This is a genomic window from Streptococcus downei MFe28 (genome assembly GCF_900459175.1).
In the GTDB taxonomy this organism is placed as follows: Bacteria; Bacillota; Bacilli; order Lactobacillales; family Streptococcaceae; genus Streptococcus; species Streptococcus downei.
In genome coordinates this window covers 1,958,089-2,015,759 of sequence record NZ_UHFA01000002.1, presented here as the reverse complement: position 1 = coordinate 2,015,759, position 57,671 = coordinate 1,958,089, and the positions used below count along the sequence as shown (strand labels likewise).

At 42.5% G+C, this 57,671-nt stretch carries 46 protein-coding genes, 7 pseudogenes and 1 riboswitch (2 of these 54 only partly in view); of the genes and pseudogenes, 49 read left to right on the top strand and 4 right to left on the bottom strand.

Annotated elements, in window-relative coordinates:
* The 13 genes from DYE66_RS09625 to DYE66_RS09565 all read left to right on the top strand — a co-directional run.
* Positions 1 to 665, top strand: the end of a protein-coding gene (locus DYE66_RS09625) for a phage tail tip lysozyme (protein ID WP_115325155.1). The gene continues 2,023 nt to the left of window position 1, outside the view; only the last 665 of its 2,688 coding nucleotides appear in the window; its start codon lies off the left edge, out of view; the stop codon is at positions 663 to 665.
* Positions 666 to 683: 18 nt separating this feature from the next.
* On the top strand, positions 684 to 1,349 hold the full coding sequence (locus tag DYE66_RS09620) for a hypothetical protein (RefSeq protein WP_115325154.1): 666 nt from the start codon (positions 684 to 686) through the stop codon (positions 1,347 to 1,349).
* 25 nt (positions 1,350 to 1,374) lie between these two features.
* On the top strand, positions 1,375 to 1,644 hold the full coding sequence (locus DYE66_RS09615) for a hypothetical protein (RefSeq protein ID WP_115325153.1): 270 nt from the start codon (positions 1,375 to 1,377) through the stop codon (positions 1,642 to 1,644).
* Complete coding sequence (locus DYE66_RS09610; protein WP_115325152.1) at positions 1,644 to 2,489, top strand: hypothetical protein; 846 nt, start codon at positions 1,644 to 1,646, stop codon at positions 2,487 to 2,489. The genes DYE66_RS09615 and DYE66_RS09610 overlap by 1 nt, the downstream gene beginning before the upstream one ends.
* Before the next feature lie 54 nt (positions 2,490 to 2,543).
* On the top strand, positions 2,544 to 3,065 hold the full coding sequence (locus DYE66_RS09605; protein ID WP_115325151.1) for a DUF3801 domain-containing protein: 522 nt from the start codon (positions 2,544 to 2,546) through the stop codon (positions 3,063 to 3,065).
* Positions 3,066 to 5,015 (top strand): VirD4-like conjugal transfer protein, CD1115 family, encoded by a 1,950-nt coding sequence (locus DYE66_RS09600; RefSeq protein WP_115325150.1) that lies wholly within the window; start codon positions 3,066 to 3,068, stop codon positions 5,013 to 5,015.
* 28 nt (positions 5,016 to 5,043) lie between these two features.
* Positions 5,044 to 5,250: a hypothetical protein gene (locus DYE66_RS09595; protein ID WP_019786334.1), complete on the top strand. Its 207-nt coding sequence runs from the start codon at positions 5,044 to 5,046 to the stop codon at positions 5,248 to 5,250.
* A gap of 12 nt (positions 5,251 to 5,262) precedes the next feature.
* Positions 5,263 to 9,711: a PBECR4 domain-containing protein gene (locus tag DYE66_RS09590; RefSeq protein ID WP_115325149.1), complete on the top strand. Its 4,449-nt coding sequence runs from the start codon at positions 5,263 to 5,265 to the stop codon at positions 9,709 to 9,711.
* A gap of 69 nt (positions 9,712 to 9,780) precedes the next feature.
* On the top strand, positions 9,781 to 10,077 hold the full coding sequence (locus DYE66_RS09585) for a hypothetical protein (protein WP_115325148.1): 297 nt from the start codon (positions 9,781 to 9,783) through the stop codon (positions 10,075 to 10,077).
* Positions 10,078 to 10,417: 340 nt separating this feature from the next.
* A complete protein-coding gene (locus DYE66_RS09580; protein ID WP_115325147.1) occupies positions 10,418 to 10,777 on the top strand; it encodes a plasmid mobilization protein in 360 nt (119 codons plus the stop codon).
* On the top strand, positions 10,764 to 12,401 hold the full coding sequence (locus DYE66_RS09575; protein WP_115325146.1) for a helical hairpin domain-containing protein: 1,638 nt from the start codon (positions 10,764 to 10,766) through the stop codon (positions 12,399 to 12,401). The genes DYE66_RS09580 and DYE66_RS09575 overlap by 14 nt, the downstream gene beginning before the upstream one ends.
* A 182-nt stretch (positions 12,402 to 12,583) precedes the next feature.
* Entirely contained in the window at positions 12,584 to 13,939 is a 1,356-nt protein-coding gene (locus DYE66_RS09570) for an ISLre2 family transposase (RefSeq protein WP_115325145.1), read from the top strand.
* A gap of 510 nt (positions 13,940 to 14,449) precedes the next feature.
* Positions 14,450 to 14,998 carry a tRNA (cytidine(34)-2'-O)-methyltransferase gene (locus DYE66_RS09565; protein ID WP_002996741.1) on the top strand — a complete coding sequence of 183 codons (549 nt, stop codon included), beginning with the start codon at positions 14,450 to 14,452 and terminating at the stop codon, positions 14,996 to 14,998.
* 198 nt (positions 14,999 to 15,196) lie between these two features.
* Here DYE66_RS09565 and DYE66_RS09560 read toward each other — a convergent pair whose 3' ends face one another.
* Complete coding sequence (locus DYE66_RS09560; RefSeq protein ID WP_002996850.1) at positions 15,197 to 15,730, bottom strand: hypothetical protein; 534 nt, start codon at positions 15,728 to 15,730, stop codon at positions 15,197 to 15,199.
* A gap of 163 nt (positions 15,731 to 15,893) precedes the next feature.
* On the bottom strand, positions 15,894 to 16,103 hold the full coding sequence (locus tag DYE66_RS09555) for a helix-turn-helix transcriptional regulator (RefSeq protein WP_002997299.1): 210 nt from the start codon (positions 16,101 to 16,103) through the stop codon (positions 15,894 to 15,896).
* A gap of 462 nt (positions 16,104 to 16,565) precedes the next feature.
* Positions 16,566 to 16,700, top strand: a riboswitch (FMN riboswitch).
* A gap of 115 nt (positions 16,701 to 16,815) precedes the next feature.
* Between DYE66_RS09555 and DYE66_RS09550 the strand changes: the two genes are divergently transcribed.
* The 13 genes and pseudogenes from DYE66_RS09550 (at position 16,816) to DYE66_RS09490 (ending at position 28,709) form a co-directional block, all read left to right on the top strand.
* The gene (locus DYE66_RS09550; RefSeq protein WP_002997359.1) at positions 16,816 to 17,385 is read left to right on the top strand and encodes an ECF transporter S component; all 570 of its coding nucleotides are present in this window, start codon (positions 16,816 to 16,818) and stop codon (positions 17,383 to 17,385) included.
* A 21-nt stretch (positions 17,386 to 17,406) separates the two neighbouring features.
* Positions 17,407 to 18,048, top strand: a complete 642-nt coding sequence (locus tag DYE66_RS09545; protein WP_002997428.1) for a phosphatase PAP2 family protein — start codon at positions 17,407 to 17,409, stop codon at positions 18,046 to 18,048.
* A gap of 375 nt (positions 18,049 to 18,423) precedes the next feature.
* Positions 18,424 to 19,241: pseudogene (locus DYE66_RS09540) on the top strand (MFS transporter).
* A gap of 199 nt (positions 19,242 to 19,440) precedes the next feature.
* Positions 19,441 to 20,367, top strand: coding sequence for a tRNA modification radical SAM protein MnmL/YtqA (gene mnmL, locus DYE66_RS09535; protein WP_002997160.1), 927 nt, complete (start codon positions 19,441 to 19,443; stop codon positions 20,365 to 20,367).
* A gap of 5 nt (positions 20,368 to 20,372) precedes the next feature.
* Complete coding sequence (locus DYE66_RS09530) at positions 20,373 to 20,768, top strand: hypothetical protein (protein WP_019782931.1); 396 nt, start codon at positions 20,373 to 20,375, stop codon at positions 20,766 to 20,768.
* Positions 20,765 to 21,313, top strand: coding sequence for a tRNA 5-(aminomethyl)-2-thiouridylate-methyltransferase MnmM (gene mnmM / locus DYE66_RS09525; RefSeq protein ID WP_002996656.1), 549 nt, complete (start codon positions 20,765 to 20,767; stop codon positions 21,311 to 21,313). The genes DYE66_RS09530 and mnmM overlap by 4 nt, the downstream gene beginning before the upstream one ends.
* 314 nt (positions 21,314 to 21,627) lie before the next feature.
* Positions 21,628 to 23,457, top strand: a complete 1,830-nt coding sequence (locus tag DYE66_RS09520) for a site-specific DNA-methyltransferase (protein WP_115325144.1) — start codon at positions 21,628 to 21,630, stop codon at positions 23,455 to 23,457.
* Positions 23,458 to 25,986, top strand: coding sequence for a DEAD/DEAH box helicase (locus DYE66_RS09515; RefSeq protein ID WP_002996807.1), 2,529 nt, complete (start codon positions 23,458 to 23,460; stop codon positions 25,984 to 25,986).
* Between the two features lie 244 nt (positions 25,987 to 26,230).
* The gene (locus DYE66_RS09510) at positions 26,231 to 26,902 is read left to right on the top strand and encodes a zeta toxin family protein (RefSeq protein ID WP_002997259.1); all 672 of its coding nucleotides are present in this window, start codon (positions 26,231 to 26,233) and stop codon (positions 26,900 to 26,902) included.
* Positions 26,895 to 27,059, top strand: a complete 165-nt coding sequence (locus DYE66_RS09505) for a hypothetical protein (protein WP_002996428.1) — start codon at positions 26,895 to 26,897, stop codon at positions 27,057 to 27,059. Before DYE66_RS09510 ends, DYE66_RS09505 begins: the two co-directional genes overlap by 8 nt.
* Before the next feature lie 21 nt (positions 27,060 to 27,080).
* Positions 27,081 to 27,380: pseudogene (locus DYE66_RS09500) on the top strand (STAS-like domain-containing protein).
* Positions 27,381 to 27,477: 97 nt separating this feature from the next.
* Positions 27,478 to 27,726: pseudogene (locus DYE66_RS09495) on the top strand (helix-turn-helix transcriptional regulator); the annotation flags it as partial.
* 123 nt (positions 27,727 to 27,849) lie between these two features.
* A pseudogene (locus DYE66_RS09490) lies at positions 27,850 to 28,709 on the top strand (IS982 family transposase).
* A gap of 254 nt (positions 28,710 to 28,963) precedes the next feature.
* Here DYE66_RS09490 and DYE66_RS09485 read toward each other — a convergent pair.
* On the bottom strand, positions 28,964 to 29,599 hold the full coding sequence (locus DYE66_RS09485) for a CPBP family intramembrane glutamic endopeptidase (RefSeq protein WP_002996935.1): 636 nt from the start codon (positions 29,597 to 29,599) through the stop codon (positions 28,964 to 28,966).
* Between the two features lie 316 nt (positions 29,600 to 29,915).
* On the opposite strand from DYE66_RS09485, the pseudogene DYE66_RS09480 reads away from it, so the two are divergent.
* A pseudogene (locus tag DYE66_RS09480) lies at positions 29,916 to 31,287 on the top strand (IS1182 family transposase).
* 18 nt (positions 31,288 to 31,305) lie between these two features.
* Here DYE66_RS09480 and DYE66_RS09475 read toward each other — a convergent pair.
* On the bottom strand, positions 31,306 to 32,091 hold the full coding sequence (locus DYE66_RS09475; RefSeq protein ID WP_002997385.1) for an ABC transporter ATP-binding protein: 786 nt from the start codon (positions 32,089 to 32,091) through the stop codon (positions 31,306 to 31,308).
* 626 nt (positions 32,092 to 32,717) lie between these two features.
* Between DYE66_RS09475 and DYE66_RS09470 the strand changes: the two genes are divergently transcribed.
* The 22 genes and pseudogenes from DYE66_RS09470 to DYE66_RS09360 all read left to right on the top strand — a co-directional run.
* Positions 32,718 to 34,055 carry a hemolysin family protein gene (locus tag DYE66_RS09470; RefSeq protein ID WP_002996475.1) on the top strand — a complete coding sequence of 446 codons (1,338 nt, stop codon included), beginning with the start codon at positions 32,718 to 32,720 and terminating at the stop codon, positions 34,053 to 34,055.
* Positions 34,056 to 34,881: 826 nt separating this feature from the next.
* Positions 34,882 to 35,523, top strand: a complete 642-nt coding sequence (locus DYE66_RS09465; RefSeq protein ID WP_002996485.1) for a deoxynucleoside kinase — start codon at positions 34,882 to 34,884, stop codon at positions 35,521 to 35,523.
* A gap of 274 nt (positions 35,524 to 35,797) precedes the next feature.
* Entirely contained in the window at positions 35,798 to 36,601 is an 804-nt protein-coding gene (gene pflA, locus DYE66_RS09460; RefSeq protein ID WP_019783304.1) for a pyruvate formate-lyase-activating protein, read from the top strand.
* 333 nt (positions 36,602 to 36,934) lie between these two features.
* Positions 36,935 to 37,621 carry a ribonuclease III gene (rnc, locus tag DYE66_RS09450; RefSeq protein ID WP_115325143.1) on the top strand — a complete coding sequence of 229 codons (687 nt, stop codon included), beginning with the start codon at positions 36,935 to 36,937 and terminating at the stop codon, positions 37,619 to 37,621.
* A 7-nt stretch (positions 37,622 to 37,628) separates the two neighbouring features.
* The gene (gene smc / locus DYE66_RS09445) at positions 37,629 to 41,168 is read left to right on the top strand and encodes a chromosome segregation protein SMC (RefSeq protein WP_115325142.1); all 3,540 of its coding nucleotides are present in this window, start codon (positions 37,629 to 37,631) and stop codon (positions 41,166 to 41,168) included.
* A gap of 123 nt (positions 41,169 to 41,291) precedes the next feature.
* The gene (locus DYE66_RS09440) at positions 41,292 to 41,603 is read left to right on the top strand and encodes a PadR family transcriptional regulator (RefSeq protein WP_002997021.1); all 312 of its coding nucleotides are present in this window, start codon (positions 41,292 to 41,294) and stop codon (positions 41,601 to 41,603) included.
* 17 nt (positions 41,604 to 41,620) lie between these two features.
* Positions 41,621 to 41,968 (top strand): annotated as a pseudogene (locus DYE66_RS09435) (DUF2812 domain-containing protein); the annotation flags it as partial.
* Between the two features lie 518 nt (positions 41,969 to 42,486).
* Positions 42,487 to 45,291: a phosphoenolpyruvate carboxylase gene (gene ppc, locus DYE66_RS09430; RefSeq protein WP_002997150.1), complete on the top strand. Its 2,805-nt coding sequence runs from the start codon at positions 42,487 to 42,489 to the stop codon at positions 45,289 to 45,291.
* 785 nt (positions 45,292 to 46,076) lie between these two features.
* Positions 46,077 to 47,333 carry a cell division peptidoglycan polymerase FtsW gene (ftsW, locus tag DYE66_RS09425; RefSeq protein WP_002996833.1) on the top strand — a complete coding sequence of 419 codons (1,257 nt, stop codon included), beginning with the start codon at positions 46,077 to 46,079 and terminating at the stop codon, positions 47,331 to 47,333.
* A gap of 629 nt (positions 47,334 to 47,962) precedes the next feature.
* Positions 47,963 to 49,159 (top strand): elongation factor Tu, encoded by a 1,197-nt coding sequence (tuf, locus tag DYE66_RS09420; protein ID WP_002997278.1) that lies wholly within the window; start codon positions 47,963 to 47,965, stop codon positions 49,157 to 49,159.
* 118 nt (positions 49,160 to 49,277) lie between these two features.
* The gene (locus DYE66_RS09415) at positions 49,278 to 50,522 is read left to right on the top strand and encodes a diaminopimelate decarboxylase (protein ID WP_115325141.1); all 1,245 of its coding nucleotides are present in this window, start codon (positions 49,278 to 49,280) and stop codon (positions 50,520 to 50,522) included.
* 654 nt (positions 50,523 to 51,176) lie between these two features.
* Positions 51,177 to 51,416 carry a YneF family protein gene (locus DYE66_RS09410; RefSeq protein WP_002997119.1) on the top strand — a complete coding sequence of 80 codons (240 nt, stop codon included), beginning with the start codon at positions 51,177 to 51,179 and terminating at the stop codon, positions 51,414 to 51,416.
* 154 nt (positions 51,417 to 51,570) lie between these two features.
* Positions 51,571 to 52,365, top strand: a complete 795-nt coding sequence (gene racE / locus DYE66_RS09405; protein ID WP_002997375.1) for a glutamate racemase — start codon at positions 51,571 to 51,573, stop codon at positions 52,363 to 52,365.
* Positions 52,362 to 53,333, top strand: coding sequence for a nucleoside-triphosphate diphosphatase (locus DYE66_RS09400; protein ID WP_002997322.1), 972 nt, complete (start codon positions 52,362 to 52,364; stop codon positions 53,331 to 53,333). Before racE ends, DYE66_RS09400 begins: the two co-directional genes overlap by 4 nt.
* Positions 53,312 to 53,833, top strand: coding sequence for a metallophosphoesterase (locus DYE66_RS09395; RefSeq protein WP_002996948.1), 522 nt, complete (start codon positions 53,312 to 53,314; stop codon positions 53,831 to 53,833). The genes DYE66_RS09400 and DYE66_RS09395 overlap by 22 nt, the downstream gene beginning before the upstream one ends.
* Positions 53,830 to 54,303 (top strand): cyclic-di-AMP-binding protein CbpB, encoded by a 474-nt coding sequence (gene cbpB / locus DYE66_RS09390; protein ID WP_002997126.1) that lies wholly within the window; start codon positions 53,830 to 53,832, stop codon positions 54,301 to 54,303. The genes DYE66_RS09395 and cbpB overlap by 4 nt, the downstream gene beginning before the upstream one ends.
* Complete coding sequence (gene xerD, locus DYE66_RS09385; protein WP_002996824.1) at positions 54,278 to 55,039, top strand: site-specific tyrosine recombinase XerD; 762 nt, start codon at positions 54,278 to 54,280, stop codon at positions 55,037 to 55,039. The genes cbpB and xerD overlap by 26 nt, the downstream gene beginning before the upstream one ends.
* Positions 55,029 to 55,745, top strand: a complete 717-nt coding sequence (locus tag DYE66_RS09380; RefSeq protein ID WP_002996821.1) for a segregation/condensation protein A — start codon at positions 55,029 to 55,031, stop codon at positions 55,743 to 55,745. The genes xerD and DYE66_RS09380 overlap by 11 nt, the downstream gene beginning before the upstream one ends.
* Positions 55,745 to 56,299, top strand: a complete 555-nt coding sequence (scpB, locus tag DYE66_RS09375) for an SMC-Scp complex subunit ScpB (protein WP_115325140.1) — start codon at positions 55,745 to 55,747, stop codon at positions 56,297 to 56,299. Before DYE66_RS09380 ends, scpB begins: the two co-directional genes overlap by 1 nt.
* Before the next feature lie 14 nt (positions 56,300 to 56,313).
* Positions 56,314 to 57,039: a pseudouridine synthase gene (locus tag DYE66_RS09370; RefSeq protein WP_002996969.1), complete on the top strand. Its 726-nt coding sequence runs from the start codon at positions 56,314 to 56,316 to the stop codon at positions 57,037 to 57,039.
* Positions 57,036 to 57,284, top strand: a complete 249-nt coding sequence (yidD, locus tag DYE66_RS09365) for a membrane protein insertion efficiency factor YidD (protein WP_115325139.1) — start codon at positions 57,036 to 57,038, stop codon at positions 57,282 to 57,284. The genes DYE66_RS09370 and yidD overlap by 4 nt, the downstream gene beginning before the upstream one ends.
* 62 nt (positions 57,285 to 57,346) lie before the next feature.
* Positions 57,347 to 57,671: pseudogene (locus tag DYE66_RS09360) on the top strand (IS630 family transposase) (it continues 707 nt past the right edge of the window).

Sequence of the window (57,671 nt, the reverse complement as noted above, 5' to 3'; positions counted from 1 at the left end):
TGGCTGGAGCTTATAGTCCAGTAAAGACCTACCTTCGAACGGCCAAGGATTCTGGAGCCGCTGCTCTCTATTTTTCTGAGCACTATGAAGGGGTGGCCTTGTCTGATGGGCAGACAAAGGCCGAGAAGCTTCAAGAGGACGCTAAAAAGTGGAACGACGTTTTTAAGGGCTCCATTAAAAAGGATGGCGGTTCAGGAACAGGTTCGGGCCCTGGTGGCACCAAGGCCTCATCCTTTGGTTTACCATCTGGCTATGACTCTAAATTGAAGTGGTCGCAGCCAAGTCAAAACTGTATTACAGGTTACCCAGGTAATATCTATCTTCAAGGTCAATGTACCTTCTATGTTAAAAATCGGATACATGAAACTTGGAATATTGATGTTGATAATTATCTTGGGAATGGTCAAGACTGGGTCAGAAGTCTAACCAGTAAATATGGTTGGCGAGCTACAGGAAAACCAGAAGTCGGGGCAGTTATGTCCACGGCTGGTGGTTTTGATTCGACCATGGCAGACTACGGACATGTTAGCTTCGTAGAAGCCGTCAACGATGATGGGACTTTTCTAGTCTCTGAACTCAACTATGCCGGCAACCAGTCTCAGGTCCATTATCGAGTGGTGGCGAATGCGAGCTACTATAGCTTTACCATGCCCCCAGGGCACTAAAGAAAGGAAAAAGTATATATGATTGATACAGTGAAAGTTAAATTTTTCAAGACGGTTGGCGTATTTGTAGCCGTTATCGTGGTCTTTCTCTTGGGATTTTCTTTTGGTCAGATTGGCCATAAAGGAAGCACAACGCAAACCAAGCAGCTAAAGAGCCACAAAATGGCCCAAGGGTCAGAGCTGACCGATGACTATATTAAACAGTTTTTGATAGCTTACTACACCAAGAAGGACTTAGGCGAAAACCGAGACCGCTATAAACCCTTTATGACGGATGGTCTCTATAATGGTACGATTTCGCAAGAGGATGAGCCTACCAATCAAACCTATAAGGGCTATGTGGTAAATTTCAAATTTGATAGTGCCCAAATCTATATTGATAAGGCGGATAAGACGGCTATTGTTACGGTCCGCTATACCAATGATATTTATAAGACCAAGGGTTCTAAGAAGGATGCTCAACTTGACGTTGACAATAAATTAACCATGAAGTTAAGCTATACCAATACCAACGGGAAGTACCTGCTCAATGATATGTCTACCCTTTTGATTGCGGACTCTTCCAATGGTGGTGGTAGTGACGGTACCCTCTCTTATGGAACGGTAATTCCAGGTTCTAGTAGCTCAAGTTCAAGTGATGCTGACAGTACCACGGATACCAATACCGATAGTGACAACGATTAAGACATTTTAGAAACGGAGAAAAACAATGACAGACTTTAACAATCAAGCTAACCAACCCCGCCGCAAGAAAAAATCCTTGACAGAACAGATTGCTAGTAAGCAAGTTCAAATTGCTAAGCACAAGGAAAAGGTTGCGGCCTCCCAAAAGCGGATTGAAAGCCTAGAGGCAGAACTTAGCCAACTAGAAATCAAACAACAACAGGCGATTTTAAAAGAATATGGCCTATCGATGGAAGACCTAAAAGATTTCTTAGAAACCAACAAAGACCAACTCAAGAAAGGGGATGAGGCTTAATGTTTACATACACCAGTTCTATCGATGGAAAAACGCAAGAATTTCCTAACCGTGATGCCCTTTTACTTGGCCTTGAGAGCGAGGAAAACCGTTGCCTACAGATGAATATTACCACGGAGCTGACTTTGCAACAGGTAGACCAGGAAGGCAACATCCTTGATCAGACAAAACTCGTTTTCCCAATGCCAGAAGGCACCAATTATCAGGAGGCCTTGGCCAACTTTGGCCTGCAGGCTGAACCTCGAAAGGGATTACTATCAGGCTTGCTGCCTGGTGGAGATTCTAAGAGCTCAAACCTTCCAGCCAAACACTCCCAGGGAAAAACTGTCCGACAAGAGCCAGCAGCTCCTCGCAAAAGTCCCTTTAGCTTCTTAGTGACAATGTTAAAAGGGACCGTTATTGGTCTGGCTCTTTTGCTTGGTTTGCTGAGCTTCTTTATCAGCACTGAGAATGCCAAGAAGCTAAGAGCCGCTAAGACTGGGACTGGCCAACCTAAATCTAGTCAAACCGTCCAGGTTAATGCTTTTGACGAACACGGGGTTGATGTCTTTAGCCGTTACTTCCTAGGAGCTTATTTCAACCAAACCGATGAAATCAAGACCTATGCGGCTCCTGATATTGATAAGGCCAAACTAAAAACAGACATCAAAACACCTACCAGTGTTTTGATGGAAAGTATAAAGGCCAAAGATGGCAAGTACACCGTGACCTATGTTTGTGGCCTCAAAGATGATAGCGGTAAGGTCTCAACCGAACGGGTAACCTTCACAGTCAAGGATGATAAGTCTTCGGACTATGGTTACCAAGTGACGACAGCTCCTAAGTTATCCGCTTATCCAAGTTAATAATCTTTTACAAGGGCTTAGGCCCTTTTTATTTTTGTATGAGGAGGTTTTTCAATGGACCAAAAAGAAATAACGAACCGATTTACTCAGGTCAGCCTACGAACAGGAGAGGAACTCTTTAAAATGATGGCCTACTTGGCTCAAGGAACAGCAGAATGGGTCAAGGCCAAACGAGAAAAGCGGTTATCAACTGGTGAAAAGGATGTCCATACCTTTATGGAACACGCTAAGGGAAATAAGGCTTATCTACAGTTTGCCCAAAGTGAACTTAACCTGACCAAACTGAAAAATGAATTGAAAAAGTATCATATCAATTTTGCCTTTGAAGAATTGGAAGATGGCAAGGTCAATGTCTGGTTTAAAGCCAGGGACCAAAAGGTCCTAGAGGCAGCTTGTGAAAAGGTCAAAAATACTATTTTGAAAGACCCTAAGAAGGTTTTGGATAAAGTGGCCAAGAAAGAGACGGATAAGCCTCTTAAAGAACAAATCAAAGAGGCTAAGGATACTGTTAAAAACATGATGTCTAAAGGGGCCAAGAAGCCTAAACTGGACAAGATGAAAGGAAAGGGGAAATAGATGCTTAGACAACGTCGGAAATTTTGGCCCTATGTTATTGTCGGTCTGGTCTTTGCTTACCTCTGCCACCGATTGGTAGCTGAATTTCGGGCTGCTCCCAAACCAAGGGGAGTGATAGACCCCTTTGCTCAACTTCCTTACGCCTTAGACCATTTTCTGAAACGACCTTATTTCTTATGGGACACTTCCGAGTTTGCCCTGGGGGCAGCTGCCATTGGTTTTATTCTAGCCATGGTGCTCTACCTCCGCTTTACGCCAGGTGGAACCTATCGGCGTGGAGAAGAAAGCGGGTCAGCTCGCTATGCTACAAAAAAGGAAATGAAATCCTTCGAGGATAAAGACCCGCAAAACAATATCATCTTTACCAAGAAGGCTCAGATGGGGTTGTTTAATAGCCGTTTGCCTTATGATAAACAATTAAATAAAAATGTTTTAGTTGATGGATTACCTGGTGACGGGAAAACCTATAACTATGTCAAGCCTAATATTATGCAGATGAACGCTTCTTATGTTGTCACAGACCCCAAAGGCCTTTTAGTTCATGAAGTCGGGAAAATGCTGGAGGATAATGGCTATAAAATTAAGGTCTTTGACCTAGTTAATATGACCAACTCCAATACCTTCAACCCCTTTAACTACATGAAATCAGAGCTGGATATTGACCGCCTAACAGAGGCGATTGTAGAAGGAACGAAGAAGTCCAATAATCAAGGGGAAGACTTCTGGATTCAAGCTAATTTGCTTTTAACAAGGTCTTTGATTGGCTACCTTTACTTTGATAGTCAGGAGAGAGGCTATACGCCTAATCTATCCCAAGTCGCCCAACTGCTGCGGATTGTTCAAAGGGAAAATCCAGACATTCCCAGTCCCTTAGAGGTTTTGTTTAAAAAGCTGGAAAAACGGATCGGTGATAACTATGCTTGCCGTCAATGGGATTTGTTTAATAGTAACTTTAGTGGGGAAACCAGAACCAGTGTCACTGCGGTTATGAGTGCCCAATATTCTGTCTTTGACCATGAGGCCGTAACCGATTTAATTTCTAGTGACTCTATGGAGATGGAGACTTGGAACACGCAAAAGACAGCCGTCTTTATTGCAATTCCTGAAACCAACAAGTCCTTTAACTTCTTGGCTTCTATACTCTTCGCCTTTATGTTTGAGGAGTTGACTCATGGGGCGGATGCTATTATCCAAGGTCAGCGAAAAGACGAAGGCCTAACCATTGATGACCTTCTCCACGTGCGGGTCATCATTGATGAGTTTGCGAATATCGGGGCTATCCCTAACTTTACTGAGGTTCAGGCCTCTGTGCGTAGTCGGGAAATTTCCATTGAAATTATTATCCAGGCTATCAGCCAGTTGAAGAAAGTCTATCCAAAAGATTGGGAAACCATCTTTAATAACTGTGCTTCCATTCTTTTCCTTGGTACTAATGACAAGGAAACCATGAATTACTTTTCTATGCGGGCTGGTCAACAGACCATTATGCAGGCGAATTATTCGGAAAGCCGTGGCCGTAACCGTTCAGGTTCGACCTCTTACCAAGCTAAGCAGCGGCCACTATTGACTCCAGACGAGGTAGCTCGGATTGGGGTTGATGAAGCCCTGCTCTTTATCTCTAAGCAAAATGTCTTTAGAGATAAAAAGGCAAGTGTCAAGGACCATAGGATGGCTAAATATTTGTCCAGTGGCTTTGGGGATGCTAATTGGTATACCTATTACCGAGATATGAAGAATCAGGATATCGCAGAATTTACGCAAAATACTGATCAGTCCCGAGTGCTTGAACGAGGGGGAGGCTATCATCAGTTTGCGGCCTCTACGCCAACCATTGATGATGAAGTGGCCAGCCAGAATTCTGAAATGAGCACAGAAGGGCCATCTCAGAACGCCCAAGCTGAACAATCCCCACAGGATTTAGTGGCCAGTTGGGAAGAAGAAGCAGGATAGGATAATATTTGAAGGATAGGAAAAAAACATGGCAAAGAAACTACAAAAAAAGGGCCATCGGTGCCCTGTATCACTCTACTTAGACCCAGAGGATTTAAAAAATTTTGATAACGTCGCTAGAGCGGTTGGAGATACAAGAGCAGCACTCTTTAGAAAAGTGGTTAAGGCCTTTTTAGCCAATCGATCAGAATTTTTAGAGAAATTCCCTGAGTTGGCAGAGGAGGAAAAAGATTAGGAGGTTAGTTTTATGGCAGAAGCAACGCAAGAAAGAAAAGCATTATTGGCCAACCAGTTTCAAGAACGATTGAAACAATATACTAGTATGGATATTGTGGCCGTGGCTCAAGGACTCGGCTTGGATCTCCAACAAAAGGGCAATTATTATGTTTGGAAAGAACATGACAGCTTTCAAATCAACCCGAGAATGAATCGGTTTATGTGGTGGTCTCGGGATACAGGGGGGAACACGATTAACCTAGTTCAAATAATCCGTAAGGAACAAACGGGAGAGGAGATCTCTTTTAAACAGGCCACGGATTATTTGCGGACAGGAAATTTTAATACCATAGAGGTTCAGCCCCTTCCAAAGGCTGAGCCTTTTTCTTATTATTTGGCCAAAGCTGAAAGTCAGGATTTATCTAGGACCAGAGCCTACCTCAAAAATAAGCGAGGCCTCTCAGATGAAACCATTGATTTCTTTATTCAATCAGGCAACCTGGCTCAGGCTAACTTTATTAACTACCAGGCAGATAACCTATCAGAGCCTGTCATTGTCTTTAAAGCTAAAGCCCTCGATGGCAAATTGGTTGGGGCTAGTCTCCAAGGCATCGAGAATCATCCTGATATACACGAGAGAGGGCACCTCAAGCAAATCATGAAACGCTCTGACGGTTTATCAGGATTCTCTATTGACGTGGGCCAACCTAAACGCCTAGTCTTTGCAGAGGCCCCAATCGACCTGATGTCTTATTATGAGGTACATAAGGACGACCTACAAGATGTCCGCTTAGTGGCCATGGATGGCCTTAAAAAGGGGACCATCAGCCATTATACCCTAGACCTTCTGACAGATGGTAAGGCTAGTCACAGCCTCAATCGGTTACAGCTGCGGACCAATCTTGATGAGCTGGTCAATTTGACTACTACTTTTAAAGATGGTAAAAATGCCAATCTTATCACTCTGGCCGTAGATAATGATGAGGCTGGCCGTAAGTTTATTGATAAGCTAAAGGCTGATGGTATCCCAGTTGTTTCTGACCTTCCGCCTGTCAAGGAAGGCCAAGAAAAGATGGACTGGAATGACTTTCTCAAACAAGAAAAGTCTGAACCCTCTTTAGATAATAGCCGTTTAGCTCAAGCTAGGCGAAAGCTGGAACGCTTAGAAGGAGAGCAGTCCCAAGCCATCCAAAAGGTCTTTGACCATTACAAGCAGACCAGCGGCCAGCCCATGAATGACAAGCGAGGCGGTGATGCCTTCTTTAGGAAGGCTGATCGCTTAGATGGGCGAGTAGTGGCTAAAAACCAGGAAATCGAGCAACAGAGAGAAAGGGTGGAACGCCTAGAAGAACGGGCCCGCAATAAAGAGTTGGGGCTCAATCGACAGGGCACGGGTCTTGAAATGAGTGTCCGTAATATCCCTAGAATCAGAGAAGAAATTGAAAAATCCAAAAAAGGGGAGTCTGTTTATACCAAAGCCACCATTAAACGCTATGAGAAGGAGCTAGAGCGACTGGAAGCCATTGCTAGTAGAAATGACCAGGTAACACTTTCACCGACCGCTCAGGCTCTTGTAGAGGCTGGAGAGCTTAACCAGTGGCAGAAGCAGCCAACAACTTACTTTGTCAAAGGCCTAAGAAAGGTTGCCTTGGAAATGGATGAGTCAGGAAACCTGGTTCCATCCCAAAAGTACCGTCCAAAAACGGATAAGGAAAGAGAACGAGTTGAAGAGCTGCTGCAGCAGTTGAAGCTAGCAGAGAAAGGATTAGAAACTATGGCAGAGCCTTCAAAAGCCTTACAAGTACTTTTTGATTTTTCAGAAAACCCCACCTTAACTAATTACTATCATGAAGGTGACGTTATTCCTTATCAAGAGTTTACTCAGACATTACTGGCACAAAATGCTGCCCAAAGCCTAGCTGAGGGCTATGATAAAACATACTTTTACTTATTAGATGAAACTGGTGAGCGTTTAACAGATCAATTGCGTTATGATGTTGGATCAGAAAAGGAAGGACTAGTAAAAGGACTGTCTTTAGACCGTTTATTGCTAAAGGATTATCTTACATTGGCACAAATAACCGAAGAAAATCCAATTCTCTCTCAAGCCACCTCAGCTAATCCCTTTGAAGAACAGTTTAACCAAGAATTGGCAGAAAATGCTAGACCGCTATATGGAAATCCTGTCACTGGTGAGGTTCATGAAACAATCCAAGGTGCCCAAGAGGATATGGCCTTTTTGGATGTCAACGGTTACCCTCATGAGACAGAAAAAGAGGCTTTAGAAGCCCCTAGAGAAAAGATTAGTGAGGAGGAGATTGATTTGGTAAGAGACCAAAAAAAGACTCTTAACAAAAGCCAAGAGTCTAGCGATGCGGGCGAATTTCATCGCACTTCCGATTATTCAGAAGAACTCAGTTCTTCTAGGACAGCATCGCAGCCTGTTACGGATCCACCGCAACCTGATTTTCCTGCCATCGCTCAATTAAATTTTACCATTAAAAATGAGAACGTGCAAACGAGAAAACCAGGTTATAAAGGAATAGATGCAAAAGAGCTTCGTAGATTGAATAGATTTGCACCAACGTTACAAACAACGGCCCAATGGTACTTGAGAGAAATAGCTGATAGTAAGCTTTCGTATTTCATTTCGGATGAAAAAGGAAATAGTGAAGTTGTACAAATGGAATTTAGAAAAAATAACTTTGCACACTTAGCTGGTGTTTCTCCAGTTGATCGAAATATGACTGAAGCATTAGAAGATTTTGCTTACGGCAGAGGTGATTATGATGCTATTTTAATCTCAGAAGCTAGTAGAGATAAGATGAAAGTTTTGCCTATGTTGCCAGAGATAATTGAAACAGGTACTTTTGTTTTTAATGACCTATCTGATGTTGAAAAGCTACATAATATTGATATGTCTAAGGCAATAACACCAGAGGACAGCGATCTATTAGTTCTTTTTAGGAATACAGAGGATGCACTCATTCCAGCATCAGTGATGAGAATAAAAGGTCAATTAGGGGAAGAATTAGAACGATTAGATAAACAAACCGTCCTCGGTGTTTATCGTGAACGTAATGGCCAGCTAGAGCAGCTGGCTATCAATGATACTTACGTTAAGGATAATGGTAAGGAGATGATGACTATTTTGCAAGAAAATCAAGCCTTAGAACACCAAGCTCTGATTCAAGAAGAGATGAGGCGTGAAACAGACCGTCAAAGAGAGCTGCGGACTAGAGACTCTGATGGTGACGGTTTGACAGACGAAGAGGAGCTGGCACGGGGCACCAATCCTTATTCAGCGGACACAGATGGAGATGGTATCACAGACGGCCAAGAAGTGGCTCAGGGGACTGACCCTTTGGATGCTAATTCTAATGTCTATGCCGATGAAAAGAAACGTCAGGCAGGAGAAACTAAGCGAGATATGGCCATAACTGAGCTGATAAAAACGCATCAACTGGAAGAATTAAATCACAAATTGGATGATGTCCGTCAAGGCTATTTCGAGCCTGAAAACTTTAAAAACTATCTCAATGCTATGGAAAATCTTGACCATTATTCCGCTAGAAACCTTGAGTTAATTATGGCTCAATACCCACAAGCTACGAGATTAAAACCTTATCACGGCTGGAAAAAAATTGGTGGCCAAGTTCAAAAAGGAGAAAAGGCAATCTATATTACGGCCCCAAACGTGAAGAAACTTTTGGATAAAGACGGACAACCAAAATTGGATCCTAAGACAGGTGAAGTCATGACACGAACCTGGTTTAAGACAGAGAAATTATTTGATATTTCTCAAACCAAGGGGGCAGACCTTTCCCAAATTCCATCCAAACAATGGCAACCAAAAAATCGTGAAGATTATAATAATATCTACCGGATTTTGAAAGAAACCGCCCATGATAAGGGACTAAAAATTGATTGTAAAGACTTGGCCAACGGAAAGAAAAGTCAGTTGGATTTAGAGAAACAAACCATCTATTTCCAAAAGGGGCAATCAAAACCTAATGATGTTTTAGGTCAAATTGTTTATCAAATGGCCAAGTCTGATGTGGCCCGTTCAAACCAAAAGAAGGCCTTTGAAGGCGAGCATCCAAAATTTAATGCCAGTCTACAAGCGGAAGCTGTTGGCTATTTGGTCAGTCACAGATTGGGACTTAGTCAGGAAGAAAATTATCATTTTTCATCCTTGAAGGACTTGCAGCGTAATCCAGAAGGTTTGAAAAATTTTGAATTACAACTGGCGACTATTCAAAAGCAAGCCACAAAACTGATGGGCCAAATTGAAGAAAAATTAGGCAAATATCAAGTGAAAGATAAAAGTTTGTCAGAAGGTCAAACCTTAAAACCTAAGGATGTTTTTAGTCAATCATTGGCAGAAGCTAAGGCAGAAACGGCTGAAAAACTGGCGACTAAGTCGGATAAATCTGAGGACCTTAATGACTCAAAAAAAGAGGACAGAACCTTGAAGTGATGTCCCGCCAAGGTTCTCATTTATCAATGGGACGACTGTTACAACCAACAAGAGGAGGAGACTTTAACCATGGAAGTGACCGACAAGATGATGACAACTGAACAAGTTTTACAAGGTTACTTGTTTGATATGTCAGATTGGCTAGACAGAAAAAAGACAATTAACCAAGCCAACATTTTAAAAAATAAAGCAGGAATGACAGCCATGATTAAAGCAGATTATCAAGAGTTTCTTGCTACTGAGTTGGATGATTTGGCACAAGATTATCAAACAACTTTAGAAACTTTGAAGCAGATGAGTGAAGAAGAATTCACGACTTTGCGACAAGATATTTTAACTTGGGCACCCGCAAGAAATCTTTTGTAAGGGTGGCAATGATAAAAATTGATAGGGTGCATTTTGAAAAAGTGCACCCTCATTTTATGGGCAAAATTTTATTTTGCCCAGCGGTCACTTTGAAAAAGTGACCAGCCCCAGGTGACGATTGTCACCTGAAAAAACGTTGAGCAAGGCGAGACGAAAAAGGGGTTTGGGTTCTCCCAAAAACATAAAAAGAATGAGTTGATAGCGTTAGGGATTTTCCTAATGGTAGAGCTCATTTTCTTTTTATTTCGGCAAGTGGGTACCCACTTGCTATGCTTGCAAGAGAAAAGCCCCCCCTCCCTCAGAGGGGCTGCCTCCAGGATCAAGATGAAAGGTGAAACGGATGGAAGATAAAAAACGTAAACGGTACAAACAAATAAAATTACGGGTAACAGATGATGAAGAAGCTATTATTCGACGGAAAATTTCAGCGGCTAATCTTAAAACTTTTCAGTCGTTTGCTCTTAAAATGTTACTCAATGGTGAGGTGGTGACAGTCGACTATTCAGAACTGTTGGCCTTGCGAAAAGAGGTCAATGCTATTGGTCAAAACGTGAACCAGATTGCACGGTTTGCGAATACGCTTGGAGAATTGGACAAGGATTTATTGCTGGCTTTGCAGGAAGAAGTTAAGGCATTAAGTCAAGTGCTTTATCAAGAATTTGACGAAAGAAAGGTGGGAAAAGTTCATGGTCGTGACTAAGGTTTTACAAATTAAGACCAGTAAAAATTTAAAACGGGCGATTGCCTATATTACACAAGAGGCCAAAACATTAAAACAAGATGATGGCAAAAGTCAAGATGACTTTGCTTACTCATACGATTTGGTAGATGGTCATGTTTGTAAAAAGTTGGTCTCAGGTTATGACTTGACCAATGTATCAGACAATCAAACAACCTATGATGATTTTATCATCACGAAAAAAACCGTGGATGCACTTAGAGGAAATGATGATCTGTCCGATATACACAATGACAATCGGGTCATGGCTCATCATGTCATCCAGTCATTTGCACCTAGTGACAATTTAACACCTGAACAAGTGCATGAGATTGGCCGACAGACCGCCTTGGAATTGACTGGTGGTCATCATCAATTTGTCATTGCGACCCATATGGACAGGGGGCATTTGCACAACCATATTATTTTTAATACGACAGATACCGTTACGCTAAAAAAGTTTCGCTGGCAAAAGGGCACTAAGAAAAGTTTGGAAAAGATTTCTGACAAGTATGCAGCCTTGCAAGGGGCCAAAATCCTAGAACCTCATTTGAGAAATTCTTATACGCAGTATTCTGCCTGGCGACAAAAGAATAGTCTGCGAGTCGACTTAAAAGAGCGTTTGGATTTTTTATTGAAGTATTCCACGTCCCTGGAAGACTTGAGACAAAAAGCAAAAGACTTGAATGTGACTATGGATACTTCTGGAAAATATGTCACCTACAAATTATTAGACCGTGACCAAGAAAGAGCTATTCGTGACCGCACTTTATCAAAAAAAGGCAAGTATGGTTTAGAAAAAATGGCGGAACGCTTGGCCAAAAATCAAGTAGGTTTTCCGACAGATGAAATCGCTGCTCGCTTTAAAAACTTTCAAGATGAAAAGTCCCAGGACTTTGAAATGAAATTGGAGATTGAAAGCTGGCAGGTTAAATACATGACACCGCAATCCATCTATGTTGCTGTTGATTTTGGTATCGACCGCCAAGGAATCGTTTCAATACCATCTCGCATGTTGGACCAGGATGATAAGGGAAACTTCACCGCCTACCTAAAGAAAAATGACTTCTTTTATTTTTTGAATGAAGACCATTCTGAACAGAACCGTTTTATCAAAGGGAGTACCTTGATTAAACAACTTTCGGCCAAAAATGGGGAACTCATTTTGAGAAAAAACTCTCATATTTCTAAACTCAATCGCCTGGTCGATGAGCTGAACTTTTTATCCATTAACGGCGTAACCAACGCTAGTCAGTTTGAATTTTTACAAGACCGATTTGACCAGCAGTTAAAAGAAACGGATGCTGAACTGGCTAAATTGGACGAGCGAGTTCACCAGATCCAGGAATTACTTGGTGCCTTGGTTTCTTATCAAACTGAACCCGACCAGAGAGAAACGGCCAGGCAAATTTTGGATAGGGCCAAGGTCGATAAAACCTCTGATCCAGCTCTGCTAAAAAAAGAGATTGAAGAGGTCAGAATTGAGAGAAATACTCTCAAGGATCATCGGGATGGTATTGTCAAGGACTACATCATGTACCAGGAACTGAAGGCCGAACAAGATTTGGATAAGAAGTCATCCAAGAGCCAAAAACGAAACATGTAAATACAAATACATATTTCCTTAATGATTTTTTCAAAAACTTCTAGATTTCCAGCTCCCAAAAAAGGGAGCTGGTTTTTTCTTTTATTCCTCAAAGCATGTGTTAAGGAATTGTTTTCCTGCTGAAAAGATGATACAACGTCTATCAACTATAATGGGCGACATTATAGAAACAGGAGACAAGGATGGACACAGCAGTTATTGATGAACGAGAACTACTCAAGGAATTTCAGGAAGCTAATCAGAAACAATTTTTAAAATTTGTCAAAGATTATGATGACTTTATCGCTCCTAGTATGAGGGCTAAAAATTATACGCTCAAAAATCAATCTAGCCGAACGGTGACCTTTATCTTTGGTGAAATAGAGTTTAGCCGAAACCGTTGGTATAAGGGAGGTAAGTGTAGGATTCCAGTTGATGAGAAGTTGGGGTTAGAAAAGCACAGTCGATTTTCTAGGGAAATGGTCTATCAGCTGGCCCACTTAGCTACTTTTCTGCCCTATCGTAAGGTTGGGACGGTCTTAGAGTTAATCAATCAGACTATTGTGACCAAAGATAACGTCTTAAAGGCCGTTAAGAAGGGGAATCAGCTCCACCAAATGAAAGAAGATTATGACTATTTTCAGGATGAAGCTCCTCAAAAGATAGTGGCCGATAAGGTGTATCTGGAAGGAGATGGGGCTATGGTTAAAACAACTGACCATAGTCAAGAAAACTATAATACCGATTTGGCTCACTTTGTCATTCATACTGGCAGAAAACAGGTCGGCCCTAATCGTTATGAACTCCAAAACAAAAAGGAGTTTATCTCCTCCTCTCATTTCAAGGCTAGACAACAGACCTTGGACTATCTCTATCATCATTTTGAGTTTCCCAGTCAAACCATTTTGATCTGTAATTCAGACGGTGGCCACGGCTACAGTCAGGCTACCTTTAAAGAATTTGGTAAGGCCTTGGGTATTAAGCACGTGGAATATTTTTGGGATAGCTACCACCTCAATGAGAAAATCAAGCAATTTTTTCAGCCTTATCCTCCAGAGCTACTAGACTTGACTTTCAAGGGAATTAGAGAGCACAAGCGAGGTTATCTAATAACCGCCTTTGATACCTTAGAAAGCCTGGTTGAGGATGAGACTGAATTAGAGGCTGTCCTCAAATTTAGACGAAAATTGTTAGGTCGTTTTCCTCAAACTAAGCCAGCACACTTGAGAGGTCTATCTCATAAGGGCATTGGCGTTATGGAAACCCAGCATAAGAAGATTACCTACAGGATGAAAAAGAGGGGGATGTACTGGAGCCCTGCTGGTGCCGATACCATGAGCCAAATGATTATTGAGCGAGAGGAAGGTACCTTGCGAGAGCTCTTTATGGGAGAGTGGCTGGACCATTACCATAAAAAAGTGGCTATGACAGGAAGTGCCCAGAAATGGATCCAGATGAGAGGAGATAGGACAGACTGGATTAGGGGCAAACGTCCTGGCTCAGAGCAGGTCAAAAAACTAATTGGACTTCTTGCAAAAAAATCTCACAACTCCCATTAAGGCCTTTAAAATCAAGGAAATTCGCAAGAAAAATGTAAAAAACACTTGCGTTTTTTGTCGTGGTTTGCTATAATATAGACAATTAAGAAATCAAAAAAAGGTGCTAGTGCGACAACGCTAACACCACCGAGAAAAGCAAACGAGCCTTGCTTTCTCAGTCAATCCATTATATCAGGTAAAAAATGATAATGTCAAGACTGAGGACAAGAAAATTTGTTTTCGGTCTTTTTTGATAAAATTTTTCAAAAAAGTTAAATAGCACTGTTTCCGTTGATATTGTTGGATTTTATTCCCTTTCTCAAAAAGTAAGACACATACTTTTAGGCAAAATCGGTTGACTTCTTGCTTAAGAGTGCTATACTAATCATAAAGATTCGTTGATTTAAATCAAACCTGTTATGATTTAAGTTAATGAGCCACCACCAACCATGCTACTCGCTGAGCTCGACTCCGAGTAGTGTGGTTATTTTTTTGTAAAGGTTAGAATAAAATTTTGATAGGAGAGACGGTATGGTTGTCCAACCCTTTATTCAAGAAAACTATCATGAGACCCAAGGTCGTAACCATGTGGTTCTCTTTGAGCCCCAGATTCCAGCCAATACAGGTAATATTGCCAGAACCTGTGCGGCTACCAATAGTCCCTTACATATCATTCGGCCCATGGGCTTTCCTATTAACGACCGCAAGATGAAGCGGGCCGGTCTGGATTATTGGGATAAGCTGGATATTCGTTTTTATGACAGTCTCCTTGAATTTTTGGACAAATGCCAGGGGCAGGTCCATCTGGTGTCCAAGTTTGCGCAGAAAACCTACTCTGAGGTCAATTATGCAGACGACCAAGACCATTACTTCATCTTCGGGCGAGAAGACAAGGGGCTACCTGAGGATTTTATGAGGGAGCATGTGACCAAGGCCATTCGTATTCCTATGAATGACCAGCACGTCCGCAGCCTCAATCTCTCCAACACCGTCTGCATGATTGTCTATGAAGCCCTGCGCCAGCAAGACTTTGCCAACCTTGATTTAGTCCATACCTATGAGCATGATAAATTAAAGTAGTCTAGCGGAGACGGGCTCTCCACTCTCTTTCTCTGCCACAACAAATCTTAACCCCGTATTTCCTACCAGATAAACTAGGGAGAAGGATAAAAATCTCGAGCCAAATCGGTTCGAGATTTTTATCGTTTAATAAAGGAAAATTGCAGTAGTAGAATGCGCTTGAGGCTGGCTTTGGTAAAAAACTAGCCTTGAAAGTCCTTATACGAGTTTGCGAAGGATGGTGCGAATGATGAGGTAGCCATAAGCCAGAAAAATCAAAGACCATGTCAGGACTCTTTCAAAATTAAAGTGGAGGGGGATATAGAGATTGATAAGGAAGGTCAGCATTAGAATAAGTAATTCTAGGACAAAGATAAGCTTATAGCAGAGGGAGTTGATAAATTGATTGCGTTCATCAAAGGCATCTAAATATAATTTTTCAAATTGCTTTTGGCTAAGGGTACGGTAAATTACGATTAGGGCTCCCAGGATTAGGCCTGTACTTAGGCCATAACCAAAGTATTTATCTTGGGTCATTGAGGCGGAGGTCAAAGCAATAATACCCCCAATAGCTATTAGGCTAATGCTATAGATGAGTAGGTATGTCTTGTAAGATTTTTTGGACATTTTAGAATTTGGTTTTAGTAGATCTTTTAACATGATAATCTCCTTAATGGTATTAGTGGAATTTTTGATAGTAATGAGCGAGACGGCTGGAACCCCTTGAGAGATGTGCTCTGTAAATAATATCATAGCAGACCATTTCCACACCCAAGAGCAAGAGTTTAAGTCCCTTGTTATCGTCTGAAAACGATAGGGGTTCCAGAAGAAGGAGTGCGTAAGCGGCTTGTAGCGTCATATAATTGGTCAATGATTTTTGAATTCTTTTTGACTTGTAGCCTTATTGGCTAGTGATTTAAGTATCCTTTTCTTCCTCCTCATAGATAAAAATCTCTTCGATGCTCAGGTTAAAGAAACGAGCGATTTTAAAGGCCAATTCCAGCGAAGCTGTGTAGCGGCCTTTCTCCAAAGAGATGATGGTTTGGCGAGTAACCCCAAGGTGGCTCGCCAGTTCAGCTTGGCTCAGCTTCTGAGCCTTTCTTAGTTGTTGAATGTGATTCTTCATAACGATGTGTCTCCCAAATTACGTTAAGTTAACTTTACAAATTAAGTATAGTTTCCTTGACTTTATTTGTCAAGGGAATTTTACATTTTTTTGTAAATTCCGGATGAAGGAGAGATTTTAGAAGGTCACTGGTTTTTAATACTCAATAAAAATCAAAAATAGCCAAGGCAAGGAGCAAAGCTATCAGCCACTCTAGTGGCTTGATAGCTAACGGCAATCTCCACAGCGATTGCCTAGCTCCCTTACTAACCTCGCAAAATTGGTGAAATCGACCAACTTTGTTCTGCGTCGCACGAACTGCAGGCAGCTCAAAAGGTCTGGGAGACCTTTTGAGGTTGGAAATAGGGAAAGCTTCGCTTTCCTCAGCAGGTACGGCAAAGTGAGTTAACGATGGATAGTTTTGATTTTTGAAGAGTATAAGTCTTATAATCTTGCCTTCCTGGACATTTTTTGCTATTCTATAGGTGTCTTCAGGGCAGGGTGAAATTCCCGACCGGCGGTGACGGCTTCAAAGAAAGCAGAAGTCCGCGAACCCTACGGGGTTGATGTGGTGCAAATCCACAACCGACAGTAAAGTCTGGAAGGGAGGAGACAAGTTTTTTTCTGCTACAAAAGATTTTTGAGCTGGGGATAGACCTAGTCGGCTTGATTTTTCTTTTGTTGAAAAAATGCTTAGCCTCCTTCAATTTGCAACAAATTGGAGGAATTTTTTATGTCAACATCTATTAAGTCAACGCGTCGTTTAGCCTATATCGCTATCTTGTCGGCCGTATCTTTTTTACTTATGTATGTCAGCTTTCCGCTGATTCCAGGGGCAAATTTCTTGCTACTGGATTTCTCGATTTTACCAGTTCTGGTGGCTCTAGCGATTTTTGATATAAAGTCGGCTTTTGCCGTTTTAACCCTGCGAACCATTCTCAAGTTAATCTTGCATAATGGGGGAGTTGGTACCCTGATTGGTATGCCCATGAACTATATCGCCCTTGGTTTCTTTGTCTTAGCCTTGGGTCTGACTTGGAAGAAAAAGCAAACCATCAAATCCTATATCCTAGGCTCTCTCATTGGGACCTTAGCTTTAACAGCTTCCATGTTGATTTTAAATTATGTCTATGCTGTGCCTCTTTATGCCAAGTTTGCTGGCTTTGATATTAAGGCTATCCTAGGTCTGGCCAATTATCTTTTTGCCATGGTGCTTCCTTTTAACCTGCTGGAAGGTCTCATTTTTGCCCTTGGCTTTTATCTGCTCTATCTGGTCATCAAGCCCCTTATCGCCAAATTATAAAGGCTGTGGTATAATAGCACCATGCATAATCGTCAAAAGTATTTTATTCGGGCCAGCTTTGCGGCCTTAATCTTTGTTATTTTAGGTTATATTGTCAAGTTCGATCCCAGAACGCTTCAAGGTTTTGACCGAGCTGTCCAGTCTGCTATTCGGGGTGATTTACCGGCTCCCCTGACAACCTTCTTTAGGACTATCACGCATTCGTCAACCTTACTGGTTTTATTTGTAGTGGTAGCTGGCTTCTTTATTGGTAGAAAATGGTATATAGAAGCGGGACTTTTAGCTTTTATGGGGGTTGTTGACCTCGTTTTAGTGCTCACTTTAAAAAATCTCTACCAACGCCCTCGTCCTTCTATTAAGCATTTAGTGGTGGAAACGGGTTACTCTTTCCCGAGTGCTCATTCCCTGGTGCTGATGTTAATTGTAGGGAGCATGATTATTATTGCTCACCAGCGTATTAAACGAAAAGATGCTCGCTACCTCGTGGAGTTCCTGCTGGGGCTGGCCATTCTACTAATCGGTCTGTCTAGGATTTATCTAGGGGTGCATTACCCGACCGATGTTCTAGCTAGTTTTGTTCTTGGCTATGGGATTCTCAATCTCGTCTTTCCATTTTATGACGAGCTCCGTTTTGAGTGGCGGTTTAAGCATAAGCAAAATTGAGCTTGCCCCTATTTGTTTGGGGTTGAAATCTAGGTTCTAACAGAGCCACTTTTAAATAGTGGGAGTAGGACAAGAAAATCGATGGCAGGACCATAGCGATTTTTTATGAAAACCCCCAAAAAGCACAAAATACCTGCTCTATGATAAAGTTTAGGTGAAAAATTTATTGGATTGTTAGCTCGTTTCTAACAATCTTTTTTGTTGGCAAAATTCTGTCTTACTTCTTTTTTGTCATGCGCTGGATAATAATGAGAAATATTTCTTTTTGGTCATATTTCCCAACGGGACATTGAAGTGCAGAAGGAGAAGGACTAAAATGTAGGCGTATTCAGGAGTGGAGATGAGGACTCTCTTTGTTGCTAGAAGGAGGTTCTTATGTTTCCATTTTTACAACCAGCACTGGACTCGACTGAAAAGATTCCTGACCATAGGATAAAATCCAGCTATCGTTGGCATCAAACAGGTGTTCTGGCAGCTCTCTGTCTGGGTTACATTGGCTACTACATTATTCGCTTGATCTTTACAACAGAGCAAAACGATATTATGAAGGCTTATGGCTATACGACGGCTCAGATTGGTCTGGTTTTGTCTTGCTTCGGGGTTGGCTATGCCATTTCCAAGCTCTTTATGGGGGCTCTTAGTGATAAGAGTAATACCATTCGTTATTTGGCGACTGGTCTCATTGTCTCGGCAGTTTTAAATATTGGTCTAGGGGCCACTAGAAATTTCTATATCATGATGGCCCTGATGTTAATCATGTCCATTGCTCAAGGCATGGGGGCAGCAGCCTGTCAGCGGACCATTCAACTTTGGTGGGGCAAACGATTGCGGGGGACAATCTTTGCCATCTGGTCTTCGGCCCATAATGCTGGTGCTTTTTGCTGTGTCGCTGTTGTTCAGTTGGCTAGCTTTTTATTATGGGGAGTCTGATTTATGCCCCCTTGACCTTGGTAGGATTCATGGTTAATGAAGTCGTTCCCAAGTTTGCGGTCGGTTCGTCAACAGGTTTCATTGGCTTTTTCCAATACATCTTTGGGGAAACCTCGGCCACGGCCCTGATTGGGATTCTTGTAGCCAAATTTGGCTGGGTGGCTAGTAATATCGTTATTTACAGCGCCTGTGGACTGGCAGCCTTGCTCTTAATTTATATCATGATTCATGAAGCTAGGATTCGGAAGGCTTTAGCTCGTTAATTCTAGCTTGATTTTAAGGGGCTAGGCCCCTTTTTTTGCTGTCCTTGAAGAACTTTGTAAATTGGCTTTGGCACCTTAAGCTTGCCCTATTTTCTGGGGTTCCTTCATTATTCTTGAGGGACTTTCTTAAGCTAGCCACTGTCATCTGTACTGGTCGGCCAATTTTGGTCTCAAAAGTGAAAATGGTATAATAGGAACTATGGAAAAACGTTACAATACGCTCAACAATTATTACCGCAAGATTTTTGGGCAAAAGATTTTTAAATTACCGATTGATGCGGGCTTTGATTGTCCCAATCGTGATGGGACGGTGGCCCATGGGGGCTGTACCTTCTGTACTGTTTCGGGTTCGGGTGATGCCATTGTTGCTCCGGAACTTCCTATTCGGGAGCAATTTTACAAGGAAATTGACTTCATGCACCGCAAGTGGCCAGAGGTCAATAAATATTTGGTTTACTTCCAAAATTTTACCAATACCCACGATAAGGTTAAGGTCATTCGCGAGCGCTACGAACAGGCTATCAATGAGCCTGGGGTGGTTGGAATCAATATTGGGACTAGACCCGATTGCCTACCTGATGAGACCATTGCCTATCTAGCGGAGCTCTCAGAGCGGATGCACGTGACTCTGGAATTGGGTCTGCAGACCACCTATGAGGCGACCTCCAAGCTGATTAATCGGGCTCATAGCTATCAGCTCTATGTGGATACCGTCAAACGAGTCAGGGAATTAGCTCCCAAGGTAGAAATTGTCTCCCACCTGATCAACGGTCTGCCCGGGGAAACGCACGAGATGATGGTGGAAAATGTTCGTCGCTGTGTGACGGATAATGATATTGACGGGATTAAACTTCATTTGCTTCACCTGATGACCAATACCAGAATGCAAAGGGATTATCATGAGGGTCGCCTGCACCTGCTCAGTCAAGAGGAGTATGTCTCCATTATCTGTGACCAGTTGGAAATCATTCCCAAGGACATGGTTATCCACCGGATTACGGGGGATGCGCCTCGAGAAATGCTGATTGGCCCCATGTGGAGCCTCAATAAATGGGAAGTTCTCAATGCCATTGACCGTGAAATGGAAAAACGGGGGTCCTATCAGGGCTGTAAGGTGGAAGGATAGCAAAAATGAAACTGAGAGTTGAATTTTTTGAAAATCAGATTAATCAAGCCGTTGAAGCTGGAATATATAGCATTTATTTAGAAAAAGAGGGGCGATCTCGGTTGCTCTATATTGGCGAATCTACCTGTGTTATTGAAAGGTGCAGTCAGCATCTGGGGAAAGTGAGTAGGGAGCCAATTTACCTTGGATTGACGAGCGCTTTATTAGATGATTCATCGCTTGCCTTACGATTTGAATTGTATGAAACAATTGCAGAAGAAAGTTTGCGCAAAAATAAAGAAAAAGAATTGGTAAAGAGTAAACAACCTTTATTGCAAAGTGGAATTAGTGATAGAGTTGTTTCTGATGAGGACAAACAAGCTAGGGTCAGACAATTTTTAACAGGAGACGAAAACTTATGATCAAACGGCCTTTGCAGCTCTCCCATGATTTTTTGGCAGAGGTTTTAGCTAAAGAAGCCATCGCTGTTGATGCCACGATGGGAAATGGCAATGACACAGCTTTTCTGGCTGGATTAGTCAAAAAAGTCTACGCTTTTGATGTGCAAAAACAGGCTCTTGCTAAAACTCAGGAACGTTTGGCGAGTCAGCATCTCACCAATGCAGAACTAATCTTGGACGGTCATGAAAATCTGGATAAGTATGTCTCCGAGCCCATCCGCGCAGCCATTTTCAATCTTGGCTACCTTCCAAGTGCTGACAAGTCTGTCATCACTAAGCCTGACACAACCTTGGTTGCAATCGGAAAAATCCTTGAGCGTCTTGAAGTCGGTGGCCGCTTATCTCTTATGATTTATTACGGCCATGAAGGCGGTGACCGAGAAAAAAACGCCGTCCTAGATTATATCAGCCAGCTGGACCAGACCCGCTTCACCGCTATGATTTATCAGCCCCTCAATCAGGTTAATACCCCGCCGTTTTTGGTGATGGTGGAGAAATTGACATAAAGTAAAAAAGAAGGAGTTCCGGTGAACTTCTTCTTTTGTCATTTAATCTTCAAAAATATAGGGATAAAGCTGCCCACTTTTTGAAAAGCCCAAGTACCCAGCTGTCCAATTTTCTTAAGATTCCAAAAAGCTTGCAAAGTCAAATAGGATTTGTGTAGAATGTTGGAAATGACAGAGAAGTGCCCTTTTTCACAACTAAGCAAATATGGTAAAATAAGACTACAATTTAAAGTAAAAACAAGAAGCGAGGCTAGCCTCCTTTGTTATATTCATAACAAAGGAATCCTAACAGTCTCTCTTAACAGAGGAAAACTATGGATAATATTAGACAAAAACAATTGCTGGAGCTTCTGGCTCAGGCTCAAGAAGAGGTTATGAACGGAAATGAGGTCTCTACTGAATTTGCTCGTGTTCTCTTTCCGCCGTCTCGTAAGGAATATGAACTGACTTACTATGGAAAAGAGAGTGAGCAGGCCATTATCAGTCAAACTTTCGCTGCGCCTCTGCAAGAAAATCGTAGATTCGGTGAAGCTACTGAAAATGATTGGTTCAATAAAATTATTTTTGGTGATAATCTTCAAGTATTAAAAACTCTTGTAGAAATGAAACATAGAGGAGAGTTGAAAAATGCTGATGGGACGGACGGGATTCGCCTAGTTTATATTGATCCCCCATTTGCCACTAAACAAGACTTCTCAAATAAGGACGCAAAAGCTTACTCTGATAAATTAGCTGGCGCAGAATTTTTAGAATGGCTTAGAAAACGTCTCATTTTGTTACGAGAAGTACTATCTGATGATGGATCTATTTATATTCATTTGGATTGGCATAAAGCACATTATATTAAGGTACTTATGGATGAAGTTTTTGGAGAAGGAAGATTTATAAATAACATTATATGGTCTTATCGTACAGGAGCAGGAGGGAAAAAAGAATTTAATAAGCAACACGACGATATTTTATTGTACTCAAAAACAGAACATAGAATATTTAATCAACTAAAAGAAAAATCATATACTAAGGCTAAAGGGAGGAAAGCAGGTATAACCAATTATGGTGGTTCGAATACAGAATTTTTTGAAGATAGCAATGGAGTTTATAGGTGGTCAACAATGCGTGATGTGTGGGATATTCCATATATAAACTCTCAAGCTAAAGAAAGAGTTGGTTACCCAACTCAAAAACCTGAAAAATTATTAGAGCGAATTATTAAGGTTTCTTCCAATGAAGGGGACTTAGTTTTAGATTGTTTTGGTGGTTCTGGGACAACTGCGGCTGTTGCTGAAAAATTGGGCAGACGATGGATTACAGTTGATGCAGGTATACTGTCTATCTACACCATTCAAAAAAGAATTTTAGGGCTAGAAAGCTATAAAGGATTTACAGTATATGATGCGGGACTTTATGATAATGACAAATTAAATTCTTTTGATAGCACTCAATGGAAGCAGTTCGCCATGGCATTATATAATGTTTATCCCTCTTATCAAACTATCAAAGGGTTTGATTTTGATGGTATCAAGGATGGTTCGTTGGTAAAGGTCTATTCTCCTAATGAATTAGAGGTATTAGGGGCAAAAATTTCGGAAGGTACCTTAGAACAAATTTATTTACGATTAGGAAGTACGGCTCCAGACGAAGTCTTCATCATTGCTCCACAAGGACAATTCACCTTTGCTGTAGATGAATTTGATAATGATGGGCAATGGGATACCATCTTTAATATTCTCCGAGTTCCTTATTCTATGTATCAGAAATTTACCGAAAATTTTGTAGGAACCATCCAAGCCGATGGCACAGACTCGGTTAATGCTGTTGTAGATGCTTATGGTTTTGACTTTAAGAGAAAGCCTAAGGTTGATTTTGAAGTTGATGGAGAAAAATTGACCATCAAGTCGTTTGAGTCGCTCTCACGGTTAAAAGGGAAAGATAATGTTAATGGCTTTGAAGCATTTTCAATGCTTTTAATTGATTTATCCTATGATGGTAAAGCATTTAATATGGATGAGGTTTATTATCATAATGATTTCGATGATGAACACTCAATTGCTTTTGATGAAAGTAATATCGATGGTCAAGCGATGTATATCTTTATTGATAGGTTTGGGAATGAATTCATAACAACAAGAGGAGAAATGGCCTAAATGGAATACAAAGAAAGTGATCTAGTTTTAAAAGTTAGTAAAAATGTGAATCCCTCAATTTGGGATGAAGGCTTCTTTCAAAATTTTTTTGATTTACTGTTCGGACAAAGAACATACCAACAGGAAGCTTCAGAAACTGCCTTGCGTTTCTTAAATTCTGGAGAGTACCAAAATATATCGGCATTGGCTAAAGAGAATTTTAATACTAATGATGTCATAAAAGCACGTTGGAGTAACAATTTTTCATTAATGCAGGATGATTTAGATTTATCAGATAAATTATCTGCAACCTTAGATTTAGCTACTGGTACAGGGAAATCCTATGTCATGTTTGGGATAGCTCTTGTTATGTTAGCAACTAAGAAAGTCAATCGTGTTTTAATTTTGGTTCCTAGTCTAACTATTGAAAGTGAACTAACACAAAAGTTTAAGGATTTATTAGGTAATCAACAATTATTAAAGACATTGGGAGAGAACTTTATCCCACCACAGATTTTAAATGGCGATAGCACGCTTGTAGAAAATTCTATTGCTATTGAAAATAGGGATGCTATCTACAAAGCTCAAGAGACTAGAAATTCTATTGTTGACAGCCTGAGAGGCAATGGTGAGACTACTCTTGTTCTCAATGATGAAGTTCACCATGTTTACTATTCTGAATCAAATCAATGGAAATCCTTTATAGAAGATGAGAGGAATAACGGCATTAATTTCAAATATATTATTGGCGTGACAGGTACCCCCTATAAAGGTAAGAAAAATAATGATTATTTTTCAAATGTTATTTATCGTTTTTCTCTTCGTGATGCCATTGAGCAAGGCTTTGTAAAAGATATAGAATATATTTCAAAAGAAGATATTCCAAAGGACAAAAACGAGCGTTGGCAAGTTATTTTAAATTCTCATGATACTATAGCTAAACGACTGCCGAGTGAACTTGGAATCAAACCAATTACCATCATCGTAACCTCCAGACAGACAGGGGCGGATAACAAAGCTAGAGAATTTAAAAAATTTTTGAAACAGCAAAGACAGCTCAGTGATGAAGAAGTTGATAATGTTGTACTATCTGTCCATAGTGGAGCTAAAGCAGCAGTTGATAGAATGAAGCTCAGAAAAGTTAACCAGAAAGAAAATCCTGTTGAATTTATCTTTAGTGTCTCCATGCTTACCGAGGGTTGGGATGTTAAAAGAGTGTTTCAGATTGTCCCTGACGAGGAAAGGGCTTTTAATTCCAAACTTTTAATTGCTCAGGTTTTAGGAAGAGGATTGAGAATTCCTGACGGTTGGCAAAACAGCTGGGGAACACCAAAGGTGACGGTTTTCAATCATGAAAAATGGTCTGCTAATGTTGAAGCATTAGTAAATGAAGTATTGGAAATTAGGAAGCGCTTGACGGTAGGCATAAATCCAGATTCCGAATATCATTTTGATTTGTTGAATGTGACATACTCTTCCAAAGAGGATGCTAAAAGTTATCCTAAGATGGGAACTTATAAACTTTGGGAGAAAGGAGTAAATTTACCAACAGACGATAAATTAGGAAAAAGTAAGGTTACTTTGACTGATATAAAGACTCAGACAGAGAGAAACTTTGAAACAAGTTTTGAACATGAAACTCTTACTCCACTTCAAATGGCTAATATTTTATATAGCCGATTTGATGATTTGGAGGATAAAGAGTATGCTGGAGAGTATCAAAAATTATGGCCAGTTTCTAGAATTCAGAAAATGGTAGAGAAGTCCCTTGAAGATAGTGGCAATCAGTATATTACTAAGAGCTTAAAAAATAGATTTTTAACTTCAATGAATGTTATTTTTCGTGATGCAGCTAAAGTAGTTAGTTATGATATAGATCCTACAGAATATAAATACATATCTACCAAACAATTGCCAAAAAATACTACAGATTTATCAGGATTTCATAAGAATAAAGTACTATTTTATAGTTCTGAATTAAGAGATAGTTTATCAGAAGATAATGGCAGTTTAGAAACATTTAAAGAGCTTTCAGATTTATCAAAAGGATATAGACAAAACCCTGTTGAAAATAGATATAATTTTAAGACACCTCAGTTTGGTGTTGTGACTACTGGGAATCCTGAGACAGAGTTTTTAAAAAAATTAGTAGAAGATAAAGAAGTTAATAACAGTATTGATTCATTTGTGAAATCAGATGACATGAGTTTTTATAATATTGATTATTCATGGAAAAAAGGAAACCACCAAAAAACAGGGGAGTTTAATCCTGATTGGTTCATTAAGCAAAATAATAATATAGTTGTGGTGGAAATCAAGGATGACTCACAAATACATGATCCAGATACTGAGAATGTGGGAAAAAATAAAGCTGCTGTGAGACACTTTGATATTATCAATAATTATTGCAAAGAAAGAGGAGAAACTGTTCAATATAAATTTACCTTTTTAACGCCTAAGGACTTCTCTACTTTCTTCAAAAGTTTAGTATCAGGTAATATTCAAAACTTTAAAAGTCATTTAGACATTGCTCTGGATGATATGAATTGACCTTCCATTATCAATAGCAAATGATTTTTGAAGAATATGATAAGTAAATAGTTTGGCAATAATACAGTTTGTCACAAGACGAAATTGATTTCATAGAGGAAAAGGTCAAAGCGATGGAATAGTCCTTAAAACAGTATCAAAACCCACCCCCTTTAGCTAATTTTTGGTGCTGTTTTCGTTTAGGAAGAAAAGAGGGTTTTGTGATACAATGGCTTAAATGATAAGAAGGTGAGGAGGACTTTTGGTGTCTACTGATAAGTATTTAGACTATTCCAAGGAAAATTTGGATAGAATTCTATCGGATTTGTTTGGAAATAAGCAACTGAGTCCTAAGAAAGATGCTATCTTTATGGCGGGAAGTCCTGGGGCTGGTAAGTCGGAAGTTGCACGCCTGCTAGCTGACAGTTACAAAAATATGATTGTATTGGATACAGATGATTTTCGTTCCCTCTTTCCAGACTATAATGGTAGTAATTCTAGCAACTTTCAAAGAGCCTGTTCTTGGCTAACTGAGCAAGCTTTTCAGTATCTGACGGAGAAAGGTTACTCATTTATTTACGATACGACTTTTGCTGTGCCGAGTGCAGAAAAGAAGATAAAACGTGTCTTGAAGAATGGTTACAGGGCTGTGATTTTTTACGTTTATCAAGAACCAAAAATTGCTTGGCAATTTACCAAGGATAGGGAAAGAGTAGAAGGGAGAAAAGTCCCTAAAGAAACCTTTATCAATGCATTTTTACATGCAAGAGAAAATGTTGAAAAGGTTAAAGTTCGTCACCCCGAGACCTTAGTGCATCTTATCATTAAGGACTATCAGAATACTATTGAAGAAGTCCATTTTGATATGGAAAACATTAATCTGATATTACCAAATAATTATACGAGAAAAACTTTAGAGGAGGAACTCTATGAGTGAGAAAGAAACGGTTGACCAAATTGTTGCTAAGTACAATTACAGCATATCAGACTTATCTGACAATGCCACTGCTAAAGAATTTAAGGCTGTCCTGACCTACATTGCAAAGGAGGCCAATAGGGCACAGAGAAAATTAGTTGGTCTAGATGTGGAATAGGGAAGAGGAGGAAGAGTTCGAATGGTAAGAATTATTGTTAAAGATGTTGTAGACAATTGTTCAGACAATGCTTCGGGACTAAAGATTTTGACTCTTGTTTAAGAGGCTTTGAGAGCAGGAGAAGAGGTGACGGTTTCTTTTGAAGGCGTTTCTTATGTCAGCACTTCTTTTGTCAATTCAGCCTTTATTAATTTACTGGAGAACTTTACTTTTAATACCATCAAAGCGAAACTCTCTTTCATTAAATCAACTATTCAAATTAACAAGTTGATAAAAGAGCGCTTCGCCTTTGAAACCAAGAAGATAACAGCAGTGTCATAATATAAATAGGATTAGGTCAGGAAGTGTACGGCACCCTGACTATTTTTATAAATCTGCATGATTAGTATCGAAGATTATCATTAGGAGGGACATTGCCATGTTAAATAAAAATCATAAAATTACGGCACCAGCTGTGACTTCTGCAGCAGATACTTTGGCGGAACTTTTGGCTTATCATCATATCAAGCAGAGTGATTTTGCTGAACGTATTGGCGTATCTCAAAAGCATGTATCTGATTTACTCAATCGTAAGAAATTTCTTAATGCAGATCTTGCAGTCCGAGTGGAACAAGTGACAGGAGTTCCTGCTGAGTTCTTGCTTTGTTTAGATATTAACTACCCGTTGTGCTAGTTAACACTAGCCAAAATAAAAAACTTTACCTATCATAAACTCAGAACAACCACGAAATGAGGGAATGATAGGCAAAGCCGAGACTATTATCTCGCAAATCCACATCAAACACAAGATATTTTTTCAGTTTTGCTGACAAAAGTGAGTACACTTTATGACCGCTTCGTTCCCTACTGCGTGAGGCATCGGCGAAACGTTCACTCACAGAAGCAACCAGATGTCGTTATTATAGCTAGTTATCTCTGGGCCATTCAAGAGGGGTGCCGAACAGCCAGCGCAATTTATCGAGCCATTCGTCATAGCCTTTTTCCTAATGACTTTCCAGAACGTTCCCGCTTTTGTCGGATTTGTCAAAACCTTTCCCAAAGCATCCAACGCATGCGCTACTTTATGGTATCTTCCCTTTGTGAGACCTCTTCATTTGGCCTGATTGACAGTTTTCCCTGTGCCTTATGTCATCCCATCCGTAATCTAAGAGCTAGCCTTTTATCAGAAGTCGCTAACATCGGATACAACGCCACGAAGAAGATTCACTACTACGGGGTGAAGTTCTCCGTTTTAGTCAGCGATAGGGGCTTTCCTTTGGATTATGTAGTAACGTCAGCCTCTGTTTACGATAGCCAAGTGGCTTTTGAATTACTGGAACACATATTCCACTGATTTATGGAGACAAGGGCTATATTGACAAGCAGGTTAAGAAAGAGTTGGCCAATTGTGGTATCACCTTAATTTCTCAACTCAGGAAAAATATGGCGGACTATTCTTGGTTTGAGAACTATAAAATTAGCCGATTGCGCAAACCGATTGAAACCGTCTTTTCGAGCTTAGAACAGTTTGGCATTGAGAATTTACGCTGTCGAAACCTTCGGGCATTACAGTTTAGAGTAGAAGCTATTTTACTCATCTATTCACTCATGCTGGAAAATAGTCAAAATGAATTTGGGCTGAGTTTGAAATATTCTAAGGCTTATGCCTGATTAACTAGCACAACGGGTATTTATTATACAATATATAGTTGCCTTTGTCCTCGATACAAAGAATTTAATTAGCAAATCAACTACTTGTTGCTTCGGCTCCGTCACACTAGGAAAAATACTTTCATGATTTCCTACTTCCTATATGCAAAACCGCTCAAGAACAAAAAGCACATATCATAGGGACTTCTCAGCCCAAAATCATGTGCTTTTTGATACAATCTATTTTTTATATATTGCAATCTATATATGGGTAATCAACTTAGTAGAAAATCACATACCTTTACAACTGCAATGCCGTTTACAAGAAGGTCACATATAAAATGGGCCGTCATCGTAACATATATATTCTTAGTTTTAATATAGGAAATGCTTAATGGCAAAGCCCATATCATACATAGAAATATTCCCCAAATTGCAAGTGCATGTTCCAAAGCATATAAGAACATACTAAATAGAGTTGTTAAAACCAAGATTTTTCTGTTTTTGAAGGATATAAGATTCTTCCTATAGAAAATTTCTTCTGCAATTGGCGGTAGAATTATTGTAGAGCATATAAACAAAATTAACTTGAGCCAATTATCTGCCCTTAACTTAATCATTCCGTTATTAAGATTAGGAAACATATTAGCTAAAACATTCGTAAATGCAAAAGCAAGAGCGCAGAACAGTATTGTAAGCATAACTTGCTTCCAATAAATGCTTCCTTTTCTAACTGAATTCCCCCATTCTTTTATTGAAAAATCTTTTCTCTGCTTAAAATATACTGCCAGTACTATATAAAATAAAAAATTAATATATATACAATATTCTCGAAACATCAAGCAAGCTAATATAAATAAACCCTCCAAAATGAATGGAAAGATATTTAATTTTATATATTTCCTGTCCATAATACATGCTCCAATTTAATTTTAATATGTAAATTATATCATAATTGAGCATGGCTAACAGTCAGTTCCTCTGTTTTTATTTCTGCAACATATGTATTATCACATTACAACAAAGAATTTAATTAGTAAATTTTAGCAAAATCTTAGCAACAAAAGAGAGTGATTTCTCACTCCCAGACTGAAGACAAAGTCGTTAGAAATTGATTTTCTAACGTCTTTTTTAGCTATCAAAGTTTTATAATAGATGTAAGAATAATCGGAGGTTGTCTCTATGTTTCACAAAGAAACCCCCAACTACAAACGTGGTGAATAGACCTTGCTGTCTCTAGATGAACTTGTTCCTGAGGATCATTTACTACGTCAAATTGATGAAACAATTGATTTCTCTTTTATCTATGACAAAGTCGAGACGACCTATAGTCAAGAAACAGGACGTCCTAGTTTAGATCCCGTTTTATTGGTCAAAATTCCTCTCATCCAGACCCTATTTGGTATCCGTTCTATGCGTCAAACCATCAAAGAAATTGACGTTAATATCGCTTATCGCTGGTTTTTGGAATTAGGTTTGGATGAATAAAGTCCCTCACTTCACGACTTATGGCAAGAACTATTCCCGTCGTTTTGCGCAAGTTGGGCTTATCGAAGAAATTTTTGCTCCTATCCTTCAAGCCTGTCTAGGTCAAGGCCTTATTGATACGAGCGAAATCTTCATAGACGGCACTCCTATCAAGGCAGCGGCTAACAGCCACAAGTATGTTAACCAAGAGGTGGCTGTCCAAGCTAAATTCATGTCAGAACAATTAGATAAGGAAATTGACCAAGACAGGAAAAAGCATGGAAAAAAGCTCCAAAATAAGAAAGTGTCGAAAACTGATTCAGAGAGTGGTTGGTTTCATAAAGGTGACCATAAGGAGGTTTTTGCCTACAATATCCAATCGGGTTGTGATAAGTATGGTTGGGTATTAGGTTATACCGTGCAAGCTGGAAATACTCATGATAGCCAGGCCTTTAAAGGACTTTTCGATAACATTAAAGCCTTTCATCCAGACTCTATTATCGCTGATTCAGGTTACAAGAATCCAAAGATAGCTAAATTTTTACTAGCTCAGCACATCACTCCAGTATTCCCTTACACGAGGCCCAAGGGCCAGAAAGATAAGTGACGTCCAAAGGATTTTGTTTACGATGCGTATGATGACTGTTATCTCTGTCCGCAAAACCAGGTCCTAGCTTACAGCACAACGAATAAGAGTGGCTACCAAGAATATAAGAGTGCCCCTAAAGTTTGTGAACAATGCCCTTTATTAAGTATTTGTACACAAAGCAAGACTCACCAACGTCTCATTACTCGTCATATTTGGCAAAATTATCTAGAAACCTGTGAAGATAGTCGTCACCAAATAGGCATGAAACAACGCTATCAGACACGAAAAGAAAGTATTGAGAGGGTCTTTGGTTCTGCTAAAGAATAGCACAATATGAGATATACTAGAGAAAAAGGCAAGTCCAAAATGGAGGCAAAGGTTGGGCTGACTTTTGCGTGTTTAAATCTCAAAAAATTAGTTAAGATGATGGCTGGAAAGGCCTATTTATTTTACCCAATTAGGACGGATTCTTGGTTTTATAAATCTATTTTAGAAATAAGAAAAGACAAACTCTCGAAAATTGAGGGTTTGTCTTCAATCTGAAGCCTGCTAAAGGCTTTTTTACTCCAATTCCGGCTTAATAAAAAAGCGGTGGTCATCAATGGGAATGATGGAAACCCTATTGTCAAAGAATTTTGTCAAGGTTGGTACGGTGATAATGTCCTCTTTTTTACCCTGGGCTATGATTTGGCCTTTTTTGAGAAGGAGGACGTGGTCCATCTTGCGCATGATTTCTTCGGCATGGTGGGTCACAAAGAGAACGTGAGGGGCGTGAGGAAGATCGGTGATGCGGTCCACCTGTTTCAATAATTTTTCCCTAGCAAAGAGGTCGAGGCCCACGGTCGCTTCGTCAAGAATAATAATGTCAGGCTCTTCCATGAGACAGCGGGCAATCATGATCAGCTGGCGTTCCCCTTGAGAGAGGCTGTAGAGCCTGCGACCAATCAGAGCCTCCCCACCTAGGCTAGTCAACATGTCTCGCGCTTGAGCCAGTTCCTTGTCTCCATAATCTTTATAGAGGATGGAGGACTTATACTTACCAGTTAGGACCGCCCGCTCGGCAACCATCTGGAGGGAGATCCGATCGGTGATGAAACCAGAGACAATGCCGATGCGCTTACGAAGCTCAGTGATGTCTCCCTGACCAAACTTGGTTCCCAAAATCGTGATATGGCCTTGGCTGGGATAAAGTTCAGCCATGATGAGCTTGAGTAGGGTGGTTTTCCCAGCCCCATTGAGGCCCAAGATGGCCCAGGTCTGCCCCTTTTCAACCGTCCAGTTGATGTCCTTGAGCAAGGTTTTTCCCTGTCTTTGTAGACTGACATTTTCCATTGAAATAACTGACATAGCAACCTCCAATTTTTTTGGGTCATTGTCGACGAAAATTTAGCTCCATTGTAGCACGCTTTTTCGGAAAAATTAAGAGCCGAAAATTTGAGAAAGGGGGTCTTACAAATAAGGTGATAAATCCTTATCTTTAGCCTGACAAAATTTGGCTGCTTCCTCCCAGTCTCGCTGGGCAAAGAGGTTGAAAAAGCCGATTAGTCATCGTTTGGATTGATTAAAGCGGAAACTCTTCCGCACTTTGCGTTGGCGATTAGCAAAAGCGCTTGGGGTCTGAGCTAATTTCTAAAGCAAGTCCCCTCCCTGATAAAGCAAACTGTCATCGGGGAAAGACTGGGGCTTGTGGGGCTGGATAATATTTTGCTAAATTGTCAGACTAGGTGCAGTTTTTCTATAGTTCTTAATGAAGCAGGCCAGATTGGCCAAGCTGAGTTTAGAGTTATCAGGCGGTTTGGGCCAAAAACGAGAACTAGGTTCTGCAATTTGGGAAGTAGCATTTTCCTCTTCAAAGGTAGAGCAGGATAGATGCCCCCCCTGATAAAGGCCATATTTCTCAGGCGAACTTTTGTCACGCCTCTTGAAAATATGCTATAATAGGGGCAATCTACATTTTTAGGAGAAAGAATTAAATGGAAGACCCGAGCAGTCAGAATTTGCTGTTTCAAATGCTTTTACTTGTCGTCCTCACTTGTTTGAATGCCTTTTTTGCGGCATCTGAGATGTCCATGGTGTCCCTGAATCGGTCCCGTGTTGAACAGAAGGCCGAGGAGGGCGATAAAAAATATATTCGTCTGGTCAAGGTATTGGACAAGCCTAATAATTTTCTGTCCACCATTCAGGTTGGAATCACCTTCATTTCCCTCTTACAGGGGGCTAGTTTATCGGCTTCCTTGGGCAAGGTCATTGCTGGCTGGTTTGGCAATTCAGCCACGGCTCAAACAGCTGGTAGTATCATTTCCCTGATTTTCCTGACCTACATTGCCATTGTTTTAGGCGAGCTTTACCCTAAACGGATTGCCATGAATCTCAAGGACAATTTTGCCATCTACTCAGCACCAGTCATTGTTGGCTTGGGTAAGGTGGTCAGCCCCTTTGTCTGGTTCCTGTCGGCCTCAACCAACCTCCTCAGTCGCATTACGCCCATGACTTTTGACGATGCTGATGAGAAAATGACTCGTGATGAAATTGAATATATGTTGACCAATAGCGAGGAAACACTTGAGCAGGATGAAATTGAAATGCTTCAAGGGGTTTTCTCCTTGGATGAGCTGATGGCCCGTGAGGTCATGGTTCACCGAACTGATGCCTTTATGGTGGACATCAATGATGATCCCCAAGAAATTATCAAAGAGATTCTTAAGAAGAACTTTTCAAGAATTCCAGTCTACGATGATGACAAGGATAAGGTCATCGGTCTCATTCACACCAAAAAGCTCCTAGCTGCTGGTTTTGAAAATGGCTTTGAGAATCTCAACCTCCGTCGTATTTTACAGGAGCCCCTCTTTGTGCCTGAAACCATCTTTATTGATGACTTGCTCAAGGACTTGCGTCGCACGCAAAATCAGATGGCCATCCTCTTGGATGAATACGGTGGGGTTGCTGGTCTGGTTACCCTTGAAGACCTGCTGGAAGAAATCGTCGGTGAAATTGACGACGAAACCGACCAGGCAGAAGTTGAGGTTCGAGAAATTGACCAGGATACCTATATCGTTCTTGGTACCATGACCCTCAACGATTTCAACGAATACTTTGAAACCGAACTAGAGAGTGATGACGTCGATACCATTGCTGGTTACTATTTGACAGGGGTCGGCAATATCCCATCGCAGGAAGAAAAAGAAAGCTTCCAGGTGGATAGTGGCAAGCACCATTTGGAAATCATCAATGACAAGGTCAAGGAAGGCCGAGTGACTAAGGTTAAGGTTATCCTCAGCCCTCTTGAAGAAGCGGAAGCTGACAAAGAATAAAGAAAAATTCGTGGCCCCAGGCTACGGATTTTTAAAATCCAAGCGAAAGTGAGAAAGACGAAGAGGTTGGGACAAGGCACCTATGATGACTTTACCCTCACTCACAAAAATGTGTAATCTTGGGAGATTACGTATAAAAAGCCCCAGCCTCGTTACTTTTTCAACATCAGACACATTGACGCAGTGGTTGATTGGAGGTCCTTATCCCTTGCTAAGCAAGTGATAGCGGCCATCCTAATCAACTGTGCGGAGGCGGGACGACAAAATCGATTTCGTTGAAATCACGATTTCTGTCCCGCTCTCTGAGCAAGTAAGAGGTGCAGACAAGGCGCTCTAGTACTTGTCCTAGCTAGAGCAAGTTCTTTAAAACCTAGATTGGCTCCTAGGCATACGACGGGAAGAGCAGTCGGCCGATAATGGCGACTGGTCTGAGCAAGTAAGAGGGGGAGAAAAGGCACTTTAGTGCTTTTCGTAGCCGAGCAAGTTTTTTAAAACTTAGGTCGGCTCCCCTCTTAAACCAAAACTAAAGGAAGAAATGTAAGCCATTTTCAGAGGTTTTGTCCTTGAATTACCTTCTCAATTCCGATAGAATATGGAAGCAAAAGAAAGGCTAGCTATGGAAAAAATTCTTGCTAGCTTTTTATTGGCTTAATGGAGTTAGTCAGGGGCATAGGAAACTTCAATGGAAGTTTTCGTAGCAAGTCTAAAAAACAAATGATAGACTTGCTTTGTCCGTGAAATCTTGTTAATGGAACACGCCTACACTTCTTTAAAATTAGTTTTCTTTGAAGTGTTTAAGGGTTTTATATTATAAATTAGGAGTAAGATGTTGATTGTTTTAGCAGGCACAATCGGTGCTGGTAAGAGTTCGTTGGCGGCATCTTTAGGAGAACACTTAGGGACACAAGTGTTCTATGAAGCGGTAGATAATAATCCCGTTTTGGATCTCTATTATCAAGACCCCAAGAAGTATGCTTTTTTATTGCAGATATTCTTTTTAAATAAACGTTTCCAGTCTATCAAGGCGGCCTACAAGGCTGATAATAATATCCTCGACCGCTCAATTTTTGAGGATGAACTTTTTTTGACCCTCAATTATAAGAATGGCAATGTTACCAAGACTGAGCTGGATATTTACAAGGAGCTCCTGGCTAATATGCTGGAAGAATTGGAAGGTATGCCTAAGAAGAGTCCTGATTTACTGGTTTACATTGACGTTTCCTTTGACAAGATGCTGGAGCGGATCAGCAAACGTGGGCGTAGCTTTGAACAAAATGCCGATAATCCTGAGCTCTATGAATACTATCAACAGGTTCACGGAGAATACCCTGATTGGTATGAGAATTACAGTGTTTCACCGAAAATTCGTATCGATGGCAATAAACTAGATTTTGTCAAGAACCCAGATGATTTACAAACAGTCTTTGACCTAGTTGATAGCGAATTGAAAAAATTAGACTTGCTCTAATGACTAATACCCAGCGGAGCTAGGCAAAAACTCAAAATCTCACTAATTTTCTCAGATTTTAAAAATAAGAAATCGCATGAAATCAGCGTTTTTAAAAGAAAGATTTCATGCGATTTTGTTAATTCAGAACTTTTTGTCCGGCCCCGTTTTTGGCATGTACTTATCTGGATTTTTAGAGTCAAAAAAGCTATAATAAGGTTACCGTAAAAACGGTTACAACTATAGTGATTGAGGGGCTTGCTTGACCCCTTTCGATAGATCTAGAAAAGAGTTTATGATGGTTGAAGAAATAGATTACCGGCAAGTGACCGGAATGATTCACTCAACAGAGAGCTTTGGGACTGTGGATGGTCCTGGGGTTCGTTTTGTTGTTTTTATGCAGGGTTGCAAGATGCGTTGCCAATATTGCCACAACCCTGATACCTGGGAGATGGAAACCAATATGTCAACCGAAAGGACGGTTGATGATGTTCTTAATGAAGCTCTGCGCTTCAAGGGCTATTGGGGAGATACTGGTGGTATTACTGTTTCAGGTGGCGAAGCCATGTTGCAAATCGAATTTGTGACCGCCCTCTTTACCGAAGCCCACAAATTAGGGATTCATTGTACCTTAGATACCTGTGGTTTCTGCTACCGGCCGACAGCTGAGTATCACAAGATTTTGGATAAACTCTTGGCTGTGACAGATTTGGTCCTTCTGGACCTCAAGGAAATCAATCCTGAACAACACAAGATAGTCACCCGCCAGCCCAATAAGAATATTCTGCTTTTTGCCAGATACCTGTCCGATAAGAAGGTACCCGTTTGGATTCGCCATGTGCTCGTGCCTGGTCTGACCGACTTTGATGAGGATTTGATTGAGTTAGGAAAATTTGTTGAAACCTTGGATAACGTGGACAAGTTTGAAATTCTTCCCTACCATACTCTGGGTGAATTTAAGTGGCGAGAACTAGGCATCCCTTATACCTTGGAAGGGGTTAAGCCACCGACTAGGGAGCGTGTTGCCAATGCTAAGAAGCTTATGCACACCGAGTCCTATCAGGACTATCTCAAACGAACCAATGAAGTCCAGGCTTAAAGGAGCCTAATGAATAGAAGAAATGCGAAATGAGTTAGGGACAAAAGTCCTTAACTCCTTACTTTTTACCATCAAACATCTTGACGTAGTGGTTGATTGGAAGTCCTTATCCCTTGCTAGGCAAGTGATAGCAGTCATCCTAATCAACTGTGCGGAGGCGGGACGGCAAAATCGATTTCATAGAAATCACGATTTTTGTCCCGCTCTCTTTTTTGATATAATAGGATGGTCTGTGAGAGCAGGCGAAATTTAACCGTCATTTCCTGAAGGTCGGTCTCACCGTCCGACTATTTTAGGATTGATTTATAAATTGATGAAAGGCTATATTTTGATATGCAAGCTTTAGAAGAAAAACTAAAGGCAGATTTTGGGATTGTTTTTAAGGACAAGTCTCTATTGGATACTGCCTTTACCCACACCTCTTATGCCAATGAGCATCGCCTCCTAAATATTTCACATAATGAGCGCTTGGAATTTTTAGGAGACGCCGTTCTGCAACTCTTGATTTCACGCTATCTCTTTGAGAAATTCCCTAAGAGGCCAGAAGGTGACCTGTCCAAGATGCGCTCCATGATTGTCCGGGAGGAGAGTCTGGCAGGCTTTTCCAAGGATTGTGACTTTGAGGCCTTTATCAAGCTAGGTAAGGGTGAGGAAAAAACTGGTGGTCGCGAGCGTGAAACTATCTTAGGAGACCTCTTTGAAGCCTTTTTGGGTGCCCTGGATTTGGATCAGGGGATTGAAGTGGTTGAAAAATTCCTCAATCAGGTCATGATTCCCAAGGTGGAAGTTGGTGACTATGAGCAGGTCAAGGACTATAAGACAGCCCTGCAGGAGAAATTGCAGGTCAAGGGTTCTGTGCAGATTAACTACAGGGTTATCAGTGAAACGGGTCCAGCCCACGATAAGCATTTTGAAGTGGTTGTCTCTGCCGATGGTAAGGACCTGAGTGGGGGTCAGGGAAAATCCAAAAAGTTGGCCGAACAGGCAGCAGCTAGAGCTGCGCTTGACCAACTAGGATGAGGTTGCTATGTTTCTAAAAGAGATTGAGATGCAGGGTTTCAAGTCTTTTGCGGACAAGACCCGAATTGAATTCGACCGAGGGGTGACAGCCGTTGTAGGCCCCAACGGTTCTGGTAAGTCCAATATTACTGAGAGTTTGCGCTGGGCCTTGGGAGAATCCTCAGCCAAGAGTCTTCGGGGAGGCAAGATGCCAGACGTCATCTTTGCTGGAACCCAGGACCGTAGCCCTCTGAATTTTTCCCAGGTGACGGTAGTCTTGGATAATACTGACAATTTTATCAAGGATAGTGGCGATGAAATTCGGGTTGAGCGCCATATCTATCGCAATGGGGACAGCGATTATCTGATTGATGGTAAGAAGGTTCGTCTGCGGGATATCCATGACCTCTTTATGGATACTGGTCTGGGACGGGATTCCTTCTCGATTATTTCCCAAGGTCGGGTTGAGGCCATCTTTAACAGTCGACCTGAGGAGAGACGGGCCATTTTTGAGGAGGCAGCAGGTGTCCTCAAGTATAAGACACGCAAGAAGGAAACCCAAGGGAAGCTGGACAAGACCCAGGACAACCTAGACCGGCTGGAAGATATTATTTATGAGCTGGACGGTCAGATTAAGCCCTTGGAGAAGCAAGCCAAGACGGCCAAGGAGTTCTTGACTTTGGATGAGGAACGCAAGTCCCTCAACCTCAACATTCTGGTTGAGGATATCAAGGCCTATCGGGCTGATTTGGATGAGAGCAACCGACAAATCGAATTGGCGAAGACTGATTTGAAGGACTACTATGCCCAAAGAAGTCGCCTGGAAAGTGATAATCAAAGGCTAAAGGAACGTCGCCAAAGCCTATCGCAAACCATGGATAGCCAACAGGCAGAATTGTTGGAAGTGACCCGACTGATTGCTGACTACCAAAGAAGAATCGAAGTCATTTCCTTGGAATCCAGTCAGAAGGCTGAAAAGAAGGCGGACGCTCAGGGGCGTTTGGCTGATTTGGAAGGGCAAAAGCAGGAGCTAGAAGAAGCCTTGGCGACTAAGCAGGAGCAACAGTCCCAACTGACTCAAAACCTAGCTGACTTGCGACAAAAAATTGCTGACCTGGAAAAGGAGCAGTCTCGTTTTTCCACTAATCCAGACCAAATTATCGAGAGCCTGCGGGAGGAATTTGTCGGCCTGATGCAAAAGGAAGCCGACCTCTCCAACCGCTTGACTGCTCTGCAGGCTGATATTGAGCAGGAAAAGACGGCTCAGGCTGAGCAATCTGCTGAGCGCCAGCAAGTTGAAAAGGACTTGGATCAGGCCAAGGAGAGGGCGCAGGAGGCCTTGGAAGAATTCCAGCTGGCCCAGGCAAAAGTAAAGGCTCTCCTTGAGGACTACCAGACTCAAGCTCAGGAGCTCAATCAGATTGAAGCCAACTACCGCCAAGAGCAAAGTCAGATGTTTGCCCTGCTGGACCAGATTAAGGAAAGGGAAGCTCGCCAGCGCAGTCTGGAAGCTATTCAGAAGAACCATTCGAATTTCTTCGCTGGGGTCAAGGCAGTTCTCCAAGAAGCTGATCGTCTGGGTGGTATTATCGGAGCGGTCTCTGAACATCTGACCTTTGAGCAGGATTATCAGACGGCCCTAGAGATTGCCTTGGGTGGTAGTAGTCAAAATATTATCGTTGAAGATGAAGCGGCAGCTAAACGAGGCATCGCCTTTCTTCGTCAGAATCGCTCAGGAAGGGCAACCTTCCTGCCTCTGACCACTATTAAACCGCGTCAGATGGCGCCCCATAATTTGGCTAAGATTGAGACCGCACCTGGCTTTCTGGGACTGGCTAGTGACTTGGTGACCTATGATGCCAAGTTGGCCAATATCTTTCAAAACCTGCTGGGCGTGACCGCTATCTTTGATAGTATTGACCATGCTAATCAGGCGGCCCGTGATGTCCGCTATCAGGTCCGCATGGTGAACTTGGACGGGACTGAGTTGCGGCCAGGTGGTTCCTTTTCAGGTGGGGCCAACCGCAATCGCAACACCACCTTTATCAAGCCAGAGTTAGACAGTCTGATTGCGGAAATCTCTGATTTGAAGGAAAAACTCAGCCAGCAAGAAGTTACTGTAGCTGGGCTCAAGACGGCCAGAACCCATGCCCAAGAAGAGTTAACCAACCTCAAAGAAGCAGGAGAAAATGCTCGTCTAGCTGAGCAGAAGGCCGAACTGGCCTATCAAAATCAGGCTGACCGCCTAGCTGATCTCAACCAAATCAAGGCGGGTTTCACAGCAGATAGGCTGGAAAATTCAGATGAAGACTTGTTGGCCCAAAAGGCTAAGGTCGAGTCTGGTCTAGCTGAGATTCAGCAACAAAAGGCCCGTGTTCAGGAGCAATTGGACCAAATCAAGGATGATAAGGATACCATTTCTGCCCAAGTGGCCAAGCTCAATGAAGAGCTTTCCCAAGCCCGTTTGAATGAGCGTGAACTGGCTGGTGAGGAACGTTTTGCTAAGAATGAAAGCAACCGCCTCAGCCTTGACTTGGCAGACTTGCGAGAGGAAATTTCCCAGCTGACCCAAGTCCTTTCCAGCCAAGCTAGCGACCTCTCTCAAGAAGAACTGCCCAAGCTGGCTAAGCATTTGGAAGAAGCGCAAAGTAAAAAATCTGACTTAGAAACCAGTCTGATTCGTCTGCGTTTTGAGGTGGAAGACTGTGATGGACAGTTGGAAGATATTGAAGAACAGGTTCAGGCCGCTGGCAAGCGTAATGAAGAATTGATTCGCTATCAGGCCTATCTGGAGGCTGAAATCGAAGGCCTATCTGATAAGTTGCGCGGTTTTGCTCGTCAACTGTCAGAAGACTACCAGATGAGCTTTGAACAGGCCAAGGAGCAGGCTCAAAGCGTCCCAGACCTACCAGCTGCCCGTCAGGGCTTGACTCGTCTCAATCGCCAGATTAAGGCCCTAGGTCCCATTAATCTGGATGCCATTGAGCAGTACGATGAGGTCAATCAGCGTCTGGAATTTCTCAACAGCCAGCGTTCCGATTTGGTGGAAGCCAAGGAACTTTTGCTTGAGACCATCACGGATATGGATGACGAGGTCAAATCTCGCTTCAAGACAACCTTTGAGGCCATTCGCGAGAGCTTCAAGGAGACCTTTGTTCAGATGTTTGGTGGCGGTTCGGCTGACCTGATTCTGACCGAAGGCGACCTGCTAAGTGCAGGGGTAGAAATTTCTGTTCAACCGCCTGGCAAGAAGATTCAATCCCTCAACCTCATGTCAGGGGGAGAAAAGGCCCTTTCAGCCTTGGCGCTGCTCTTTTCTATCATTCGGGTTAAGACCATTCCTTTTGTCATCCTAGATGAGGTGGAAGCGGCTCTGGATGAGGCTAATGTCAAACGTTTCGGGGACTACCTCAACCGCTTTGACAAGGCCAGCCAGTTTATCGTTGTCACCCACCGTAAGGGGACCATGGCGGCTGCCGATTCCATTTACGGTGTTACCATGCAGGAGTCCGGTGTCTCCAAAATCGTCTCCGTCAAACTCAAGGATGCCCAGGAGATGGTGGGATAGGACTAATAATACCTTGAAAATAAAAATGCCGACTAAGGCATTTTTATTATACAGTTGACATATATAGTATAACTGTATATAATAAAATTATAAAGTTCAACTGTATATTAGAAAGGGGAAGCGATGAAACGTAATAAACATTTGCCTCTGACAGAGACGACCTATTACATTCTTTTAGCTCTCTTGGAACCAGGGCATGGTTACGTCATCATGCAGCGGGTAGAAGATCTAAGCGACGGTGATGTTAGAATCGCTGCCGGGACCATGTATGGAGCTATTGAAAATCTGCTCAAACTTAGGTGGATTAAGTCCATACCAAGTAATGACAAACGTCGGAAGGTTTACGCTCTAACGGATAAGGGCCAAGAAATTTTGATGTTGGAGACTGGGCGAATAAGGAAGCTTGAACGTTTGGCTCAGAATCTGGGGATTTAAACCGAGGAGGTAAGAAGATGAAAAAATGGAAATTGTTTTTCAGTGATATTGAAAAACTAGAAAACTGGATTAATGGTATCCAGCTGGAAGGTTACCGATTAAGAGAAGCGGGCAAGTATTTTCCAGTCTATTACTTTGTCGAATCATTAAGTGAGCCGGCACCAATGCGGATTGATTTTATAAACTACAAGTCTCGTGGAGAATTTTCTAATTACCTAGCTCTGTTTGAAGATAGTGGTTGGGAACATCTGTCAGGTAGTCGTTGGAGTGGCTTTCAATATTTTCAAAAGTTAGACTCCAAGGGAGAAGATGATATTTTTTCTGATCAAACGTCGAAAAAAGCAAGAAAAAAACGTTATTTTAATTATAGGGCACCTCTAAATACTCAATAAAATTGCGATTTTGTCGTTACAATTGTTGCTAAATCAACACTTTAATTTAAAAGTTTGGGGTTTTTAGAGGTGCCCTATAGTTTGTTCTCCGGTTTACTTTTTATCTTATACCTAGTAACTATTTGGACCAATAGTAATAGTCAAGATATCTGGGTCTTTAGAGTAGGAATTTGGTAGAAAAATGGTTTTGCTATGAACCTTGTTATTATTATCCTTTTGCTGTATTATCTATTGCCCAGTCTCCTCTTACTAATTTCTGCTATCTACTATCTTATTTCTAGTGTCAAGATTTCTAAGAGCTTATAGAGGTAAAAGAGTTATGGCTTTTTGGACTATCCTTTCTAATTCCCGAACGCTTGGTTTATTTTTCTATAATTTCTTTAGTTTTAAGTGTAAAAGTGGTATGATAGTCTGGAATTAACTAGTGTGAGCCGAACATAAACTGGCTTCACTGGTAATGAAGGACATCATGTCAAAATGGAGGGATTTGCGTGACCATTAAAAAACTTGAGGCTGGCAGTGACCAGACGATTATTACCGAAGAAGTCCAGCTGTTGAGGGATATTCTTGATGATACTACTCGGCAGATGATTGGCGATAAGGCCTTTGCTAAGATTGAGGCCCTGATTGACCTGTCCAGCAAGGAAGATTACGGGGAGCTGGAAAAACTGATTCACAGCATCTCTAATGACGATATGGTCGTCATCTCCCGTTACTTTTCACTCTTGCCACTCCTCATTAACATCTCCGAAGATGTGGACTTGGCTTTTCTGGTCAATAAGGAAAATAATACCGATAAGGATTATCTGGGTAAAATTTCAACGACTATTGATTTGGTGGCTGAAAAGGACAATGCTCAAGAAATTCTCCAGCAGGTCAATGTGGTCCCTGTCTTGACCGCCCATCCAACCCAAGTGCAACGCAAGACCATGTTGGAACTCAATACCAAGATTCACGAGCTCCTGCGTAAACATCGGGATGTCAAGCTGGGCTTGATTAATGGGGACAAGTGGCGGGCTGACCTGCGGCGCTACATCGAAATCATGATGCAGACCGACATTATCCGCGAGCAAAAACTCAAAGTAACCAACGAAATCACCAATGTCATGGAGTATTACAATAGCTCCTTGATTAAGGCCATCACCAACCTTTCTACCGAGTATCAACGCTTGGCAGCTGAACGAGGAATTCAACTGGATAATCCGAAGCCTATTACTATGGGGATGTGGATTGGGGGCGACCGTGATGGTAATCCTTATGTAACGGCAGAGACCCTGAGGATTTCAGCGACTGTTCAGAGCGAAGTTATCCTCAATTACTATATTGAAAAGCTCAACGATCTCTATCGTTCCTTTTCTCTATCTACAAACTTGGTCAAGGTGTCGCCTGCCGTTGAAGCTTTAGCCCAAGCCTCTAGTGACACCTCTGTTTACCGGGAAAATGAACCCTACCGTAAGGCCTTCAATTATATCCAGTCCAAGGTCATCCAGACGCTTCTCAACCTCCGCCTTCATGGCAGTCAAGAGGTCAAAGATAAGGCAACTAAGTTCACTAGCCCAAGCAACAGCATTGTCGCTAATTATATCCAAAACCGGTTTTCACAGGCTGTTTCAGAACTCGAGGACGAACGTCCGCTTCATTATCAGACCGCTCAAGAACTCAAGGCTGATTTATTGGCTATCAAGGAATCCTTAGAGCTCAATGGCGAGGAAGCTCTCTTGACAGGCGATTTTGAAGAACTCCTGCAAGCTGTTGAGGTCTTTGGTTTCTACCTGGCTAGTATTGATATGCGGCAGGATTCTAGTGTTCAGGAAGCCTGTGTGGCTGAGTTGCTCAAGTCTGCTAATATTGTTGAGGATTACAGCAGTCTCTCCGAAGAAGAGAAGTGCCAGGTCCTGCTTAAGGAATTGTTGGAGGATCCACGAAATCTGTCTGCTACCCATGCGCAAAAATCCGATCTCCTGCAAAAGGAACTGGCCATCTACCAAACGGCTCGTGAAATGAAGGACTTGCTGGGAGAAGAGGTTATCAAACAGCACATCATCTCCCATACCGAGTCGGTTTCGGATATGTTTGAGCTGGCTATTATGCTCAAGGAAGTCGGCCTGATTGATAAGGATTCTGCCCGTGTGCAAATTGTTCCCCTCTTTGAAACGATTGAGGACTTGGACAACTCGACAGGTATCGTGGAAGAATACCTGAGCTACGACATTGTTAAAAAATGGGTAGCCTCTAAAGATAACTATCAAGAAATCATGTTGGGTTACTCCGATTCCAACAAGGACGGAGGCTATCTGGCTTCTGGCTGGACCCTCTACAAGGCTCAAAATGCCCTGACAAAATTAGGTCAGGACCATGGTATCAAGATTACCTTCTTCCACGGGCGTGGGGGAACGGTTGGTCGTGGTGGTGGCCCATCTTATGAGGCTATCACCTCTCAGCCATTTGGTTCCATCAAGGATCGCATTCGCTTGACCGAACAGGGGGAAGTCATCGGCTTTAAGTACGGCAACAAGGATGCTGCCTACTATAATCTGGAAATGCTGGTGTCGGCAGCCGTCAACCGTATGGTTAACCATCAGTTGGCAGACCCCAATGAGATTGAGGGCTTCCGAGCTGATATGGATGGGATTGTAGCAGACTCCAACCTTATCTACCGTGACCTAGTCTTTGGCAATCCTCATTTCTACGATTACTTCTTTGAAGCTAGCCCTATTAAGGAAGTTTCCAGTCTCAATCTGGGATCTCGTCCTGCAGCTCGCAAGACTATTACTGAAATTTCTGGTCTTCGGGCCATCCCTTGGGTCTTCTCCTGGTCACAAAATCGGATTATGTTCCCAGGTTGGTACGGGGTTGGTTCAGCCTTTAAACATTTCATTGATGCCAAGGAGGGCAATTTGGCCAAATTACAGCATATGTACCAGACTTGGCCTTTCTTCAACTCCCTCCTATCCAATGTCGACATGGTTTTGTCCAAGTCCAATATGAATATTGCCTTCCAGTATGCCCAATTAGCAGAAGAAGCAGAAGTGCGCGATGTCTTCAATATCATCTTAGATGAGTGGCAGTTGACCAAGGAAGTCATCTTGGCTATTGAAGGTCAGGTTGATTTCTTGGCCGAAAGTCCAGCCCTAAAATCCAGCTTGGACTACCGTCTTCCTTATTTCAATGTCCTCAACTATATCCAAATTGAATTGATTAAACGCCTGCGCCATGAAGGCCTAGATGAAGATACGGTCAAACTGATCCACATCACCATCAACGGTATCGCCACAGGTCTGCGCAACTCAGGCTGATACTTAAAAAATAGCTTTGATGTCAACGCAAGTGGCTAACTGATAATCAAGCACTAAAAATCTGACCCCAAGGTCGGATTTTTCTATAGCTCTTAATGAAGCTAGCCAAAATGGCGAAGCTGAATTTAGAGCTATTGATGCAGTTTGAGCGACAGCGAGAACTAGGTACCGCAATTTCTTAGCGATACGAGGCAAGAATGTCGAAGTAAAGCTTAGGCACATTGACCCAGTTCGAGCATGGCGAGGTTCCGACAAAACTAATACTCAATGAAAATCGAATTAGCCGAGGCAAGGAGCAATGACATCAAGTCACTAAAGTGACTGATGTCGAACGGCAATCTCCATAGCGATTGCCTAGCTCCCTCACTAACCTCACAAAGTTGGTGAATCGACCAACTTTGCTCCGCGTCGCACGAACCGAAGACAGCTCAAAAGGTCTGGGAGACCTTTTGAGGTTGGAAATAGGGGAAACTTCGGTTTCCTCAGTAAGTACGGCAAGGTGAGTTAACGACGCGACACGAGGTATAAGCTGTCGTTGCCACAGTTTATACAGAGTTAGCTAGGGATATAGAAAACTACAATCGCAGTTTTTGTAGTCACTCTAATAAGAAATCATAGAGTGACTTTATCCGTGGGAAAATTTTAATTTTCGAAGAGTATAAGAGTTAGACGCCTTCTGCATTTCTGGAGAAGGGTCGGACTTGGCAGGTAGGGTCCTGCCTTTAACTTTGTCTCCAAACATGATATACTCTTAGACATATGATTTGTTAAGTATTGGAGCATTCATGAAGATAGATAAAAAGCACTTGCTGAATTATTCCATATTAATTCCTTATTTGGTGCTATCTGTGATTGGCTTGATTGTGGTTTATTCAACAACCAGCGTCTCCTTGATAAAATTTGGCTTGAATCCCTTCAAGTCGGTCATTAACCAAGGAGCTTTCTGGCTGGTTAGCCTAGTAGCTATCACCTTTATATACCGATTAAAATTAAACTTTTTAAAGAATAAGCATGTCCTGACGGCGGCCCTTTTGGTCGAGGTTGTCCTCTTGATTTTTGCAAAATTTTTCTCAGAAGAAATCAATGGGGCCAATGGTTGGATTTCCTTGGGACCCATCACCTTCCAGCCTGCTGAGTACCTCAAACTTATCATGGTCTGGCTTCTGGCCTTCACTTTTTCAAGACGGCAGGCGGACATTGAAACCTATGACTATCAAGCCCTAACGAGGCGGCGCTGGTTTCCGAGAAGTCTAGATGACCTAAAGGACTGGCGAGTCTATTCCTTGATTATGATAGGTCTGGTTGTCATCCAGCCCGACTTGGGGAATGCTTCCATCATTGTCCTGTCTGGGCTGATTATGTTTGCCCTTAGTGGCATTGGCTATCGTTGGTATACCTCCCTGATGGCCTTTGTCGTTGGGGTCTCTGCAATCTTTCTGAGCATCATTGGTGTCGTTGGGGTTCAGACCATGTCCAAAGTCCCAGTCTTTGGTTATGTTGCCAAGCGTTTTGCGGCATTCTATAATCCCTTTAAAGACCTCGCGGACTCAGGCCTGCAGCTGGCTCATTCCTACTATGCCATGTCTAATGGTGGCTGGTTGGGTCGCGGCTTGGGAAATTCCATTGAAAAGAATGGCTACCTGCCTGAGGCAACGACAGACTTTGTCTTTTCCATTGTCATTGAAGAGTTAGGTTTCATCGGGGCTGGATTGATTCTAGCTCTGGTCTTCTTCCTGATTTTGCGAATTATGCTGGTCGGGATTAAGGCTAAGAATCCTTTTAACGCCATGATGGCTCTAGGGATTGGTGGCATGCTTCTTATGCAGGTCTTCGTCAATATCGGTGGGATTTCGGGCCTCATCCCCTCAACAGGAGTTACCTTCCCCTTCCTCTCTCAAGGGGGAAACAGCCTCTTGCTTCTGTCTGTAGCAGTTGGTATCGTCTTAAATATTGATGCCAATGAAAAACGCGAAGAGATTTATCAAGAGGCAACCGAAGAGATTCATCGAGCCCAAACGCAGGAATTTAAAGTTATTAGTTAAAGTCGAACGAGTGTTCGGCTTTATTTCTCTCCTATTTATTGCTGTCCCCTTGTAAGTTAATTTGGTTTATACTCTTCGAAAATCAAAACTATCCGTCGTTAACTCACTTTGCCGTACTTCAGTACTGCCTGCAGTTCGTTGCCTTGGCCAATTTTGATTTTCATTGAGTATTAGTAGTCTTTGAAGTTCAATCAGAAATCGTTACTGACATCCCTTTGACCACATATGGGAAAAAGGATAAGATCTTTTTACTAAGGAAAATGATACTTTCGCCAAAGTGGAATTATTAGCAACAAGGTAGTAGTTGCTAATAACGGAAATTTTGAGACCAAGGCTCAAAATTTAGCAATGAAACTCTGTAAGGAGTTTGCTTGCGTCCGCACTTATTAAGCAAGTATCAAAAGTACTTGCTTAGATTTTAATCGAGTATTAACTTTTTCCCAGTTTTCTAGCAAATGATAAGGCGGTCAAATCGGCGTCACTAGTAAGGAAAGCGCACAAAAGAAATTAGCTAAATCAACGTAAAAAGCTTGCATTTCTAGAACAATTTGTTAGAATAGTAGGGTAAAGTTAGACTGTATTGCCTACCGTCTATCTATAAAATATATTTTATTGGAGGCTTTTCCTAAATGGCAAAAGAAAAATACGATCGTAGTAAACCACACGTTAACATTGGTACTATCGGACACGTTGACCATGGTAAAACTACCTTGACAGCAGCTATCACTACTGTATTGGCACGTCGCTTGCCTTCAGCAGTTAACCAACCAAAAGATTACTCATCTATTGATGCTGCTCCAGAAGAACGCGAACGCGGAATCACAATCAACACTGCACACGTTGAATATGAAACTGAAAAACGTCACTATGCTCACATCGACGCTCCAGGACACGCGGACTATGTTAAAAACATGATTACCGGTGCCGCTCAAATGGATGGAGCTATCCTTGTAGTAGCTTCTACTGATGGACCAATGCCACAAACTCGTGAACACATCTTGCTTTCACGTCAGGTTGGTGTTAAGAACCTTATCGTCTTCATGAACAAGGTTGACTTGGTTGACGATGAAGAATTGCTTGAATTGGTTGAAATGGAAATCCGTGACCTGCTTTCAGAATACGATTTCCCAGGTGATGATATCCCTGTTGTTCAAGGTTCAGCTCTTAAGGCTCTTGAAGGTGATACAGCTGCCGAAGACAAGATCATGGAATTGATGGACATCGTTGATGACTACATTCCAGAACCAAAACGTGATACTGATAAGCCTTTGCTTCTTCCAGTCGAAGATGTATTCTCAATCACTGGACGTGGTACTGTAGCTTCAGGACGTATCGACCGTGGTACTGTTAAGGTCAACGACGAAGTTGAAATCGTTGGTATCAAGGACGAAATCCAAAAAGCAGTTGTTACCGGAGTTGAAATGTTCCGTAAACAATTGGACGAAGGTCTTGCAGGGGATAACGTTGGTGTGCTTCTTCGTGGTATCCAACGTGATGAAATCGAACGTGGTCAAGTGTTGGCTGCGCCTGGTTCGATTCACCCACACACTAAGTTTAAAGGTGAAGTTTACATCCTTTCTAAAGAAGAAGGTGGACGTCATACTCCATTCTTTAACAACTACCGTCCACAGTTCTACTTCCGTACAACTGACGTAACTGGTTCAATCGAATTGCCAGCGGGTACTGAAATGGTTATGCCTGGTGATAACGTTACTATCGACGTTGAATTGATCCACCCAATTGCTGTTGAACAAGGTACTACCTTCTCTATCCGTGAAGGTGGACGTACTGTTGGTTCAGGTATCGTTTCAGAAATCGAAGCTTAAGTCAATTAAGTTCCCAAAAACGATTAAAAGTCAGACAAATGAGAAAGCTAGTAGCCCTTGGTTACTGGCTTTTTCTATGCTATAATGGACTAAATACTTTTGAGGAGCCCTTGTTTATATGAAAACACCCTTTGTTAGTAAAGAGCAATTAGACCAGATTACAAAAGAATTTCCGACCCCCTTTCATCTCTATGATGAAAAAGGAATTCGGGAAACGGCTAGAGCTGTCAATCAGGCCTTTTCTTGGAATCCAGGTTTCAAGGAGTATTTTGCCGTTAAGGCAACCCCTAATCCATCTATCTTAAAAATTCTCCAAGAGGAAGGCTGTGGTGTCGATTGTGCCACCGATGTTGAAGTCATGATGGCCAAGAAGCTGGATTTCAAGGATATCAGCTTCACTTCCAACGATACGAGGGCTGAGGAATTCGTTTATGCCAGAGAAGTTGGCGCCATGATTAATTTGGATGCCTATGAGCATATTGCCTTTCTGGAAGAAGTGGCAGGCCTTCCTGAGACGGTTTCCCTTCGCTACAATCCCGGTGGGGTCTTCTCGCTGGGGACAGATATTATGGACCATCCCGAGGAATCCAAGTTCGGGATGACCAAGGCACAATTACTGCAGGGCTACAAGGACCTCAAGGCCAAGGGGGTTAAGCAGTTCGGACTCCATGCTTTTTTGGCTTCGAATACGGTAACCAATAATTATTATCCGACCCTGGCCGGTCAGCTCTTTGAATTGGCCCTAGAAATTAGGGAGGAAACGGGAGTCGAGCTCAATTTTATCAATCTTTCTGGCGGTATCGGGATTGACTACAGCCCAGCTGACAAGCAGAATGATATTGCTGTCATCGGTCAAGGGGTTCACGAGAAGTTTGACCAAATTCTTGTGCCGAATGGCTTGGGACAGATTAAGATTTTTACTGAGCTAGGTCGCTTTATGCTGGCTCCGCACGGTCATCTAGTGACCAAGGTCCTTCACCTCAAGGATACCTATCGCCATTATGTCGGCGTTGACGCTTCGGCCGTCAACCTACTTCGTCCAGCCATGTATGATGCCTATCACCATATCACCAATATCTCAAATCCCGATGGACCGATTCAGGTGGTTGATGTGACCGGTTCTCTCTGTGAGAACAACGATAAGTTTGCTAAAAATCGTGAATTGTCTGAGCCCAGAGTCGGCGATACCCTTGTCATTCATGATACAGGTGCTCACGGCTTCTCCATGGGCTACCAATACAATGCTCGCCTGCGCTCAGCAGAAGTTCTCCTGCAAGAAGACGGCAGTGCCAAACTCATCCGCCGAGCCGAAAAACCAGGGGACTATTTTGCCACCCTCTATGGATTTGGATTGGAAGAATAAATCACCAGCATAACCTACACTTGGGACTGTTGTCTCAGGTGTTTTTGATTGGCGTTCTTATCAAGTGCCGAAGGCGCTTAGATAACTATCTAAAGTTGCGACATGAAGCATGGCTAGTCAATAATACTAGCCATGCGGAATTAGTGAGGGGCATAAAAAACTTCTCTAGAAGTTTTTGTAGTATCTCTTAGAAAATAGGATTAGAGATACTTTGCCCGTTGCGACGGCTCACTTAGTTGGTCGATGATAGCAACTCAATCATGCTAGTAAGTGACATAGAGAATTGCCTTAGCAATTCTCGTAGCAGGTCTAAAGAAAGTAAGTTAGACCTGCTTTGTCTGTTGTGACACGAAGTCAAACCAGTCGATAATACTGGTTTGACGTAGTTAGTAAGGCAGGTAGCCAAATCACCAAAAGTGATTGGCGTTAGTTATCAAGTGCCAAAGGCCCTTAGATAACTTTCCGAGGTTGCGACACGGAGATAAACCAGTCGATAATACTGTTTTATCGAAGTTAGTAAGTGACATAGAATTCTGCCCTAGCAGAATTCATAGTCGCTCTGGAAGGAAAGGATAGAGCGACTTTGTCAATTGTTTTTACTGCCCTTTTCTGCTATAATCAATTATGTAAAAAATTACTAGGAGTTATTAAAACATGGCACTTTGGTTAGCTATTTTATTGATTGCTGTTGCCCTGATGGGTGGAGTTCTTTTAGGGGCTTATATTGCTCGTCGGCAATTTACAAAGGAAATTGCGGAATACCCTCGTTTGACCCCTGATGCGATTCGGGAAATGATGTCTTCTATGGGGCAAAAGCCTAATGAAGCTAAGATTCAACAAACCTATCGCAATATCATCAAGCAATCAAAAGCGCAAGCAGGCAAGAAAAAATAAGCAAAGAAAAGAGGAAGCTGGGACAGAAGTCCTCAGCTTCGTATTTTTGTCGCTTGAAAACTGCGATTTTTGCGACTGAGAGAGTAGGAGTAAGAGGAAGTCAATTAGCCAGGCTGAGGATTTTCCTAAACTCCTTTATTTAAGGAAGTGAGCAATGGATAATAGACCAATTGGCTTTTTGGATTCTGGTGTCGGTGGTTTAACGGTTGTCCGTGAACTCATGCGACAACTTCCTCATGAGGAAATTGTTTATATTGGGGATTCGGCTAGGGCTCCTTATGGTCCTAGGCCAGCCCAGCAGATTCGCGATTACACTTGGCAGCTGGTCAATTTCCTTTTGACCAAGGATGTCAAGATGATTGTCATTGCCTGCAATACAGCGACCGCTGTAGTCTGGGAGGAAATTAAGGAGAAGCTAGATATTCCTGTGCTGGGCGTGGTTTTGCCAGGTTCTAGTGCCGCCATCAAGTCAACAAGTTCTGGCAAGATTGGTGTCATTGGGACCCCCATGACAGTTAAGTCCGACATCTATCGGGAAAAAATCGTTGATTTGGCTCCCCAGATGCAGGTAACCAGCTTGGCTTGTCCCCGCTTTGCCCCTCTGGTGGAGTCCAACCAGATGACCTCTAGTGTCGCTAAAAAGGTGGTCTATGAGAGCCTGGCTCCCCTAGTTGGCAAGGTGGATACCTTGATATTGGGCTGTACCCATTATCCCCTCTTGCGAGGGATTATTCAAAATGTCATGGGGCCATCGGTTAAGCTGATTGATAGTGGGGCTGAGACCATTCGGGATGTCTCAGTCTTGCTCAATTATTTCCAACTCAATCGTAGCCGTGAGGTTGCGACTAGCCAGCATCGTTTCTATACAACAGCTGGTGTTGAGAGTTTTAAGGAAATTGCCGAGACTTGGCTGGGTCAGGATTTAAATGTGGAGCATGTTAAGCTATGACAGATAAAATTTATGAATACAAGGACGACCAAGATTGGTTTGTCGGTAAGTGGAGCGATTTTTCCCGTATCTATCAATTAGGTGGCGCAGGAGATTTCTCAAAGATTGAGCAGGAAGTCGCAAGTCTTATTCCTGAGCAGCAGGGTCTTGATATTGTAATTATGCGTTATTCTTCGGATTTTCGCTTGCTAGCCTTTATAGTGGATGTGATTAATGAGACCTTGGGGCGCCAGTTAGACATCAAGCAGCACAAGGGGGCTACCATCCTAAGTGAAGGTCAGCAACTAAGACTAGTTCACCTGCCTGAGCAGGGTCTCCCCCTGGCGGATTTCTTTTCAGAGAGCTCTCAAGTGGGCTTTGGTGATAAGATTCTTATTGCCACCCGCAATGAGGGCAAGACCAAGGAATTTCGGCAGATGTTTGAAAAATTAGGCTTGACGGTTGAAAATCTTAATGACCATCCCGACCTACCAGAAGTGGAGGAAACAGGGACGACCTTTGAAGAAAATGCTAGGCTCAAGGCTGAAACCATCGCAAAATTGACGGGGCAAATGGTCTTGGCTGATGACTCGGGCCTCAAGGTCGATGCTCTAGGCGGTTTGCCTGGAGTCTGGTCGGCTCGTTTTGCAGGCCCAGATGCGGATGATGACAAGAACAATGCCAAGCTCCTACACGAGTTGGCCATGGTTTTTGACGAAAAGGACCGCTCGGCCCAATTCCACACGACCCTAGTCGTGGCAGCTCCTGGGCGCCAGAGCCTGGTGGTTGAAGCCGATTGGCCGGGTTATATCGGATTTGAAGCCAAGGGAGACAATGGTTTCGGCTATGATCCCCTCTTTCTTGTTGGTGAGACCGGCCGAAGTGCTGCCCAATTGATAGCGGAAGAAAAGAATGCTCAGTCTCATCGAGGTCTGGCCGTTGCGAAGTTGATGGAGGTATTTCCAGCATGGCAAAAAGAACAATCATAGTGATGAGCGATTCCCATGGGGATCGAGATATTATCCAAACCATTAAAGACCACTATCAAGGAAAGGTCGATGCCATTTTCCACAATGGCGACTCCGAGCTCCCTTCAAATGACCCTATTTGGGAAGGGATTAAGGTTGTCAGGGGGAACTGTGACTATGACAATGGTTACCCAGAATCCTTGGTCACTCATCTGGGTGATGCTATTATTGCCCAGACCCATGGCCATCTTTACGGTATTAATTTTACTTGGGAACGACTGGACCTTTGGGCCCAATCTGAAGATGCCGATATCTGTCTCTATGGTCATCTGCACCGGGCAAGTGCCTGGCGCAATGGTAAAACTGTTTTTATCAATCCAGGCTCGGTTCTCCAACCTCGTGGTGAAATCATGGAAAAACTCTATGCCAAGATTGACATTTCAGAAACGACTATTAAGGTGGACTACTACAGGCGTGACCACCAACTCTATCCAAGTTTAAGTCAGGAATTTGAACGATGATTGCTAAAGAATTTGAAGATTACCTCCAGCCTTTTGTCCCAGACTATCTTACACCTGCTGAGGAGCTTGCTCTGGTTATGTCTAATCACAAGGCAGGGCATGTTATGCTCCTTTTGACCAGGAATGGCTATTCGAGAATACCTGTCATGTCAACAGATAAACGCTATATGGGGACGATTTCCATGGCGGATATTCTGGCCTACCAGGCTAAGGAAGGCCTGTCAGAAAAAGATTTGATGGAGCTTGAGATTATCGAGATGCTCAATCATAAGATTGAAATTTTGACAGATGAAGCAGATTTAACAGAGATTTTGCATAAGATTGTCGATTTTCCTTTTTTACCTGTGATTGATGGCCAGGGAATTTTTCTGGGTATTATCACCCGTAAGAAGGTTCTCAAATCTATCAATAGCCTACTGCACAATTTTACCCAGGAGTATAGAATTGAACCAGTTGACCCAGAGTCTTAAGGACTTTATCGCCAGCAAAGATTTGTCGGAGAATTCTCGCAAATCCTATAGCTACGATTTGCAGCAGTTTGCTAGGCAGGTAGATGGCCAGATTTCTCCGAGTAAAATCAAGCTTTACCAGCAATCGCTGGTGGAGCTCAAGCCCTCAGCCCGCAAACGCAAGCTTTCTGCTGTCAATCAATTTCTCCTCTATCTTTATGAAGAGGGGCAGGTGGACAGCTATCACCGCTTGAAAAGTCATGAAAAGGTCAGGATAGAGGCCAAACAGCAAGAAATTCTGAATCTGACCTCTTTTGTGCAGGCAGACTCCAGCCCTGGCAAGTGGATTGCCCTCTTGATTTTGGAACTGGGTCTAACGCCCAGTGAGATTGCCCGGATTAAGCAGGCTGACTTGGATTTGGAATTTCAGGTGATTCGTCTGCAAAAGTCTGACCAGGTGAGGATTCTGCCTCTGCCTGAGGTGCTTTTAGCTTGGCTGAGACAGACTAGCTCTGATAGATTAAAAGAGACCTATCTCTTTGATAAGAAGGGGCAACCTTATTCTCGGCAGTGGTTTTTCAACCAACTCAATAGCTTTTTGAAGCAAGTCGGTTTTTCTGATTTGACCGCCCAGAAATTGCGAGAGCAATACATTTTAAGAGAGGTACAAAAGGGCACCTCACTCTTTGATTTAATGAAAAAATTGGGCCTCAAGAGCCCACTAACCTTGGAACCCTATTACAAGAATGGATATTAAACTAAAAGATTTTGAAGGACCGCTGGACTTGCTCTTGCACCTAGTTTCTAAATACGAAATGGATATTTATGATGTGCCCATCGTTGAGGTCATCGAGCAGTATCTGGCCTATATCTCCACCCTGCAGGCCATGCGCTTAGAAGTGGCTGGCGAATATATGGTCATGGCCAGCCAGCTCATGCTGATAAAGAGTCGTAAGCTCCTGCCTAAGGTGGTGGATAAAACGCCTTTGGAAGAAGACCCAGAGCAGGAATTGCTCAGCCAGTTGGAAGAGTACCAGCGCTACAAAGAGCTCAGCAAGGAATTGGCGGCCCAGCATGAGGCCAGGGCCCAGTATTTCTCCAAGCCCAAGCAAGAGCTAATTTATGAGGATGCTCAATTGTCCCACGACAAAACGCCCCTGGACCTCTATCTGGCCTTTTCTAAGGTCATGTCAGCCAAGCAAGAAGAAATCAAAAATAGCCATACCACTATTGAGCGTGATGACTACAAGATTGAGGATATGATGGAGCTGGTCTCCTCCCGACTTTCGGGTCACAAGTCTGTCCAGCTGGGAGAAATCTTCTCGGAAGCTCAGTCCATGAATGAGCTTATCACCATCTTTTTGGCCACCCTTGAATTGATTAAGGTTGGTCGGGTCAGAGCTCAGCAAACAGAGAACTTTGGCCAAGTCACTTTGACGGCCCTAGAAGGAGAGCAGATTTAATGTCTTACTTAGCCCAAATTGAAGCCCTGCTCTTCGTGGCAGGAGAAGATGGCCTCAGCCAGCGCAATCTGGCTAGTCTTCTGGATATTTCCGTCACAGCTGTCGCTCAGCAGTTGGAAAAGCTGGCAGAGAAATACAGCTCGGATCAAGACTGTGCCCTCAGCCTCCTAGAGTCTTCCAATACCTACAAGATTGTGACCAAGGAGGGACATGCTGAGCTCCTGCGCCAGTATGCCAAGGCTCCTATCAATCAGAGCCTGTCGCGGGCCAGTTTGGAAGTTCTCTCCATCGTGGCCTACAAGCAGCCCATTACTCGGGTCGAGGTTGATAGCATCCGCGGGGTTAATTCCAGCGGAGCTATTTCCAAGTTGCAGGCCTTTAGCCTCATCCAGGAAGTCGGCAAGAAGGAAGTCATCGGCCGGCCCAACCTCTATGCGACCACCGATTATTTCTTGGACTATATGGGTATCAATAGCCTAGATGAGCTGGTGGATGCCTCAAGCATTGAGCTGGTTGACCAAGAAATGACCCTCTTTAGTGAGGATGATATTTAAAAAGAAAGAAAACCATGAGAATTAACAAATACATTGCCCATGCTGGTCTAGCCAGTCGGCGTAAAGCAGAAGAGCTGATTAAACAAGGCCTGGTGACCATCAATGGTCAAGTGGTGACTGAGTTGGCGACCACCGTAAAAAATGGTGACCGAGTCGAGGTGTCCGGTCAACCCATCTACAATGAAGAGAAGGTCTACTACCTTCTTAACAAGCCTCGGGGCGTGATTTCTAGTGTTTCTGATGACAAGGGTAGAAAGACCGTCCTTGACCTCCTGCCTGATGTTAAGGAGCGGATTTATCCGGTCGGTCGGCTGGACTGGGATACGACTGGGGTCTTGATTTTAACCAATGATGGGGACTTTACTGATGAGATGATTCATCCCCGCAATGAGATTGACAAGGTCTATCTGGCCCGTCTCAAGGGTTTGGCCACCAAGGAAAACCTGCGACCTCTGACTCGGGGTGTTGTCATTGATGGCAAGAAAACAGGCCCAGCCCGCTATAAAATTATCAAGGTTGAGCCCGATAAGAATCGCTCGCTTGTCGAGTTGACCATTCACGAGGGTCGCAACCATCAGGTCAAGAATATGTTTCAAGCCGTCGGTCTCTTGGTGGATAAGCTCTCACGCACCCAGTTTGGGACCCTCAATCTTCGTGGTCTCCAACCAGGGGAATCCCGTCGCTTGAGCAAGAAGGAAGTCAGCCAGCTCCACAATGCAGCTGTGACCAAGCACCAATGAAAAAGCTCCTGATTGCCCCAGTCCGGCTCTACCAGAAATTGATTTCACCTTTGACGCCAGCATCCTGTCGTTACCAGCCAAGCTGTTCTAATTATATGATCCAGGCCATCGAAAAGCACGGCCTAGCAGGAGTTCTGATGGGAATAGCTCGCATCCTACGCTGTCACCCCTTCGCCCAAGGCGGTACCGACCCCGTCCCCGACTATTTTTCTTTAAAGCAAAACCACGAACCCAAGTCGAAGTAGGCTTGGGTTTTTAGTGGGCCTAATACTTAACAAGAAACAAAGACTGAATTATAATAGTAGTTATGAAATTTACCCAAAAAATGTTATCCGAACTCAAACAAGCTCAAAAAGATAGCTCTCTATCACGTTTCCATCGCCGTATCCAAGCCGTCTATTTTCGTGCTCAAAAGAAGACTTACAAAGAAATCAAAGAGCTTCTTGATTTACCTCACGATACTGTTTGGCGCCTTGTCAAAATGTATGAGAAAGAAGGCTTATCAGCCCTAATTACTGAAATAGAGGCGGTCGCAGACGCTCTTACATGACGATTGAGGAGGAAGAAGCTTTCCTCAAAAAACACCTCGACAGTGCTGTTCAAGGCGAACATGTAACGGTTCAAAAACTGTT

Bases quoted from the DNA above. Each gene is read 5' to 3' on its own strand.
- DYE66_RS09620 (WP_115325154.1), top strand. From the start codon at position 684: ATGATTGATACAGTGAAAGTTAAATTTTTCAAGACGGTTGGCGTATTT.
- DYE66_RS09615 (WP_115325153.1), top strand. From the start codon at position 1,375: ATGACAGACTTTAACAATCAAGCTAACCAACCCCGCCGCAAGAAAAAA.
- DYE66_RS09610 (WP_115325152.1), top strand. From the start codon at position 1,644: ATGTTTACATACACCAGTTCTATCGATGGAAAAACGCAAGAATTTCCT.
- DYE66_RS09605 (WP_115325151.1), top strand. From the start codon at position 2,544: ATGGACCAAAAAGAAATAACGAACCGATTTACTCAGGTCAGCCTACGA.
- DYE66_RS09600 (WP_115325150.1), top strand. From the start codon at position 3,066: ATGCTTAGACAACGTCGGAAATTTTGGCCCTATGTTATTGTCGGTCTG.
- DYE66_RS09595 (WP_019786334.1), top strand. From the start codon at position 5,044: ATGGCAAAGAAACTACAAAAAAAGGGCCATCGGTGCCCTGTATCACTC.
- DYE66_RS09590 (WP_115325149.1), top strand. From the start codon at position 5,263: ATGGCAGAAGCAACGCAAGAAAGAAAAGCATTATTGGCCAACCAGTTT.
- DYE66_RS09585 (WP_115325148.1), top strand. From the start codon at position 9,781: ATGGAAGTGACCGACAAGATGATGACAACTGAACAAGTTTTACAAGGT.
- DYE66_RS09580 (WP_115325147.1), top strand. From the start codon at position 10,418: ATGGAAGATAAAAAACGTAAACGGTACAAACAAATAAAATTACGGGTA.
- DYE66_RS09575 (WP_115325146.1), top strand. From the start codon at position 10,764: ATGGTCGTGACTAAGGTTTTACAAATTAAGACCAGTAAAAATTTAAAA.
- DYE66_RS09570 (WP_115325145.1), top strand. From the start codon at position 12,584: ATGGACACAGCAGTTATTGATGAACGAGAACTACTCAAGGAATTTCAG.
- DYE66_RS09565 (WP_002996741.1), top strand. From the start codon at position 14,450: ATGGTTGTCCAACCCTTTATTCAAGAAAACTATCATGAGACCCAAGGT.
- DYE66_RS09560 (WP_002996850.1), bottom strand. From the start codon at position 15,730: ATGATATTATTTACAGAGCACATCTCTCAAGGGGTTCCAGCCGTCTCG.
- DYE66_RS09555 (WP_002997299.1), bottom strand. From the start codon at position 16,103: ATGAAGAATCACATTCAACAACTAAGAAAGGCTCAGAAGCTGAGCCAA.
- DYE66_RS09550 (WP_002997359.1), top strand. From the start codon at position 16,816: ATGTCAACATCTATTAAGTCAACGCGTCGTTTAGCCTATATCGCTATC.
- DYE66_RS09545 (WP_002997428.1), top strand. From the start codon at position 17,407: ATGCATAATCGTCAAAAGTATTTTATTCGGGCCAGCTTTGCGGCCTTA.
- mnmL (WP_002997160.1), top strand. From the start codon at position 19,441: ATGGAAAAACGTTACAATACGCTCAACAATTATTACCGCAAGATTTTT.
- DYE66_RS09530 (WP_019782931.1), top strand. From the start codon at position 20,373: ATGAAACTGAGAGTTGAATTTTTTGAAAATCAGATTAATCAAGCCGTT.
- mnmM (WP_002996656.1), top strand. From the start codon at position 20,765: ATGATCAAACGGCCTTTGCAGCTCTCCCATGATTTTTTGGCAGAGGTT.
- DYE66_RS09520 (WP_115325144.1), top strand. From the start codon at position 21,628: ATGGATAATATTAGACAAAAACAATTGCTGGAGCTTCTGGCTCAGGCT.
- DYE66_RS09515 (WP_002996807.1), top strand. From the start codon at position 23,458: ATGGAATACAAAGAAAGTGATCTAGTTTTAAAAGTTAGTAAAAATGTG.
- DYE66_RS09505 (WP_002996428.1), top strand. From the start codon at position 26,895: ATGAGTGAGAAAGAAACGGTTGACCAAATTGTTGCTAAGTACAATTAC.
- DYE66_RS09485 (WP_002996935.1), bottom strand. From the start codon at position 29,599: ATGGACAGGAAATATATAAAATTAAATATCTTTCCATTCATTTTGGAG.
- DYE66_RS09475 (WP_002997385.1), bottom strand. From the start codon at position 32,091: ATGTCAGTTATTTCAATGGAAAATGTCAGTCTACAAAGACAGGGAAAA.
- DYE66_RS09470 (WP_002996475.1), top strand. From the start codon at position 32,718: ATGGAAGACCCGAGCAGTCAGAATTTGCTGTTTCAAATGCTTTTACTT.
- DYE66_RS09465 (WP_002996485.1), top strand. From the start codon at position 34,882: ATGTTGATTGTTTTAGCAGGCACAATCGGTGCTGGTAAGAGTTCGTTG.
- pflA (WP_019783304.1), top strand. From the start codon at position 35,798: ATGATGGTTGAAGAAATAGATTACCGGCAAGTGACCGGAATGATTCAC.
- rnc (WP_115325143.1), top strand. From the start codon at position 36,935: ATGCAAGCTTTAGAAGAAAAACTAAAGGCAGATTTTGGGATTGTTTTT.
- smc (WP_115325142.1), top strand. From the start codon at position 37,629: ATGTTTCTAAAAGAGATTGAGATGCAGGGTTTCAAGTCTTTTGCGGAC.
- DYE66_RS09440 (WP_002997021.1), top strand. From the start codon at position 41,292: ATGAAACGTAATAAACATTTGCCTCTGACAGAGACGACCTATTACATT.
- ftsW (WP_002996833.1), top strand. From the start codon at position 46,077: ATGAAGATAGATAAAAAGCACTTGCTGAATTATTCCATATTAATTCCT.
- tuf (WP_002997278.1), top strand. From the start codon at position 47,963: ATGGCAAAAGAAAAATACGATCGTAGTAAACCACACGTTAACATTGGT.
- DYE66_RS09415 (WP_115325141.1), top strand. From the start codon at position 49,278: ATGAAAACACCCTTTGTTAGTAAAGAGCAATTAGACCAGATTACAAAA.
- DYE66_RS09410 (WP_002997119.1), top strand. From the start codon at position 51,177: ATGGCACTTTGGTTAGCTATTTTATTGATTGCTGTTGCCCTGATGGGT.
- racE (WP_002997375.1), top strand. From the start codon at position 51,571: ATGGATAATAGACCAATTGGCTTTTTGGATTCTGGTGTCGGTGGTTTA.
- DYE66_RS09400 (WP_002997322.1), top strand. From the start codon at position 52,362: ATGACAGATAAAATTTATGAATACAAGGACGACCAAGATTGGTTTGTC.
- DYE66_RS09395 (WP_002996948.1), top strand. From the start codon at position 53,312: ATGGCAAAAAGAACAATCATAGTGATGAGCGATTCCCATGGGGATCGA.
- cbpB (WP_002997126.1), top strand. From the start codon at position 53,830: ATGATTGCTAAAGAATTTGAAGATTACCTCCAGCCTTTTGTCCCAGAC.
- DYE66_RS09380 (WP_002996821.1), top strand. From the start codon at position 55,029: ATGGATATTAAACTAAAAGATTTTGAAGGACCGCTGGACTTGCTCTTG.
- scpB (WP_115325140.1), top strand. From the start codon at position 55,745: ATGTCTTACTTAGCCCAAATTGAAGCCCTGCTCTTCGTGGCAGGAGAA.
- DYE66_RS09370 (WP_002996969.1), top strand. From the start codon at position 56,314: ATGAGAATTAACAAATACATTGCCCATGCTGGTCTAGCCAGTCGGCGT.
- yidD (WP_115325139.1), top strand. From the start codon at position 57,036: ATGAAAAAGCTCCTGATTGCCCCAGTCCGGCTCTACCAGAAATTGATT.